The sequence below is a fragment of the Rhodanobacter sp. AS-Z3 genome (genome assembly GCF_029224025.1).
GTDB lineage: Bacteria > Pseudomonadota > Gammaproteobacteria > Xanthomonadales > Rhodanobacteraceae > Rhodanobacter.
In genome coordinates, this window is record NZ_CP119392.1 from 2,521,408 (window position 1) to 2,579,078 (window position 57,671).

Genomic DNA, 57,671 nt, shown 5'->3' on the forward strand with positions numbered 1-57,671 from the left:
CGGCCCATCGATAGCGGTCAGATTGCCGTGATAAGCCGCACCGTACAAAGTTGTTCCGCCCAGCAGAATGGCGCCATCGGCGTCGCTCAGACGATCAATTTCAGTACGGCCTTCGCCACTGGCCAGTTTTTGTTCCCACAGCTTGGCGCCGTTGTCCAGGCGCAAGGCAACCAGCTTGCCGTCATCGCTGCCGAAGAACAGCACGCCGTTGGCAGCAAGCACGGGGCCATTGCCACGCAGGCTCAGCAGTGGCACCGAGCCTTGGTCATAGACCCAGCGGCGGTGGCCATCGGTGGCGTCCAAGGCGTAGATGCGTCCATCACCGGTACGCACGACCACCAGGTCGCCGACGATCACCGGCGAGGCCATGACTTCGCTGCTTACTTCGACATCCCAGCGCGGGGTGCCATCTTTGGCGCTCATGGCATAAACATGGCCGTCCAGCGTGCCAACGGTGAGCAGGTCGCCGTCGACGGCAGGGCCGCCCGCATAGAGGGCGTCCTTGCGCTTTTTGTCGCCCCAGCCGAACCAGCCGTGCGTCTTCGAACTCTTTGACCACAGTGTCTTGCCACTGGTGGCATCGAACGCGGCAATCTTGCCATCGGTGCTGTCGGCATACAGGACGCCACCGACCACGGCCGGGCGCAAACGCACGCCGCTGGCCTGGGCACCGTCACCGACCGTGGCCTTCCACAGCCGGGTAACCTGTACCGTCGGCTTGAAATCCTTGGCCAGCGGCGTTGGCGGCTGGACGTTTTCCTTCTTGAAGGAATGGCAGCCGGCAAGTGTTCCCAGCGAAACCAGCGTGATCAACAGAAATTTTTTCATGCACCCTGCTTCCCGGCCGTGGCCAGGTCATCGATTTTCATCTGCAGCGCACCGCGTTGCGGTGCTTCCTCGCCCAGCGCCGACATCGCAGCCTGATAGGTCTTGCGTGCTTCGTCCGTACGTCCAAGCTTGACCAGCACATCTCCACGGAGTTCCTGCGCCAGCCCCGGGTAGCTGTCGGCCGGAATTTTGTCGAGCGTGGCCAAGGCTGCCTTGCCGTTGTTGTTGGCCAGTTCCACCTGTGCGATGCGCAGTTGGGTGAGTGACTTCAATGGCGCTGGGTTGGCGTGGGCTTCCGCCCATTCCAGCGAAGCCTCGGCCTTGTCCAGTTGCTTGGCTTCAAGCTGCTGTTTGGCGCGATCGCTCACAGCGAACACGGCAAATGGCGATTTTGCGTAATCCTTCATCAGCTGGTCCGTCAGCTGCGAGGCGATCTCGCTCTTGCCGGATGCTTGCGCGACCTGCACCTGTTGATAGAGCTCTGAAGCGTTGGCCTCGTTTTGTGCCTGATGACCACGCCACTGCTGCCATCCGAAGATGCCGACCAGGCCGATCGCGATACCCACGACGATCGACACTCCATTCTCGCGCAGCCACTTCTGGACCAGCTCGCTCTGCTCGTACTTGTCGTATTCTTCAAATGCCATGCAATCACCATTCAAAAGGCCGCGCGCCCGCGGACGCGTGCAGGGGCCAGTACAGTAAACCAAGGGAAAAGCCGATTGCGTCCACGCGTTACCGAGCGGACGTCAGTGGGCAAGCATAACCGAAATGGCGCGCGCGAAGCGGCCTGCGCTGGTGATCAGAGGGTGGCTGCGGATGCCTTGCCGCCCTGCATCTGCATGCGGAAATGGGCCACATTGGCGCGACGGAAATCGTCCAGCCCCACCGAAGCACCATCAATCACCACCTGTGCGCCGCTGGCGTTACCGATGCGCACGTCCAGGGCCTGATTGCTGTGGTAGGTCTTGCTGGTACCGGCCGCAAGCAGGCCATATTCCAGTCGCGTACCGTCAGTCTGGATCACTTCTACCCAACTGGCTGACGACAGGCTGAGACTCAGGCTGTGGCTGCCAACTCCCGTTTCGACTGGCAATGCGGCTGGCTGCACCGGGGAAAGGCTGCTGTTTTCCAGACTGGGAAACGGCGCCATTGACGCGAGCAGCGGCTGATTCTCGCTCTGCATGGTCAGTGTCGGGGTGGTCAATGGCGCTGTCGCAACGGCGTCTGCGGTAGGCTGGTTGCTGTTCGCGGATTGCAGCGCGGGTGCTTCGATCTGCGCCACTGGCGCGGCGTCCAGCGGAGCCAGGTGGGTAAGGCTGCGATCCAGCGTGCCGCGCACGCCCAGCCAGACCATCGGCACCACGATCACGGCTGTCAGTACCACGTAAGTAGCTGCGGTGGCGTAGCGGTCCAGCAGGAAGCGTGAATGCGAAATACCGCCCGTGGCCACCAGTGGTGCATCGACCTGCTTGATACGGTCAAGTTCGACCTGGATGGATACCTCGTTGATGCCGAGGTGACGAGCGTATTTTGCGATATAGCTGGCCAGATAAACCTTGGAGTCGATGCCTTCGTACTGGTCGTGCTCAAGCTGTCGGAGGATCTTGCCAGCAAGCCGGAGCGCGTGCGCACAGCCTTCGATATCCAGCCCACGCGCTTCACGAGCCGCATGCAGGCGACTGCCGAAACTGGCCGCGTGAGGGTCTGTGACTGACACATCCATGTTGAGCAAATTGATACCGAACAGATCCGACTTGTCGGAAGTCTGGCCGGCCGATTGTGATGGCATGGAAGTCATTGGCGGGTAGTTGCGTTCAGAGCCTGCGCCTGTTCCGAGTCCGGGAACTGGCTAAGCAATCGCTTGCTGTAGGTAAGGGCACCATCCTTGTTGCCCAACAGAGATTCGATGTCATGACCAAGCTTGAGTGATGCTGCCGTAGGCTTGCCCAGCCCCTCAAACCGCTGGAGAAATGCCCTGGCGCGGAACGCATCCTTGTTCAGGTAAAGCGTATTTGCAAGCTGGAACAGTGCCTCACCATTCGCCGGGTTTCTTGCGATGGCGTCACGAAAACTCTTTTCCGCACCGGCCACGTCGTTGTTGCGCAATTGGCAGACGCCCTCATTGGTCAATGCCACATCAGGGGTTTGGTAAAACGGGTCGGTAATCGCCTTCCTGAAATACTGGTCGGCCTCGACGATTTTCCCGGTATGGCAGAGGAAGACACCCAGATTGTTGTTGGGGGCGCCCTTGTTCGGCTCCAGCGCCACCGCCTTGCGATAGTGTTCTTCCGCTTCGGGCAACTTGTTGATGCGCTCGTAGATCACCGCAATCACGGTATGTGCCGGCGCATAGCGCGGGTCGAACTGCAGTGCCTTGGTGACTTTTTCCAGTGCAGTTTCCAAGTCCCCGGACTGCATGTATCGCTGGGCCAGCTCGGTATGGATTCGGGCAGCATCACTGGCCTGGGTGGCTGCACTCGTTTGCGGCATGCTCTTGCCGAGCGAACTGCTGTCGCTGTGCGTGGTAACGCAGCCGGCCAGCGGCAACCAGAGACTGATGAACACTACCCGCTCAAACCGCATGCGATGCCCCCTCTTCCTGACGTTTCTTGATATCGGCGCTGCGCCGGGTGCGGTCGGCAACCTGCCCCGCCAATTGGCCACAGGCGGCGTCAATGTCGTCGCCGCGGGTCCGCCGCAACATGGTCAACACACCCGCATTCAGCAACTGGGTCTGGAACTGATGGATATCGGCGGCATCCGAACGCTTGAACTGGGTGCCAGGGAACGGATTGAACGGAATCAGATTGACCTTGCAGGTGGGCAGCTTGCGCATCAGCTTGATCAACTGACGGACGTGCTCGGGCTGGTCATTGATGCCCTTCATCAAAGTGTATTCAAAGGTGATTGAAGTGCGCGGCTTGCGTGCTACCCAGCGCTGGCAGGCAGCCAGCAGGTCGGCGATCGGGTAACGCTTGTTGATCGGCATCAGTTCGGTGCGAAGATCGTCATTCGCGGCGTGCAACGAGACAGCCAGGGACACGTCGATCGAATCAGACAGCTGGTCGATCAGCGGTACCATGCCAGCGGTGGACAGCGTGACGCGCTTGGCGGCCAGGCCGAAGCCCAGGTCGTCGCGCATCAACTTCATCGCCTTCAGCACGGGCTCGAAATTGGCCAGCGGCTCGCCCATCCCCATCATCACCACATTGGTGATACGACGATTCTGATGCGTCACGTTGCCGAGGTACTTTGCCGCTACCCAGACCTGGCCGATGATTTCGGCGGTTGACAGGTTGCGGTTGAAGCCCTGCGCGCCGGTGGAGCAGAAGCTGCAGTTCAGCGCGCAGCCAATTTGCGAGGAAACGCACAACGTGCCGCGGGTGGGCTCGGGAATGTAGACCGTCTCGATCGCATTGCCGCTGTCCATGCCCAGCAGCCACTTGTGCGTGCCGTCGGTGGCGACCTTGTCCAGCAACGTCTTCGGTGCGCCGATGTAGCAAACCTCGGTGAGCTTGGCGCGCAGCGCCTTGCCCACGTCGGTCATGTTTTCGAAGTTGTCTTCCAGGTCGTGGTAAATCCACTTCATCACCTGCTCGGCGCGATAAGGCTTCTCGCCGATCTGCGTGAAAAAATCACGCAAACCCTGCCGATCAAAGTCGAGCAAATTGACCTTGGGGGTCGCAGTAGTGGTCATGACCTGATTCAAAACTTACCTCGAACAAATCTCAGTGGCCGCGAAGAAATAGGCAATCTCGCCCATCGCGGTGTCGACGGCGTCGGAGCCGTGAACGGCATTGGCGTCGATCGACTCGGCGAAGTCGGCGCGGATCGTGCCCGGCGCGGCTTCCTTCGGGTTGGTGGCACCCATCAGGTCGCGGTGAGCCAGCACGGCATTCTCGCCTTCCAGCGCGGTGATCATCACCGGGCCGGAAATCATGAATTCGACCAAAGCATTGAAGAACGGCCGCGCGCTGTGCACGGCGTAAAAGCCTTCGGCTTCCTTGCGCGACAGCTGCTTCATCTTGGCAGCAACGATCTTCAGACCAGCTTTCTCGAAGCGTGCATAAATCTGGCCGATGACGTTCTTGGCAACGGCGTCGGGCTTGATGATGGAAAGAGTGCGCTCAAGCGCCATACGGGTCTGCTCCGGAAAAAACGGATGAATGGGAAAAGGTGGTCGCCGATCTGGGCCGGCAGTAGGCCAAATCTGTCAGAGATTGGGGATTTAGCTCACTAAAGTGTGACAGATTCTAACTCTTACGCAAGTTGCGGTGCGTTTGCAACAAACGATTGTTTGACGGTTGCAGGGCTATCCGCTTATGCTCAAACGATCGTTTGAACTGGCCTCCGGCCGATGGATGGCTCTGCTTGTGAACAGCTCCGTCTCAACCAAGGAACGAATACTCGGCGCCGCCGAGCTGCTGTTTGCCCAGCGCGGCTTCGAGGGCGCTTCGTTGCGCCAGCTGACGACCAACGCGGGAGTCAATCTTGCAGCGGTCAATTACCACTTCGGTTCGAAGGAAAAGCTGGTCGAGGAAGTGTTTCGGCGCCGGCTGGATGCCCTGAACGCCAGCCGACTGAAGGCACTGGCGCGTATCGCGGGCGCCCCGGAAACCACGCTTGAAGACGTGCTTGAGGCCTTCATTCGCCCAGCGATCGACCTTTCACATGACAACAGCGGCGCCCTGTTCATGCGCGTGCTGGCCCGCGCCTTTGCTGAACACGACGACACCCTGCGCCAGTTCCTGTCCAACAACTACGGCCACGTAATGCGTCAGTTCACCGCTGAATTCGCCCGCCTGCTGCCCCAACTGGCCAAATCAGAACTGTATTGGCGCATCGACCTCGTGACCGGTGCGCTGACCCATGCGATGTCCGGCTTCGGCATGATCCAGCGCCCGAAGGACGTTAGCGAACACGCCCACCGCGAACAGACCGCCAACCACCTGATCCGCTTTGCCGTCGCCGGCCTGAGCCATCCCTGATTCACCTGTCCCATCATTCGTACGTATGGAGAAGCCAATGACTGCTGCATCCTCCCCCACCTCCGGCTTGCGCATCCGCAAAGCCGCCGTGCTGGGCGCCGGTGTCATGGGCGCGCAGATTGCCGCGCACCTGACCAATGCCGGCGTCGAAACCGTCTTGTTCGACCTGCCTGCAAAGGAAGGCCCGAAGAGCGGCATCGCGCTGAAGGCGATCGCCAACCTGGCCAAGCTGTCACCGGCCCCGCTGGCCGACAAGGCCTTCGCCGCCTCGATCATCCCGGCCAATTACGACGACGACCTTGACCACCTGAAGGATGTCGATCTGGTGATCGAAGCGATCGCCGAGCGGATGGACTGGAAGCTCGACCTGTACAAGAAGATCGCCGGCCATTTGTCCAAGACCGCCGTCATCGCCTCCAATACCTCGGGCCTGTCGATCACCCAGCTGGCCGAGGCACTGCCGGAAGAAATGCGCCATCGCTTTTGCGGCGTGCATTTCTTCAATCCCCCGCGCTACATGCACCTCGTCGAGTTGATCCCGACCAAGCTCACCGACAAGAAGGTGCTGGACGGCCTCGAAGCCTTCCTCGTTACGACCGTCGGCAAGGGCGTGGTGATCGCCAAGGACACCCCGAACTTCATCGGCAACCGTATCGGCGTGTTCTCGATGCTGGCGGCCATGTATCACACCGACCAGTTCAAGCTCGGCTTCGATACGGTCGACGCGCTCACCGGTCCGGCGCTGGGTCGCCCGAAGAGTGCCACTTATCGCACCGCCGACGTGGTTGGTCTGGACACCATGGCTCACGTCATCAAGACCATGGCCGACACCCTGCCCGACGACCCGTGGCACCAGTACTTCAAGGCGCCGGTGTGGCTGGCCGGACTGATCGAGAAAGGCGCGCTGGGCCAGAAGACGGGCGGCGGCTTCTACAAGAAAGTTGGCAAGGACATCGTCGTACTGGATGTCGCGAAGCAGGACTTCCGCCCGTCCGAACAAAAGCCATCCGACGAAGTAGCCGCGATCCTGGCGATCAAGGACCCGGCCGAAAAGTTCGGCAAGCTGCGCGCGTCCAGCGATCCGCAGGCCCAGTTCATCTGGGCGACCTTCCGCGACCTGTTCCACTACACGGCCTACCATCTGGCTGATATCGCCGACACCGCCCGCGACGTCGATTTCGCGATCCGTTGGGGTTACGGCTGGAAGCTCGGGCCGTTCGAGACCTGGCAGGCTGCCGGCTGGCAGCAGATCGCCGCGTGGATCAACGAAGACATCACCGCCGGCAAGGCGATGAGCAATGCGCCGCTGCCCGGCTGGGTCACCGACGGCCGCAAGGGCGTGCACGGCAAGGACGGTTCGTACTCGGCCAGCGCCAACGCCGACAAGCCGCGTTCGCAGCACCCGGTGTACAAGCGTCAGTTGTTCCCCGATCCGATCCTCGGCGAGAAGTTCGACACCGGCACCACCGTGTGGGAGAACGATGGCGTGCGTCTGTGGACGCTGGGCGACGACGGAATCGGCATCCTCTCGTTCAAGACCAAGATGAACACGGTCAACGACCACGTCCTCGATGGTGTGCAGCACGCGATCAAGCTTGCCGAAGAACAGCTCAAGGCGGTAGTGATCTGGCAGACCGGCGAACCGTTCTCCGCCGGCGCGGATCTGAAGGGCGCGCTCGGCTTGCTGAAGGAAGGCAAGTTCGACGCGTTCGACAAGATGGTCGCCAACTTCCAGCGCACGAGTATGGCGATCAAGCATTCGCTAGTACCGGTGGTATCGGCCGTGCGTGGCATGGCCTTCGGCGGCGGCTGCGAGTTCCAGATGCATTCGGCGCGCACTGTCGCGGCGCTGGAAAGCTATATCGGTCTGGTCGAGGCTGGCGTCGGCCTGCTGCCGGCCGGTGGCGGTCTGCATGAACTGGCGATCCGCGCGGCCAAGGCGAACCCGGCCGATCCGTTCGAAGAGCTGAAGAAGGTGTTCGAGACGGTGGCGATGGCCAAGGTTTCCGCCAGCGCGTTCGAGGCGAAGAACCTCGGCCTGCTGCGCGACAGCGACCTGATCGTGTTCAACAGCTACGAGCTGCTCTACATCGCCAAGCAGGTCGCCGGTGCGATGGCCGAAAGTGGCTACCGCCCACCGATGCCTGCCAACGCCATCCCGGTCGCTGGTGATGTCGGCACCGCCACGTTCAAGGCCTCGCTGGCCAACCTGCAGGCCGGCTACTTCGCCTCGCCGCATGACATCGACATCGCCACGCGCATCGCTGACACCTTGTGCGGCGGCGTCATCGAGCGGGGCTCGACCGTTGATGAGGAATGGTTGCTGGCGCTGGAACGCAAGCACTTCGTGGAGCTGGCCAAGATGGAGAAAACCCAGGCCCGCATCGCCCACACCATGACCACGGGCAAACCATTGAGGAATTAAGCAGGAAACAGGGAATGGGGAACAGGGAACGCGAAGGACGCAGCAAACATGTCCATCCCGCCCTGCCCCAGACCTGGTTCCAACCGCTTTTGATTGGAGGGTACGAGAACGCAACGTCAGTACAGGCAGCAACAAGCAAAGCGCCATCTGCACGTTCCCCGTTCCCCGTTCCCCGCTCCCACTCTATTGAGAATCAAACCATGACCAAGCAAGTGCAAGACGCCTACATCGTCGCCGCCACCCGCACACCGGTCGGCAAGGCGCCGCGCGGCGTGTTCCGCAACACCCGTCCGGACGACATGCTCGCCCACGTGATCCGCAGCGTGATGTCGCAATACCCCGGCATCGACCCGCACCGCATCGGCGATGCGATCATCGGCTGCGCCATGCCCGAAGCCGAGCAAGGCATGAACGTGGCGCGTATCGGCGTGCTGCTGGCCGGCCTGCCCGACACCGTGCCCGGCGTCACCATCAACCGCTTCTGCTCGTCCGGCCTGCAGGCCGTGGCCATGGCGGCTGACCGCATCCGTCTCGGCGAAGACGACCTGATGCTCGCCGGCGGCACCGAGAGCATGAGCATGGTGCCGATGATGGGCCACAAAATCGCCATGAACCCCGCGATCTTCAGCGATGAAAACATCGGCATCGCCTATGGCATGGGCATCACCGCGGAGAACGTGGCCAAGCAGTGGAAGGTCAGCCGCGAGCAGCAGGATGCGTTCGCCGTGGAAAGCCACCGCCGCGCACTGGCCGCCCAGGCTGCCGGCGAGTTCAATGACGAGATCAGCCCGTTCGCGCTGGATGATCACTATCCGAACCTCGCCACCCGCCAGATCATCACCGACAGCCGCAACATCACGGCCGATGAAGGCCCGCGTGCCGGCACCACCATGGAAGTGCTGGCCAAGCTGAAGACCGTGTTCCGCAACGGCCAGTTCGGCGGCAGCGTCACTGCCGGCAACTCCAGCCAGATGTCCGACGGCGCCGGTGCAATCCTGCTGGCCAGCGAAAAGGCCATCAAGGAATACAACCTGCAGCCGCTGGCCCGCTTCGTTGGCTTCTCCGTCGCCGGCGTGCCGCCCGAAGTCATGGGCATCGGGCCGAAGGCAGCAATTCCCAAGGCACTCAAGCAGACCGGCATTGCCCAGGATCAGCTGGACTGGATCGAACTCAACGAAGCGTTTGCCGCGCAGGCGCTGGCCGTGATGGGTGATCTCAAGCTCGACCCAAGCAAGGTCAACCCACTCGGCGGTGCGATCGCGCTGGGCCATCCGCTCGGTGCCACCGGTGCGGTGCGCATTGCCACCCTGGTGCACGGCATGCGCCGTCGCAAGCAGAAGTACGGCATGGTCACCATGTGCATTGGTACGGGTATGGGCGCGGCGGGTATTTTCGAAGCGCTCTGATCCAGCAATTGTGAAAAACCAGAACGGCGCCGTTGCGAAATGGCGCCGTTCTTCGTTTGCGCGTGCCGAGCCTGGTGGCCTACGCGGCTCAATGCAGGACAGGCTGCTTGGCTGGCCAGATTTACCTGCCGGAGCAGCCCACCGGCCGTGACCTGACGCCAGCAGCGGCAGCCATTCTGGCCAACCATCAAACCTTCCCGCCAGCGTTGCCCGACAGTGCACTGCTCCGCCTTGCAGGTATAGTGCGCCGAGCATGGTCGGTACCCTACCCGGCCGCGAATCCAAGGAGAGATGTCATGGGTCTGATTCAGGCAGTGGTGGGTTCGGTCAGTGGCACGCTGGCTGACCAGTGGAAGGACTTCTACACGGTTCCACAGGGTCTGCCGGCGACGGCGGCGTTGTTCGCCGCGGTGCCGCAGGGCACCAATGCCGGACGTGGTTCGAATACCCACGGTTCGTCGAACATCATCACCAATGGTTCGAAGATCGTCGTTCCCGAGGGTTACGGACTGCTGCTGTTTCAGGACGGCAAGATCACCGGCTTCGCGGCTGAACCGGGCGGCTATGAGTGGAAGTCGGATGATCTCAACTCGACGTCGATCTTCACCGGCGGTGGCATAGTCGATTCGCTGATCAAGCAGAGCTGGGAGCGTTTCAAGTTCGGTGGCCAGCCGGGCTCGCAGCAGGCGGCGTTCTTCGTCTCGCTGAAGGAACTGCCGGACAACCGCTTCGGTACGCAATCGGAAATCTACTGGGACGACAGCTTCCTCAACACCCAGGTTGGCGCGGTCACGCGCGGCTCCTACACGCTGAAGATCGTCGATCCGATCCTGTTCGTGAAAAACTTCGTGCCGGCAAGCTATTTGCAGCCTGGCCAGGTGTTCGACTTCACCGACCTGGACAATGCGGCGGCCAGCCAGTTGTTCAACGAAGTCGTAGGTTCACTCGCACCGGCGTTCAGCGCGTACACCAACGACGCCGACAAGGGCCATCGCATCACCAAACTGCAGCAGGATTCGCTTGGCTTTGCCAAGAGCCTGTCCGATGCGGTGGAAAACGCCTACCAGTGGAAATCCGATCGCGGCCTGGCCATCGTCAAGACGGCCATCGTTTCCATTGAATACGACGCGAATACGCGGGAACTGTTGAAGACCGTGCAGCGCGCCGACGCGCTTTCCGGTGCGCGCGGCAATTCCAATCTGCAGGCCAGCGTTGCGGCGGGCATGCAGTCGGCGGGTGAAAACGGCGGTGCGGCGGGCATGATGGGCATTGGCATGGCCTCGGGCATGATGGGCGGCATGGGCAGCTTGCAGCAGCCGGTGGCTCCGGCGGCTCCGGTCGCGCCGCCTGCCGACGACCCGATCGCCAAACTGAAGAAAGCCAAGGAAATGCTCGATCTTGGTCTGATCACGCAGGCCGACTACGATGCGGCAAAAGCCAAAGCGCTGGGCTTGTAGGTCCCGAGGTAGTTTCTCGTCACCCATCGCCCAATGAACGGTTTGGCAAAAGGAAGGGGAATGCCGTGGAAATGATTGTCTGTTCGTGGTGCCGCATGAACAACGCGGCCGACGCATTGCAATGTGTGTCCTGCGCTGCCCCGCTGGACGTGAAAGACAAGGTTTCCGATTCGGGCTGGCGCGAAGCGCCACGCTTGCGCGACATGGAAGAGTTCAAGTTCGGCAATTCGACCCTGCAAATCGAAGGCAAGTACGTGCCGGTTGCGGACATCGCGCTGCAACAAGGCGATGCGGTTTATTTCGAACAGCACACCCTGTTGTGGAAGGAACCGGGTGTTCCATTGGAGCAGTACCAGCTGCCCAGCAGTCGGCGCGCGCATGGCATGCCGTATTCGGTGCTATACGCGAAAGGGCCTGGGCGGATTGCGTTCTCGCGCGATGCGCCCGGCGAACTGGTGGTGATGCCCATTCACCCGGGCATGGAACTCGACGTGCGCGAACACGCCTTCCTGCTGGCCTCGCACTCGGTGACGTATTCGTTCGTGCGCATCAAGGGCCTGGTGAACCTGTTGCACGGCGGCAACGGTATGTACCTCGATCGCTTCATCGCTCAGGCACAGCCCGGCATGCTGATGCTGCATGGCAATGGCGACGTGCTGCAACGCACGCTCGCCGCGGGCGAGACGATACTGGTCGAAGCTGGCAAGTTTCTCTACAAGGATTCCACCGTCAAACTCGACACCGTGTCGGTGCCAGGCGTGAAAACCGGCCTGTTCTCGAAGCTGTACGTAGCGCAGCTCACCGGTCCTGGCCGGGTCGGCATCCAGTCGATGTACCACCATCATCTTTCCGAATGAGGCGGCAGTGATGAGCACGCAGACTTCGCCTGGCTCGGTTGACGCTTACCCTTGCCCCTACTGCCGGATGACCGCGCCGCTGACCGCCAGCGCGACTTGCCGTACCTGCGGCGCGCCCGCGAAGGTGCGTGAGCTGGTTTCCGATTCGGGTTGGGAAGAATTGCCCGGCGCCGCGGACATGGCGCACATCCAGTTCGGTCGTTCGCATGTGCAAATCACTGGCACGTTCGTGCCGGTCGCGGACTTCAATCTGCATCCGGGCGACCGCATCTGGTTCTCGCACCACAAGCTGACCTTCGCCGAATCGAGCGTCAAGCTGGCGAACTACAAGGACGGCAAGTCGTTCGTCACCCGTCTGCTCGCAAAGATGGAAAACTTCCAGTTGCAGGCGACCGGGCCGGGGCATGTGGCCTTGTCGGACAACCACCTTGGCGAAATCGTGTCGCTGCCGCTCGACAAGGGCAAGAGCATGTGGGTGCGCAGCCATACGTTTCTCGCGGCGACGGACTCGGTGACGTATTCACCGACGGCAAACAACCTGTATTTCAGGGTGCGCAATGGCGATGAGACCGAGACCGAGTATCCGCTCGGACAATACGACGATGTCTTCCACGCGCCGAACGAACAAGGCTTGCTCCTGTTGCATTCGCCCGGCAACACGATGTTCCGCGACTTGAAACCACACGAGACGGTCTACGTGAAGCCCGATGCATTGCTGTATCGCGACCTGACCGTTTCCACGTTTCTCACCGCCGAGTATCCGCGTGCGCAGTTCTCGATCTTTGGCGGCCTCTTCGGCAACAACTACGCTAACCGCAACGTGTGGCTGAAGCTTACCGGTCCTGGCCGCGTTGCCATCTCCTCGAAATACGAAAAAGAATTCAACCCACCTCATCCGATCATCGCTGGCACCGTCGAATTCCTCCGCTGGTAGTCGCAGACCCCTATGCCCACCACTCCGCCACCGATTCCACCACCCACTGGCCCTGGCTCGCCGCAGGACGTGCCGCCGCCACGCGGCAGCGTGCCGATTGATCCGGCCACCCTGCCCCAGCCCATTCGCGACGAATTGCAGGCACCCGACCCGGTCGCCATCGATACGTCGGCTGCCGAGCTCAAGGACGGCCTCAACCGCTGCCCGAAATGTGGCTCGACCGAGATCCGACAAAAGCCCGGCACCGATCTGCTGATCTGTCAGTACTGCCGTCACGAATGGCATGGCGAAGGGGTCGAAGAGGAATTCGGGCTCGGCGAAGGCATTGACCAGTTGCAGGGTACGGTCATCGCTTCTGGCGCCAAGGACATCAAGGCTGACACGGCCAGTCTGATGACTTTCAAATGCCCCGGTTGCGGCGCCGAGGTCACCGTCAATACGGCCAATGCGATGACGGCACGCTGCCATTGGTGCCGCCACGTGTTCGGCGTCAACGAGCAGGTGCCGAACGGTGCGGTGCCGGACGCCGTGCTGCCGTTCCACATCAAGAAAGATGACGCGGTCGCTCGCATCAGCCAGTTTGTGGATAAACGACGGCTGTTCGCGTTGAAGGCATTCAAGGAACAGTTCACGCCCGAGAACGTCGTTCCCGTCTACTTGCCGTACATGATCGTCGATGGCAACGCGAGCGCTGCGGTCGCCGGCCACGGCGAGATCGAGACGCGCTGCTATACGCAGGGCAGCGATGACAAAAAGAAGACTTATTACGATGCCGACGTGTATCAGGTGGAGCGGCAAATAGACTTCACCGTGGATGACCTGCCGCTGGAGTCTTCCAGCGAACGTGGCAATCTGGACACGCGCGCCAACACCAACAACATCATCAACACGATCCTGCCGTTCGATACCAAGAATGCGGTGAAGTGGAACGCGTCCTACCTGGCCGGCATCACTTCGGAAAAGCGCGACATGGACGTGGAAAAACTGCGCCCACGGCTGGAAGACGAGCTGCTGTCGATCGCCCGCGCCCAGGTCGAAAAGTCAGTATCGCGCTTTGATCGTGGCGTGCGCTGGGAACAGGAACAGCTAAGTGTGCACGGCACCCGCTGGGTATCGATGTACCTGCCGGTATGGCTCTATTCCTACCATCAGCCCGGCCCCAACGGCGGCATGCTGCATTACATCGCGGTGAACGGGCGCACCGGAGAGACCATGGGCAGCGTGCCGGTAGAACAGTGGAAGCTCCTGATGGCGGCGCTCACTGTGGGTACCTTTCTGGAAGCCATTGCACTCTTTCTCGTGGGGCACTCGTCATGATGAGCAGTGATGGAGGCATGTGGCTGCTCGCGCTCGGACCGGCCGGTGCTACCGGGTTGTACTGGGCCTTGTACCGCTATTACCGCAACACCGACAAATCGCACGATTTCGAACACGAAACGGCGGTCGTGGCCAAGCCGGTGACCGGTTCAGAGCGAGACCAAAAGGTCGACGAGGTAAAGGGCACGCAGGAAAAGCGCATCAGTGGCGACAACGTGCGGCAGTATCGCCAACGCGTGAAGCGGATTCAGGGCGATAGCGGATAAGCCGTTCGGAAAGCATCAGACTTCACTTCCGGCGGGTGTGAGCCGCGGCATGTAGTTTTGCCGCAAGCGACGCGTCCGGGACCAGGTTCAAAGTGTCCTGCTCAACCTTTTGTAAATAACAGGAACGGCGCCGTTGCAAAACGGCGCCGTTCCTTATTTCGGCATCCCCACCGAAGCAGGAATCAGCTCACCATTTGCGTCAGATCTTGCCGCCGAATTCTTCCCAGGCGCGCACAGAATCGGCCGCATACATCAGCGACGGCCCGCCGCCCATATATACCGCCACCGCCAGCGTCTCGGTGAGCTGCTCGTAACTGGCGCCCAGACGCACCAGCGCCTTCACGTGGAAGCCGATGCAGCCATCGCAGTGGCCAGCCACACCGATCGACAACGCCATCAACTCCTTGTCGATCGCCGACAACACGCCCGGCTCCATCGCCGCTTTCGACATCGCCGTGAAGCCGTCGAGCGTGCCCGGCTGGGCAGCGCGCAAGGTACCGACCGCCTTGCTGAGATCCTGGGTGAGTTCTTTGTAGGACTTGCTGGACATGGGCTCGCTCCGGGTTTGGGGACGAGTCCAATATGGGCCTGATTTTGGGTGCGTGGCAGTGGGTGTGACAGCGTGTCGCGGGTGCCTCACTCCTCCATCCCGGCCTCAGCTTTTGCTGCGCTTGCCATTGGACGTTTGACTTGCACTGCTCTCGCTACCGCCACAATTCAAGAGCAAACGCCAATGCGACGATTCACCCATCTCACGGCTTCACGAAGCGCAATGTCATCCGGTCCGATTCGCCGACCCTTTCCAGCTTCGCGTGCTCGCTGTCAGGACCAGCAAGATTCGGCGGCAGGCGGTGCACGTTGATGTCTTCGGGATCGTTGGGGTTGGCGTTGATCTGCGACACGGCTGCCAGTCGGAAGCCAGACTCCAGCCCCAGCGTGATCAGGTAATCCTCGGGAATGCGGTGCAACTCCTTGGCCGATTCCGTGGCATTGGAAAAGGGTTTGGCGCGGTGTTCGACCACGCCGAATACACCGCCGGGTTTGAGCACCTTGAACGCCGACTTGAACACCGCGGCCAGCGTGTCGGGGCTGTGGTTGAGCCAGTCATGGGTATTGCGAAAGGTCAGCACCATGTCGGCGGAGTTTGGCGCGCCCAGATTCACCTTGAACGGCGGTGCAAATTCGATGACTTTCTTGATGTGACCGAACACGGCCGGGTTGGCCTTGATGGTGTCTTCGAACTTGGGCGAGCCTGCTTCAATGAGGTGGCCGTGGTCAGCCAGGAACGGTGCCAGGATCTCGGTGTACCAGCCACCCGCGGGATCAATCTCGATCACCGTCATGCTCGGCTTGATGCCAAAGAACTCCAGGGTCTGCACCGGATGCCTGGCGCCGTCGCGCGCCTTGTTCGCCGCGGAGCGCCACGCGCCATCGGCGGCCTTTTGCAACTGCGGGGTGATGTCGGCGGCTGGTGGCGTGGCGGCGCAGACCAGTGCGGGCAGCAGGCTGCCAGCCAGCAGGAACAGCAGTTTGCAGTGACGACGGAGCATGGGGCGATCCTCCCAGGGGTGGTCGACCCAGCCTACTCGTCTGCCAGAAAAAGGGGCCAGAAAAACCGAAACTTCGCCAGATTCATTTGTCGGCCGTGGGCTGCCGACGAGTCGTGCATGTGGATGGACTCGGCCAGCCCCGAGTGCCCTGAATATCTCAGTCTGTCACGCCGTGCAATTCCGCTTCATCCATTTCCCGCAGCAACCCACCAAGCATCGCGCCCAACGTAATGTCATCCAGCACGCCGAAATGCTGTTCGCGCAGCCTGCCCTTGGCATCAATCAGCATCAGCGTGGGCGTGCCTTGCATGGCATAGGCGCGCATGGTCAGTGGCAACGGGTCGCCGTCCACGTGCTGGTCGACGCCAACCGGGAAGTTGTAGCGGTATTCGTGCAGGAACGCTTCGAGTGCCAGCGGCCCTTGGGCCTGGTGGTGTTCGAAGACGGTGTGCAGCCCGATTACCGCGACGCGTTGCTCGGGAAACAGCTGTCGCACGCGTTGCATTTGTGGCAACGCCTGCATGGCGCAGCCCGGACACAACATCTGGAAGGCGTGGGCGACCACTACCTGCCCGCGCAGATCAGCCAGCGTCAGTGGTGCGCTGTTGAACCAGCGTGATACTTGCCACGGTGGTGCGAGATGCGTGTTTGTCATGGCTGCCTCCGGCGTCGAGGATAGCGCGACGACTTCAGTGTTGTGGGTTACGGATAGAAGACATTCACCGTGTTCGCCTTGACAGCTTCTCGATCAGGCACGTCATAGTGTCGCTAACCACGATGGATCGTTGTCGCAAATTCCCTGACGCAACACATCCCACCGGGTTTCGGCGAGACAATGAAGCATCGTGATCCAGCATCCCACTGACGGAGCCCCTATGACCACCATGCAAGCCATCGAAATTGCTCAGCCCGGTGCCGCGGACGTGTTGCGATTGACCGAACGTCCGATTCCGCGTCCCGGAGCGGGCGAAGTGTTGATCAAGGTGGCGGCCGCCGGCGTGAATCGCCCGGACGTGTTTCAGCGCCAGGGCAACTACGCGCCGCCGCCGGGTGCTTCGGATCTGCCGGGACTGGAGGTGGCCGGTGAGCTGATCGACGGCGATTTCGGCGGTGACAATCCATTCGGCCTCAAGCAGGGCGATGCGGTCTGTGCCTTGCTGGCGGGTGGTGGTTATGCCGAGTACGCCGTGGCGCCACTACGGCAATGCCTGCCAGTGCCGAAGGGTTTCAGCATGATTGAGGCGGCGGCACTGCCAGAGAACTACTTCACCGTGTGGAGCAATGTGTTTGATCGGGGCCGGCTGGGCTTGAATGCCGAGGGCGCGCCAGAGTCACTGCTGGTGCAAGGCGGCTCCAGCGGTATCGGTGTCACCGCAATCCAGTTGGCGCATGCCTTGGGTCACCGCGTGTTCGCCACCGCCGGCAATGCAGAGAAGTGCGCGGCTTGCGAAAAGCTTGGTGCGCACGCGATCAATTACCGCGAGCAGGATTTCGTGGTGGAAGTGAAAAAGCACACGGATGGCCACGGTGTCGACGTGATCCTCGACATGGTCGCCGGTGACTATGTTCCACGCGAGCTGGAGCTGCTGGCCGAGGATGGCCGGCTGGTGTTTATCGCCACCCTCGGCGGTAAGCGGGTGGATATCGACGCCTCATTGATCATGCGTCGCCGACTCACCATCACCGGCTCCACGCTGCGCGCGCGGCCGGTCGCGTTCAAGGCCGCACTGGCCAGGCGATTGCACGAAAAAGTATGGCCACTGCTGGAATCAGGCCAGGCGCGACCGGTCATTCATCAGGTGTTCCCGGCGCGCGAAGCAGCGAAGGCGCACGCGCTGATGGAAAGCAGCGAACATATCGGCAAGATCATGCTGGAGTGGCCGGTGCCCGCGTTGAGCTGATCGCGGCGCCGATTCAGTCGCGCGGAAACCCTGATGGGTCGTTTGTGCATTTCATCCTTCAACTAACGCGACTGAGCTTCACGCCAGCCTCAAAGCAACGTCGCCGCGTAGTACTCGCCGTTCTTGCTGACCTGCACGCGACTGCCGAAAGTGATGGAGAGTGCGTCGTCGGTGAGCAGGTCGGTCTTGCTGCCTTGCTGCAGCACACGACCGCTACGCAACAGCACCACTTGCTCGATCTCCGGCAGAATTTCCTCGACGTGGTGGGTGATCAGCAGCAAGGTGGTGCCGTGTCGGGCGACCTCACGCAGGCTTTCCAGCAGTTGTCGGCGGCTGGCCATGTCGAGACCGGCGCTGGGCTCGTCCAGCAACAAGGCGCGCGGGTGATGCACCAGTGCACGCGCGATCAGTACCCGCTGTACTTCGACGCTGGATAGCGTTTCCATGGCTCGGCCACATAGATGGCCAGCGTCGATCTGCGCGAGGGCGTCGTGCGCACGATCGCGCATCTGCGCGCTGACAGATTGGCGATCGGTGACGCCGCGTGTGGCGAAGAAGCCCGATACCACCGCGTCGAATACTTCCAGCGGTGGTTCATTGGTGTAGTAGCGCTGCATGGACGGCGAGACGATGCCGAGCAGGCCGCGCAACGCTTCCACGTTCCAGCGATCCCGGCCAAAAATTCGCACGCTACCGCTGCCATCGCTGCGGGCCAATGGATACAACTGACGAGTGACCAGCTTGACCAAGGTGGACTTGCCCGAGCCGTTCGGGCCGAGAATGGCAGTGTGCTGGCCTGCAGCCACGCGCAGGGTGAGTTGGTCCAGCGCCAGCTGACTGCCTTGCATCACGCTGGCACAGTCGATCTCCAGCAGTGCTGCGTCAGTGGCGGGCAAGGCGGTAGTGGCGGTTTCGATAGTCATGGGGTGAACCTTGCCTGCTCGGCGGCCACGGGGCAATGCAGTGCTGGCGACGACCGGCTACAGGCTTGCGTGACACGAGGGCCTGCCGAACACTGCTACGGTAGTCAGAGCGTTTTTGTCCATGGCCAGGGAGTGACGCCGCATGATCCCGATCCTGATCGTTGGTGCCGGGCCGGTGGGCCTCACGATGGCGGTCGAGCTGACACGCTTCGGCGTGCCGGTGAGGATCCTCGACCGCGCCGCACATGCCACCGAAACGTCGCGGGCCCTGGTGTTGTGGGCGCGCACGCTGGAGTTGATGGACCGCGCCGGTTGTACGGCGAGTTTCATCGAACAAGGCCTGTGTGCGCATGGAGCCACGATGCGCAGTGGCGGCATGATCCTCGGCCGCACCCGCTTCGATGACCTGGCCAGCAACTACAACTTCGCCCTGATGCTGCCGCAAAGTGAGACCGAACGCCTGCTGGCCGAGTGGCTCGGCCGGCATGGCGTTGCGGTGGAACGTGAGGTGGAGCTGGTCGGCTTCGCCGACGCCGGCGAGCAGGTGAATGCTTCACTTCGTCATGCGGATGGTCGCGTGGAAACGGTTACCACGCCCTGGCTGCTGGGTTGCGATGGCGCACACAGCACGGTGCGTCATGGACTGGGTGTGGAGTTCTCCGGTTCGACCGACAACGATGACTGGCTGCTTGCCGACGTGCGCATGGAGGGCGATGGTGCACCACCACGGGACGAGGCGGCGATCTACTTGCATGCGGACGGGCCCTTCGCCCTGTTCCCGATGCGCGGTGGGCGGGTTCGCGCGGTGGGCCGTATCGGCCACGGCGATCCGGCACATCCACGCGACGAGCCGACACTGGCTGACGTGCAGACGATGATTGATCAGCGCACAGGTGGCGGCTTCCACGCTACCGATCCGCTGTGGCTGGCGAATTTCCGGATCAACGAACGGATGGTTGAGGACTACCGCTACGGCCGCGTATTGCTGGCGGGGGATGCCGCGCACATCCACAGCCCGGCCGGCGGTCAGGGCATGAACACAGGTATGCAGGACGCGATCAACCTGGCGTGGAAACTGGCACAGGTGGTCGCCGGCCATGCTGGCAACCACCTGTTGGACAGCTACAGCAGCGAACGCCGCAAGGTCGGCGCGAGGGTGTTGCTCAATGCCACCCGTCTCACCCGTGCCGCCAATCTGTCGAACCCGTTGTTGCAGGCGGCACGCAACCAGCTGCTGAAATTGCTGCTGGGTTTCCACGGCATTCGTCATGCCATGGGTGAGATGCTTTCGGAGATCGACATCGCTTATGCCGGTAGCCCGCTTTCGGTGGGACCACACGCCGGTGATCGGTTGCCGCCGGACCAGTACGATGGTCCGGCACCCGGCACGCACGCAGCGCGGTTCGTGCTGTATGCCGCCGACGCCGCAACCGGTGATGCGCTGGCCGCTCGATACCCTGCGTGGATCGAGGCAAGATCCCGCCGGCCGCACGACCCAGGTCAGTTGTTGATCGTGCGGCCGGACGGCTATACAGGGCTGGTGGCGCGAGCCAATGACTGGAAAGCCGCGGCGCATTATCTGGATCGATTGACCGGCTGAGCTACCCGGATTCCACGTTTGCAGAACGTCTATCTCACTTGGTGAGACAGCGCATCGGCCTAATCCGCAGACACCTTGCGGACCCAAAGCCATGAATGCCCTGCCCGACCGCTACGCCACCGACGACCTTGTACTGCGTGATCCAGGCGATGGACGTACGCTGGCCCAGCGTTTGTCGAAGCGCTATGCGGCGCGCATCACCGGCGCGTTCGTGGTGCCCGGCAAGGAAGGTTCGTTCGCACCCTTACCCGAAGATCTGCCGCCAGCACTGGCGCAAGCGTTGCGCACGCGCGGCATCGAACAGCTTTACAGCCATCAGGCTGAGGCATGGCAGGCAACTCAAGGCGGCGCGCATGTAGCCATCGTCACGCCTACCGCCTCGGGCAAGTCGCTGTGCTACACACTGCCGGTGATCAGCGCGGCGATGCAGGACCACGCCAAGGCGCTGTATCTGTTCCCGACCAAGGCGCTGGCACAGGATCAGGTCGCCGAACTGCTGGAATTGAACAAGGCCGGCGAGCTGGGCGTGAAGGCGTTCACCTTCGACGGCGACACGCCCGGCGATGCGCGCCAGGCGATCCGTCTGCACGGCGACATCGTGGTCAGCAACCCGGACATGTTGCATCAGGCCATCCTGCCGCATCACACCAAGTGGGCGCAGTTCTTCGAGAACCTGCGCTACGTGGTGATCGACGAGGTGCACACCTATCGCGGCGTGTTCGGCTCGCACGTAGCCAACGTGATCCGCCGGCTGAAGCGCGTGTGCGCGTTCTATGGCGTGACGCCGCAATTCATCCTGTGCTCGGCCACCATCGGCAATCCGCAGGAGCATGCCGAGGCGCTGATCGAAGACGCCGTCACAGCGATCACCGAAAGCGGCGCACCCACCGGGGACAAGCACGTGCTGCTGTGGAATCCGCCGGTGATCAATCCCGATCTGGGCCTGCGTGCGTCGGCACGTTCGCAGACCAATCGCATCGCGCGGCTGGCGATCAAGTCGGGCATGAAAACGCTGGTGTTTGCGCAATCACGCAGCATGGTCGAGGTGCTGACCAAATACCTCAAGGACGTGTTCGACCACGACCCGCGCAAACCTCCACGCATCCGTGCTTATCGTGGCGGCTATCTGCCCAAGGAACGTCGCGCCGCCGAACGGGCGATGCGCGAGGGCAGCATCGACGGCATCGTCAGCACCTCGGCCCTTGAGCTGGGCGTGGATATCGGCAGTCTCGACGTGGTGGTGTTGAACGGCTATCCCGGTTCCGTCGCGGCGACTTGGCAGCGCTTCGGCCGTGCCGGTCGACGCCAACAATCGGCACTGGGCGTGCTGGTGGCCAGCTCCGATCCGCTGGATCAGTACCTGGTACGCCATCCGGAATTCTTCCAGGGCGCACCACCGGAACATGCGCGCATCCAGCCGGATCAACCCTTGATTCTGCTGGACCATATCCGCTGCGCCGCGTTCGAGCTGCCGTTCATCGGCGACGAGATGTTCGGCACCGAAGTCGCCACGCCGTGGCTGGACTTGCTGGGCGAGGAAGGCGTGCTGCATCGCGAAGGCGATCGCTGGGAGTGGATTGCCGACAGTTATCCGGCCATCGCGGTGTCGCTGCGCTCGGTCGCCGACGGCAACTTCGTGGTAGTCGACCGCACCGATGGCCGCCAGACCATCATTGCCGAAGTCGACTACTCCGCCGCTGCCGTCACCTTGTACGAAGGCGCGATCCACATGATCCAGTCGCTGCCTTACCAGGTGGAAAAGCTCGACTGGGAAGGCCGCAAGGCCTATGTCACGCGCACCCAAGTCGACTACTACACGGACGCCATCGACTACACCAAGTTGAAAGTGCTGGACTGCTTCGACAGCTCGCATGCCGGTTGCGGTCATGCGCATCACGGTGAAGTGCATGTGGTGCGTCGCGTGCCCGGCTACAAGAAGATCCGCTTCTACTCGCACGAGAACATCGGCTACGGCCCGGTCAACCTGCCCGACCAGGAACTGCATACCACCGCTGTGTGGTGGCAGCTGCCGCAAGCGGTGCTGGAAGCGGCTTTCGAACAACGCCAGCAGGCGCTCGACGGTTTCCTCGGCGCGGCGTATGCACTACACATCGTGGCCACCGTGGCGGTGATGGCCGAGGCGCGTGACCTGCAGAAATCCGTGGGGAGCGGCGACGGAGCGTGGTTCGTCAGCGCCGACATCAGCGGACGCGGACAGTTGCGTGGCAGCGATGGCCAGCCGGCTGCGCTGGCGCCGGATGCTCCGTTTACGCCCACGGTCTATCTGTACGACGCGTTCCCCGGTGGCATCGGCCAGAGTGAACCCTTGTTCCAACGTCGCGAGGATCTGGTGGCGCAGTCGGTCAGCATGATTGAACGCTGTGATTGTCGCGCCGGTTGTCCGGCTTGCGTGGGCCCGGTGTTGGCAGCAGATGAAGATGTTGCCGCCACGCCGAAGTCGTTGGCGCTTCGCGTACTGGCCTTGCTGGTGGCGCTGTGAGCGCACTTGCCGCTCGGATGCGCAAGTTGCGGGCAGAGGCCGGCAAGGTGGATGGCCTCATGCCAAAGGTGCCAGCGCCATCCGGTCTGGCGAATTTCCTGGCGGCTGCCGTGGCACCACAAAACACGCGCCCCGCCAGCGCCGCAAGCCTGGCGACGGCCAATCGCACGCTTTCGCCCGAGCTGCGTCGTCTGCTGCAACGCCACGCGCAGCTCAAGCATGGTCCGAGCACGCTCGTATCCAGCGACCGTGAAGTGCCTGGCGTGGAGATCGCGCCCGGCTTGCGTTACACCGAGGAGTTCGCCGACTGGTTGAACCCGCCGGCGGTCATCGACGCCACGTTCGCGCGGATGGAGCCGGTGCATCACTATCGCCTGCTGCATTTCGATACCGAAACAACGGGTCTGGCCGGCGGCACGGGCACGCGCGCTTTCATGATCGGTGCTGCGGACTGGATCGATGGTCGGTTCCGCATCCGCCAGCTCGTCCTCACCACGATGGCCGCCGAGACGGCCATGCTGCGTACGTTTGCCGAATGGCTCAGCGCCGACACCGTACTCGTCAGCTACAACGGCAAGTGCTACGACGCACCGCTGCTGGCCACTCGTTATCGTCTGGCGCGCCTGGCCAATCCGCTGGCCGGCCTCGGTCATCTCGATCTGCTGCATCCGGTTCGCCGCCATTGGAAACACCAATGGGAAAACTGTCGTCTTGCCACCGCCGAACGCCAACTGCTGGGCGTGGTGCGTGAGGACGATCTGCCCGGCTCCGAAGCGCCTGCCGCGTGGCTAACTTATCTGCGTGGCGGCTCCGCCAGAAACCTGCGGCGGGTAGCTGCGCACAACGCGCAGGATCTGAAAAGCCTGGCCGGTGTGCTGCTGCATATGGCCGGCTCGTCTGCCACTCCGGGGTAGCGCGCGATCCAGCGGACCGCGCGGCAGCCGGACTGCTACTGCGTAGATGGTTGGCAGGTGTTGCGGGAAGCGATCCCGCAACACCTGCCGGTACCACACTCACTCACCCCGCGAGCGCTGCAGAGCATCGCATGGTCACCCTGGCTCAGAGTGCGGCAAGGAATGCCGCCAGATCACGCTTCTGTTGCGTATTCATGTGGATGTTGAAGCGGGTGTCGTAGAAGTCGACCACGTCGTTGAGCGTCGCGGCGGAGCCATTGTGGAAATACGGCGCACGCGCCGCCACGCCGCGCAGGATCGGCCCCTTGAACTTGCCGATGTCAGCCCATTTGCCGGTGCGCATGGCCAGGCCGGGGTCGGTGGTCTTTACCACTTGCCCGGTGCTGACGTTGGTCAGCGTGTACAACGGCATGTCCATGGTTCGGCGACTCGCGTCGGAGATGCCGATATTGATCGGCAAGGCTACCGAATGGTTACCAATGTTGGGCGAGTTGTGGCAGGTCGAGCAGGTGCCGGTGATGACCGGCTGGCCGATGGCATCGTTGAGGCCGCCAACGCCGCTGATCATGATGGGCAAGGTGTTGAACAGTTGCTCGCCACGAGCGATCGAGCCGCGTGCGCGCTCGCGCGGGTCGTGACTGTGCTGCGCATTGGGATCGTTCCATTCATCGAACAGGCGCATCGCCTTTTCATCAAAGACGTCGCCAGTGGGATCGTTGCCCAAGGTGTCGTTGATGCCGACCCAGAAGCGCTGCTGGGCGAGGATGTTGGCGCCACCCATGGCCGAGCCACCGTTGAGCTTGCCGGCATCCTCGTCGACCAGTTGCGCGGTGAACAGATGTACTTCGAAATCCACGATCTGGTCGATGACGGCGGCACTGGGTTCAACCGCCGCCTGCTCGTGGCCCATGATGGCGTCATGCGCCTGCGAAGCGAGACTCTCGATCACGTCTTCGTGGTTTATCCCGGCATCCATCGGCGGCAGGAATGACATGTGGGTTTCGCGCCCGTCCCACATCACGGCGGTGAGCCAGATCAGGTTCGTCGATGGCAATGGGCGACGGAACAGTGACATGTCGTGTGCACTGGCATAGCCATAGGGGTCATCCACCGCGGTCAGGCGGAACTCGGCGTTGGCCGGCATTGGCATGCCGACACGCACAACGCCGCGATTGAGCATCATGGAATATGCCACGCGACGAGCGTATACGCTGGATACATCCGCCAGCGGCGAATTCGCGCCATCGACCAGGGCGAACACCGGATCATGACCGCCGGTGCTGTTGAAGCGCTGGCGCAACTCATCGGGCGACATGGACCAGCCCTGTGCCTGCCGGTGACAGGAATCGCAGGATCGACCGTTCGTGCCGAAGCTCTTGAAGAAAGGGTTGTTGGTATCGATCTGGCCGTTTGGCGTTACGGTTTGCAACTTTCCCGAAGGATTGCTGGTGATCTGCGGATCGGCCGGTTGCGCTTGCGCGCTGCCTGCAGCACCGGCAATCAAAATGGCCGCGATCATCGCAGCAAGCTGTTGGCTGATTACGGACCGGAACTTGAGTGGATGAACCATGACAATGTTTCCCCTTGGCGGAATGATTTGATACGCAGCCCCCTGCCCTCACCGCGACCGATTGAGGTCGTGGCAATGACGGGAAACACCGTTGGGGGGGAAAGTGCGACATCCGGGTTGCACCCGGCGAAATGCGCGGATTGGTAACCGGCCCGGACTGAGGCCGAGCCGGCTCAGCGTTGCCTAGCGTCCCGCCCTGCCGCGGCGATGCGGGTCAGTTCGGCAACAAGCTCGGTGTCTTTGCTGCCAGGCGGTTGAGCGATGCCGAGTGCGTCGTGAGCCGCCGTTGCGGCTTCGTCATTGCGGTGTGCGCGTGCCAGCACGCGTGCCTTGAGTGAAAAAATGCCAAAGCGGGCGTTGCCGGTGGGAAACATCGCGTTGTATTTTGGTTCGATATCCAGCACTTCGCGTAGCGCATCGTCATTGCGGCCGAGCGCAAACAGCGCCTTCGCGCGCATCAGCCGGGTACCCAATTCGCGCTGGATCATGCCACCTTTGGCGCTGCGGTAGATGGCCAGCACACGGTCGGTAGTCACCACGGTTTCCACATATTGATGACGCGCCAGCTGCAAGCCGGCGAGCTGTTCAAGTACGTAGGCATAGTTTGGATTGTTGTCCCCGTCGAACGCGCGTTGCGCGTCGAGCGCGGCGTGAATATCCACCTCGGCCTTGTCGAACTCTCCGGCCATGCTCCAGGCCAGCCCGCGCAAACCCAGCAACCGCGGACAGACCAGTTTTTTCAGCGATGTACGCCGGCAACCATCGATGCCTTGCGCATACCAGTCAGCCGCCTCCTTGTAGTGTCCCTGACCATACTGCAGCTTGCCCATCGCGGCGATCGCATACAGCGTGCGGGGATCGTCATTGCCGAATACGCGGCGACGCAGTTCTAGTCCGCGCACGGCGTAAGGCTCGGCGTCGACAAAGCGCCCCTGAGCGATCAGAAAGGAGCCATACATACCTACGTTCCAGGCCTGTTGCGGATTGGGCTTGTCGAAGAAGCGGTCGCCCGTGGTGATTGCCTGGCGATAGGCATTCTCCGCACGCACCGTGTCACCCGCCGCTTCGGCGCCGAGCGCGATAGCTTCATACAGGTCGAGGATTCGCGGATCCATCGGGCTGTCACTGCCCTGCCACAGCGCCAGCGCCGCGTCGGCGCGCGCCAGTCCCGCACGGAAGTGCTCGGCATCCAGCAGGGCGGTGGCTTCGTCAATGGACGCCGATAGCTGGGCATCGGGCAGCTTGAGTTGGCCCGCGATCTGGCGTGCGCTGGCCAGCATGGCCAGACCATCGTCGATGCGACCGCTGTGCAGCAACGCGTTGCCAAGCACGCGCAAGCCCTGCAGACCCAGGCGGTCCCGGCGCATTACCAGGCCAGCCTGCAACGGTTGCAACTGCACAACAACTTCAGCGTCTCGCGCCTGATCCTCCAGCACCGAAGCGCGCAGAATTTGCGCATCCCACCACAACGCATCGCTCGGACCGTACAGCCGGCTGATGGTCGGAGCGGCATGATCCAACAGGCTCATGGCCTGGGCATATGAGCCGACACTGCGCGCTACCTTGGCCAGCGCCAGCGCCAGGTCGACCCGCTGCGCATCCGGCAAGTTGTTGCCCGTCAGCAGGCGACTGGTCGCCTGCTTGACCAGGTCTTCCGGCGTAGGTCGTTCGTCCGTCGGCAGATCCGCGCCAGCCGACTGGAATACCGATACCAGAAAGTCACGCACGGCATTCGCCCGTGCAGCCTGTTCCCGCGCTGCTGACGCTTGCCACAGGGCAACCCCGAGTGCCAGCAAGATGGCGACCAGGAATACCGTCAGAGTGGCGACACCGGCGCGATAGCGTGTGATGAACTTCGTCATGCGGTACCAGCGCGACGATGGATGCGCACGCACCGGCTGATGGCTCAAGTGGCGCTTGATGTCGTCGGCCAGCGCGCCGGCGGACGGATAGCGCTGATCTGGCTGGGTCGCGGTAGCCTTGTAGACGATATGTTCCAGTTCGCGGCGAGGGCGACGCACGACCTTTGCGGCTGTGGTGTCCGGAAAAGCCTGCTTGCTCGTGGATGCCGACGTTGGCTCGCGCGAATCATCAGACTGGTAGCGCCGGCCGGTGAGCAATTCGTCCAGCAGGACGCCGAGCGCGTATACGTCGGTAGCCGTGGTAATCGGTCCCTGCCCGAACTGCTCGGGTGCAGCGTAGGCCGGAGTCAATGCCCGCAGCGGCGACAGCGATGTGTCGTCGGTTTCTTCGTCCAGCAGGCTGGCAATGCCGAAGTCGAGCAGTTTCACTTCGCCTTCGGTGGTGACCAGTACGTTGGATGGCTTCAGGTCGCGATGCACGATCAGTGCGTTATGCGCCGCCTCAACCGTGCGACAAACCGTCAGAAACAACTCCAGCCGCTGGCGTAGCGCAAGCGAATGAGTGCGCGCGTAATGTGTGATGGGTGCCCCATCGACCAACTCCAGCGCAATATAGGCCAGACCATCTTCGGTGATGCCACCCTCGATCAAGTGTGCGATGCCAGGGTGGCGCAGGCGCGACAGTGCCTCGCGTTCCCGGCGGAACTGGTGCTTGGCTTCGGTGCTGTACAGCCCGTGTGCCAATACCTTGATCGCCACTTCGTGGCGCACGCCCTGCTCTTGGCGAAAAGCGCGAAATACCGTCGACGAACCGCCCTCGCCCAACACTTCGATCAGCTCGAACGGGCCGATCTGGCTACCGGGAGGCAGCATGACCGCAACGGCGGCGTCACCGATGGCGCGGGCCGCGCTGGCCGCATCGCCGGAAGCCAACAACGCTTCATCGCCCGTATCGGCGGCAAGCAGGTCTTCGACTTCGGCACGCATCAACGGATTGGAACAGTTTCCTGCCAGCCACGGCGCGCGCGCCGCGACTGGCAGCTGGAGTGCCGCCTCGAACAGTTCGCGCAATGTGGAAGTGGGTTGCAGAGGGATTCCCCGCGATGCGTTGTACGTTGTGTTGAGCTAAACCCCGAACTTGCGCCAACTGCGACAGCGTCGCTGTCAACCTTGCTTAATCCATGCGCGCCTTGATGAAGGCGCGCGCAAAACGCCAGTCGCGATCAATCGTGCGCCGGGCCAGGCCGAGGGTTTCAGCGACCTGTTCCAGGCTCAGTCCGGCGAAGTAGCGCAATTCCACCACCTGTGCGGCGCGAGCATCGGTCTGCTCCAGCGCATCCAGCGACGCGTCCAGCGCCAGCGCCTCTTCGGCAGTATCAAAGGCCAGCCGGGTATCGCTGTCGTCGAGGGTGATCCGCATCCACTGTCCGCCGGCGCACAAGCGCAATCGATCACGTGCGCGATTCATCAGCAGATGGCGCATCGCCCGTGCGGCGTAGGAAAAGAACTGGGCGGGATGTTCGAACTGCAGGGCTTCGCGGCGGCCAATCCGCAGATACAGTTCGTGCACCAATTCGGTGGTGTCGAGGGTGGTATGGCGACGCCCGGACAGCTGCTTCGCAGCCATCGCCTTGAGCCGTGCATAGACCATGGAAAATAATGCGTCGGTCGAACTGCCGCCGCCCTGCAACGTCATTTCGGACATGACGATACCCCTCCATGCAGCCGCCATCGGCGCATGGTACGCGCTCTGGTGAGCCTTGCCGATACGGACATGGCTCAGGCTGCTGGCAAAGGCAGGCTGCGGTTGTCGGAGGGATGCTCTGGTGTGGCAACAGCGGTGACGAAGAGTCTGTTCAACCCGTGCTGGCTTGTACCGCCATCATGGCCGGCATCGATCGAGCGCCTGCACGTCGGCCTTCCACGAAGGTATGCAGCCGCCCACCGAGCAGGCCGACTACGGGGCGGGCGGCCAGGCCGATCGTGCCGTTGGCAGCTGTCGCCATCGACAAGCCCAGCTGATGCTCTGCGCGCATGCGTACCGCCTTGGCGGCGAACCAGGCTTTCGGGCCTGCCAGCAACGTGCCCGAATCGGACTCGACCTGGCGCGAATTCGAAATTGACTGGCGCAGATGGTTCAGGTGATGCTCGTTGAAGGCATCGGCAAGTGCCGCGGATTGGAAAGGCGACGCTACGTATTCATCCAGCAGGCTGCCGAGCAGAGACACCACGCGCAGTGTGATCTGGCGATTGACGCGTTCGGCCGATGATGCTCCGATCGAAGACTGCCAGACGCCGTCAAGCGCTGCCGCCAGCTTGTACCATTCCGACTGATTCAATGGACGCTGTTCCAGTGGAATATGGCGCCGGGCGATCAGCCATGCCTGGTCACTGGCCGGCAACGCATGCGAGCGCCGTGCGATGCTGGCGCGCGCCGAACGCATCGAAATTTCTCCGGTAGCTGCCAGTCGCAGCGACAGCGCTTCCTGTGTCAAAGGTTGCGCGCGCAAACTGCCATTGCTGCGGTACCAGCGCCGGTATTCCAGGGTGGCCCGGTGAAACATGCCTGGCGGCGGTGGCACGGTGGCACGTGCTTCGGCGGCGTAATCCAGTGCCGGTGCCAGCGGACGCAGACCGCTGGCACGTGCGGCGAGTACGCGGTCAAGCAACACTTCGGCGTTGATCAAATAGTGGTGGTAGAACTCGTGGCGATCGCTGGTGTCGGTTGCCGTGAAGTACACAAACCGAATCCGCGAGGTGCCACGTTCACTTCTGGCGCCGTGACAACCCTGCCCGGTCATCCGGTGGCCGATCGGCGGAGCACGATGCGCGGTAGGCAAATTACCAAGCACGGCGTCAACCGTAGTTGCGTAAGCGTGAAAAGAACCAGTCGTGGTGACGGCCTGTTCCTGTCCGCCTGGATTCATCGACATGCTCACGAAATGATCCTGATTGCCTGGATGGTCGAGACGCTCGACTCCGCTAGCGCCTTACTTGACCCGGATACCTGTCGGTCGCCCTGCCTGGACAACCACGCCACTACTTTGGCAGCGGCAATGCCATGAAAACGTGCGCTGACACCCAGTTCTCAAGGGCGGCATGGCTAGCAGGCGCGGGCGTGCTGCGCCCATCGCGCTGCACTTTCGCGCCACAACCGAAAATTCAGGCAAAATAGGCGGTTAGCAATGCGCCACAGGCGCATTGCCCTTGCTGACCGATGACGCCCGACGGATGACCGACTTGACCATGACACCTGCCCCAACCCCTCCATCGGACGATGCTGACGCTGACTTGCTGGAACGCCTGCGTGCGGCGGCGGCCTTGCTGGAATCCGTAGCCGCCGATCGTGCGTTGCTTGACAGCATGCCGGCCGAAGACCGCCAGCGCCTGCACCAGGCGGTGGCGCAGGTTTATCATCCTGATCCCGGGGCGCGCCGGATCAAGTTGAAGGCGGCCGAGAAGGCACGACATGCCAACAAGGTGCAGGCTGAGGATGCCGTGCTCAACCAGACCGGGATTCGCGCGCTCCGCCGCAGCCCGGTGTTCACCACCCCCAACCTGTTCGCGCCGAAGGACTTCCTGCCCCACGACATCGCGCCCGACGCGGACAGTGCACAGCCACGCGAATCCGTCGAGCCGAAACACTGCTACGTGTGCAAGAAGAAATACTCCACCCTGCATTTTTTCTACGACCAGATGTGCCCGGACTGCGCGGCCTTCAATTACGCCAAGCGCAGCGAACTGGCTGACCTGAGCGGACGCGTTGCCCTGCTTACCGGCGGTCGCGTGAAAATCGGCTACCAGGCAGGCCTGAAGCTGCTGCGTGCTGGCGCGGAGCTGATCGTTACCACGCGTTTCCCGCGCGACTCCGCGTCGCGTTACGCGGCTGAGCCGGATTTTTCCGAATGGGGTCACCGGCTGCAGGTGTATGGCCTGGATTTGCGGCACACGCCCAGTGTGGAAGCGTTTTGCCAGGAATTGGTGGCGACCCGTCCGCGGCTGGACTTCATCATCAACAACGCCTGCCAGACCGTGCGCCGACCGCCGGACTTCTACGCGCACATGATGGAAGGCGAGACGGCCGCGCTGCATGACATGCCCGAGCAGGTGCGTCAGCTGGTCGGCCACTACGAAGGTTTGCGAGGTTCGAACATCCTGCCGCAGGATGGCGCGTCCGTCGGGCCGCTCGCCGAGCGCGATACGGCGGTTCCCGGTTTGACCCGCGCCGCCGAACTGTCGCAATTGCCGTTGCTGCCGGAAGAACTGCTGGCACAGAGCCATCTGTTCCCGGAAGGGCGGCTGGACCAGGACCTGCAGCAAATCGACCTGCGCCAGCGTAATTCCTGGCGCATGCTGATGGCCGAAGTGCCTTCGGTGGAATTGCTGGAAGTGCAACTGGTCAATGCGATCGCGCCGTTCATCATCAACGCGCGGTTGAAACCGCTGATGCTGCGCACCGGTGAACGCGACAAGCACATCGTCAACGTATCCGCGATGGAAGGCCAGTTCTACCGCAACTTCAAGACCACCCGCCACCCGCATACGAACATGGCCAAGGCGGCGTTGAACATGATGACGCGCACGGCCGCCACCGATTACCACAACGACGGCATCCACATGAACAGCGTGGATACCGGTTGGGTGACCGACGAAGATCCGGCCGAGCTGGCGGCGAAAAAGGTGCTGGAAGAGCGCTTCCACCCGCCGCTGGATATCGTCGACGGCGCCGCGCGCATCGTCGATCCGATCATCCACGGCATCAACACCGGCGAGCATGTGTGGGGCCAGTTCCTGAAGGACTACCGTCCTACCGACTGGTAATACACACGTGATCACGACCGACCTGTTTGCTGATGCCGCGCTCCCGCTCAAGCCTCGCGACGAGCGTTTGTGCGAGGGCGCTGTGGTGCTGCGCGCGTTTGCGTTGGAACATGACGCTGCGCTGCTGCAGGCGATCCATGACATCACCGCACAGGCGCCGTTTCGCCACCTGCTCACGCCGGGTGGTTTGCGCATGTCGGTGGCGATGACCAATGCCGGAGCGTTGGGCTGGGTCAGTGATCGCCGTGGCTATCGCTATGCGCGGCGAGACCCGCAGAGTGGTGAACCATGGCCTTCGATGCCGGCGGTTTTTTTGCAACTGGCGACTGCGGCGGCCGCCCGCGCCGGCTTTGCCGATTTCATGCCCGACGCCTGCCTGGTCAATCGTTATGAAGTGGGTACGCGGCTAAGCCTGCATCAGGATCGCGACGAGCATGACTACGCGCATCCGATTGTTTCTGTTTCACTGGGTGTCCCTGCGGTATTCCTGTTCGGCGGATTGCAACGCACCGATCTCACCCAGCACGTGCCGCTGGCGCATGGTGATGTTGTGGTCTGGGGTGGCCCGGCACGACAGCATTACCACGGCGTGGCGCCGATCAAGCTCGCGCATCATCCCCTGCTGGGTGACATCCGTATCAACCTCACGTTTCGTCGTGCAGGCTAAGGTGGCGCGCTCAGCGTGACGAACTCCGATGCGGGCACCGGTCGGGAGATGAAATAGCCTTGCGCGAAGTCGCAGCCGATGGCGGTCAGGCAATCCAGCGCCGCCTGGTCTTCCACGCCTTCAGCGGTGACTCGATAGCCAAGGCGATGACTCATTTCCACCATGCCTTCGACAATGATCCGGTCGCCGGGTTCGGTGGCCAGATTCCGCACAAACAGTTGATCGATCTTCAGTTCGCTGACTGGCAGGTGGCGCAAGTAGGCGAAACTGGATTGGCCCACACCGAAATCGTCGATGGCAATGCCAATGCCCTGGTCGGCGAGCTGGCGCAGAATCCGCACTGCCGTATCCGGTTCGCCCATTACCGCACGCTCGGTGACTTCAACCGTCAGTAGCGAAGACGGCACCTGATGGATCTCCAGCAAGCGGCGGATGCCGGCCACCAGTGAGGCATCGTCCAGGTCACGCGCGGACAGATTCACGGCCACATGAAATTGGCGACCACGAGCGAGCCACTCTTGCACTTGCTGGAGTGCCTGATTCAGCACCCACTGACTCAGCCGCTGGATATTGCCGGTGTCTTCGGCCATGCCGATGAACAGCTCCGGAGAAACTCGCCCACGCTGGGGGTGGTTCCAGCGCAGCAGCGCCTCGGCGGAGTCGATGCGCCGACTGGCGAGCGAAAATTTCGGCTGGTAGTGCAGCGAGAGTCCGTCGCCATCCAGCGCCTCCCGCAGGTCGCCCATCAGTGACAGTCGCTCCGGGCGATGAGGATCGATCGCCTCGTCATACCAATGGATCGCGTTGGTCGAACCGCTGGCTGCAAACTGTGCGACCTCGGCCTGACGCAGCAGCACCCCCGCCGGCACCGGTACTTCTGTTGCCAACGCAATACCGATCGCCGGCATTTGATCAATGCTGATGTCAGCTTCCACATAGGGTTTGTTGAGCACCTCAAGCACCCGCAGCGCTGCCGTCATCGCCATGGTTTTGTCGGCCATCGGCAGCCACAGCGCGAATTGCGAATCGCCGGTGCGCGCAAGGAAAGCCTCGTCGGCAACTCCGCTGATACGCACTCCGGCATCGCGCAGCAGGCGATCGCATAGCGCATGCCCCATGGTCTTGATGATGTCGGGCGCTCGAGTCAGCCCGATCATCAACAACGCACCTGCCGGAGCGCCTTCTGCATCATGGTGCTGATTGATGGCGATCTCGGCGGCCGTGCGGTTGGGAAGGTGGGTCACGCTGTCGTGCATGGCCTGGTGGCGAATATGCTGCTCACGCTGGCGCACGGCTTCGGTCATGCTGTTGAATGCCTGCGCAAGTTGACCGATCTCGTCATTGCGCGGAATGTTTGCCGGGCGTTCGTAATCACCACCGGCAATGCGTCGCGCCGATGCAGCGAGCGCTTCAACCGGACGCGACACGCTGCGTGCGGCGAACCATGCCCCAACCAGGCCGACTGCAAGGCCGAGCCCTAGCAGGCTGGCCCAGGCAATCGCGATGCTGCGGAACGGGCGCAAGGCGTCATCCAGCGAGTAACCCAGCACGGCCACCACCGGTGTACTGTGCCGAGGCTGTTTCAGTTTCTGCGCGAGCACCATGACTTCGCGGTCGCCCACGCGAATCAACACCGGTTTCGATGGCAAGCCGTGACCGGCTTCGTCAAGGCTGTTGACCATGCCGATATCACCGCTGGCGGTGGCGATCAGGGACCATTTTCCCGGCGACAGTTCGGCGCCCAGTTCGATGCTGCGTGGCAGTGCGGACAGCTTCTGCAAGTGACCCAGCAACGCATCATTCAGCGGCACGTTCACCACCACCAGGCCCACCGGTTGCGGCGCGTAGATGGGAACGACCACCATCCAGGATGCCTTGCCATCCAGCGCGACCACGGCGGCCGTGCGCTGCACATAGGCTTGCGCGATCAGATCCGGAAACGGGAACCGTTGCATGGGATGACCGGCAGGATTGGTGTCGACCTCAATGCTTCCATCAAGATCGATCAACAGCATGCGTGAGGCACCCACCCGGCGACCATGGTTGCGCAGCACCGACATCACCGTGCCCTGATCACGTTCGGCGATGGCCGAGCGTAGTGCATAGTCCAGCGACAGCACCTCGACATTGCCCGCAACCCGCGCCGAGATGTCATCCATCTGGGCCACCAGGGCCGCGGCGTTGGCGCTCAACTGCCGCTCGCCTTCGGTGATCATGGCCTTCCGCGTCACTTCGTATACCAGGCTGGCAGTCAATAACTGCACCAGCACCAGGGTCGCTACAAAGAACAGCGCCAGCCGCAGACGAAATCCGATGAAGGGCATGGCCGTGATCAGTAATCCGCGCGTGCGTGCGTCATCGGTCCACGTGGGTCGGCCACCAGCGTCAAGGTAAACTTCAGGTGCGGCGCGTCAGCCGCACTGCCCAGCGAAACCTGTTGTTCCGGCTGTGGCGCTCCCGGCGGCAATTGCGGATGCCACAGACGCACCGTGTAGCGCCCTGGCGCAAGCCCGTCGAAGGTGGCATCACCTGCCCGATCGGACATTCCGATCGCTGGCGCGTTAGAGACGAACAGATAAGTGATCATGTCGTCGTGGATATTGCAGCCCACGGCTACAATGCCGGTCTTGTCCAACACCAGCGTTGGTGAACTTTGGCCCGGACGCAGGACGAACTCGAATTGCCGGATCGGCGAGAAGGAATAAACCTGGTGGCGGGTGGTGTCACTGTTGCGGAAGATGACCTTGTCGCCAGGTCGCAGGATCTGCACGTACGGGATGAAAGCTTCATTCTTCTGGTCGACGTAGTAGGTCTTCGGTGCCTGCGCCGGTGTCTGACTTGCCACGGCGGATTCCGGAATCAAAGTGATCACCGCATCACCAACCGCTCGCCCTTGTGGATCAGCCACATGCACCGTCACCGTCGCCGCAGCCAGCGGAGTTGCCATCAACGCCAGCAAGCAGGCCAGGCCAGTCAATCGAAATATGGACATCGGGCAACGCCTTGACGGAACACCCAACTAGCCTACCCCAGTTCCGGGCATGGACGAGCATGCGCTGCTACTGCTGCGGATCGATGCATGAGTCTGCTCAGTCGTTTTGCTAGTCTGGTGTCCTCGGCAACGGCAGGACTGACATGCAATCCACCCAGGGTATTCATACCATCGACACCGGTTTCGTCAGGCCGGGATTCGATGCAGCGTATCTCGTCGTTGAAAACGGCCGCGGTGCTTTCATCGATTGCGGTACCAACCATTCGGTTCCACGCATGCTGGCTGCGCTCGATGCGGCGGGACTCGCCGTCGCCGAAGTCGACTGGCTGATTCTCACGCACGTCCACCTGGATCATGCGGGGGGTGCCGGTGAGTTGATGGCGCGGCTGCCGCAGGCACAACTGGTAGTGCACCCGCGTGGTGCGCGCCACATGATTGACCCATCGAAGCTATGGGCGGGCGCGAGCGCCGTTTATGGCGAGGCGGTAATGGAACGGGAATACGGACGACTGCGCCCGGTGCCGGCCGAGCGCGTGGTGGAAGCCGGCGATGGGCATGTGGTGGATCTGGCGGGCCGCCTGCTGCGATGCATCGACACTCCCGGGCACGCCAGGCACCACATCGCGATCCACGATGCGCACGCACAGGTGATTTTTACCGGTGATGTCTTCGGCCTGTCCTATCGCGAGTTCGATACCGCGAAGGGGCCGTTCATCCTGCCCACCACATCACCGGTACAGTTTGATCCGGACGAGCTGCATGCATCAATCCATCGTTTGCTTGCCTTGCAACCGGTGGCGATGTATCCGACGCACTTTGGACGCATCGAAGACCTCCAGCGTCTGGCCGCCGACCTGCATGAGCAGATTGATGCGATGGTGGGACTGGCGCAGGAAGCGGGTGTCCACGCGGACCGGCATGCACAGTTGGTCGACAGCCTGACCAATCTTTATGCCACTCGCGCGCTGGCACATGGCTGGACGAAAGGGCGTGCTGCGCTGGAGCAGTTGCTGCACATGGACATCGAACTCAATGCCCAGGGTCTGGAAGTCTGGCTGGATCGCTGAGCATCCGGCGGCTTCAGTGACTAGTGCGGTTGCGCGGCCGGTTCACGCGAGTCGGGTGCCGTTGGGAACGGGGCGTTCGACCGAGGTAATCACGACGCCCTCATCGGTGATGAACCCGGTGAGCAGGAATTGTGACTGGAACGGCCCGATCTGCTTGTCCGGAAAGTTGAGCACGCCGACGATCTGCCGGCCGATCAGGTCTTCCGCGCGATACAGCGCGGCAATCTGTGCACTGGTTTTTTTCTCACCATAGGCACCGAAATCCGCCCAGACTTTCCATGCTGGCTTGCGTGCCTCCGGAAACGGTTCCACCCGCGTCACGGTGCCGGCGACCAGCACGACCTTTTCGAAATCGGCCCAGCTTATTTCGGAATTGTGCACTTCACTCATCCTTCCAACCTTGTCTTCAAGCCATCACGACCCTGTTGCCACCAGTAGCTGGCCTGGGCGGCCAGATAACCGAACGGCCGGTGGGTGCGCTCGAGACCGTAACCCGCAAATTGCAACCAGCGGTTGTCGCCTTCAGCGATGGCGGACGCCACCAGCTCACCTGCAGCGCAGGTGGGAGCGAGCCCGTGACCACCGAAACCCTGTGCCCACCACAGGCCGTTGCCGTCGCCACCAATTTGCGGCATCTGGTGGCGCGCATAACTCATCAGGCCTGACCATGCATGGTCGATCTGCACCCCGCGAAGTTGTGGAAACACCCGCAGCATGTCCTTCGTCAGCAAGCGCTGCACCGCGCGCGCTGAACGGTTGAGGATGGAGATCCGGCCGCCCCACAGCAAGCGGGTGTCCGGCAATGCACGGTAGTAATCGAAGGCGAAGCGGCTGTCGTAGATGGCTGCTCGTGTATGCAAACATTCATCCAGGCGTTCGCCCAGCGGTTCGGTGACCATCACATACGTGGCAATCGGCAAGATCGCGCGATCAACCGGCTTGCGCAGGCCGGCAAGGTAGCCACCGCAGGCCAGCACCACATGGTCGACCAGCAGTTCGCCCTGCGCGGTGCGTACCCGCCACTGCATGCCTTCGCGGGCGAGGCTGCACGCGCCGCTGTTTTCATGCACGCGTACACCGTGCGCTGCCGCCGCACCGGCCAGGCCGATCGCATAATTCAGTGGATGCAGGTGCAGCGCATCGCGTTCGTACAACCCGTCGTGGTATTGCTCGCTGTGTATCTGCGCGCGCAATTCGGCTTCCGGTATCCATTGCCAGTTCGCGCCGTATTGCTCGGCAAGCAGTTGTTGCCGCTGGCGCAACAGGTCGGGATCGCGAAACCAGTTCGCCCAGATCACGCCCTCGTCCACCATGTCGCAGGCAATGGCATGATCGCTAACGCGTTGACGAATCTTGCTGACAGCGCCGGTGGTGAGCGCGAACAATGCGCGTGCACGCTCAGCGCCGAGCTGATCAAGCAGCGCCTGCTCACCCAGCGAGTAGCCGGCGAAGACGAAGCCTCCGTTGCGTCCAGACGCACCGAAGCCGATCTGTTCACGCTCCAGCAGCACCACATCACTGACGCCGCGTTCAGCCAGCCCCAGCGCGGTATTCAACCCGGCGAAGCCGCCGCCGATGACTGCCACTTGAGCCGTGGCGCTGCCCTGGAACGTGTCGTGCGCCGGATAAGGCGTCGCCGTGGCCTGGTAATACGACGTGGGCGACGGCGTTTTCATGCTGGGATGGCGGCTACCCATGGTGTTGACTTTGCACGCATGGGCAAGGCCTGCGTGATTCAGAGCTGGTCGAGAAAAGCGCGTACTGTCGGTGCCAGTTTCGGATCCTGCATCGCCATGTGCATGGTCGCGCGCACCAGTCCGGCCTTGTTGCCGCAATCGAAGCGAATACCTTCGAAGCGATGGGCCAGCACCTTGCCCTGCTCTTTCAGCAGCGCGTCGATCGCGTCAGTTAGCTGAATCTCACCGCCCGCACCGGGCGTGGTCTGTTCGAGCAGTTGAAAAATACGCCCGGGCAGCACGTAGCGACCCACCACCGCCAGATTCGACGGAGCATCAGCCGGCTTGGGCTTCTCCACCATGCTGTGGATCAGCGCGCTGCGTGCGTCAATGGGCGTGGCATCGACGATGCCGTATTTGTCGGTGTCGTTGTGCGGCACTTCTTCTACGGCAATCACCCCAGCCTGCTGCTCATCGGCCAGTTCGGCCATCTGTCGCAGAGCGCCCTTGCCGGAACCGTTCCAGATCAGGTCATCGGGCAATACCACACCGAATGGCTCGTCACCTACGACGGGCTTGGCGCAAAGCACGGCATGTCCAAGGCCCAGGGCTTCAGGCTGGGTCACGAAAATCGCACGGACATGCCGTGGAAGCGTGCCTTGCACCAGTGCCAGCAACTCGGCCTTGCCCTTTTCCTGCAGTTTCGACTCCAGCTCATAGGCCTTGTCGAAATAGTCGGCAATCGCATGCTTGTAGCGATTGGTGACGAAGATCAAGGTGTCGGCGCCCGCATCCACGGCTTCGTCGACGGCGTACTGAATCAACGGCTTGTCCAGCACCGGCAACATTTCCTTGGCGACGACCTTGGTCGCCGGCAGGAAGCGCGTACCGAGTCCGGCTACGGGAAACACCACTTTACGCAAGGGCTTGCTCACTCACTGATCTCCGGGTTGGCACGACGGATCGATACGACGTTGTCCGGTTGGGCAGCTTCACTCCAACGAAACGAGGGCAGCAAACTGGAAACGCAGCGTCGAAGTTCTTCTTCATCAAAAGCAGTGACCGCTTCCGCGGCCTTGTTCAACAGGGACTGCAACAACTCCCAAGAAACTTCACGATGCTGCGCCAGAAAAATCTTGGTGTGAGTGGTCGCGCTGTAGTTTTCCAGCGGGTGAAACAATTCCTCGAACAGCTTCTCGCCGGAACGCAAACCGGTGTAGACGATCGGGATTTCGCTGTTCGGCTTCTTGCCGGCAAGACGGATCATCTGTTCGGCGAGGTCGCGAATCTTTACCGGCTCGCCCATGTCGAGCGCGAAAATTTCGCCGCCCTGCCCCAGACTCGCCGTTTGCAGGATCAGCTGGCACGCTTCGGGAATCGTCATGAAGTAACGGGAAACTTCCGGATGCGTAACCGTCACCGGGCCGCCCGCGCGGATTTGCCGCCGAAACAGCGGTACCACGGAACCAGCCGAATCCAGCACGTTGCCAAAGCGCACCGTCATGAAGCGTGTGTCGGTGTGCGCGTTGAGATTCTGACAGTAAATTTCAGCGACGCGCTTGCAGGCACCCATGACACTGGTCGGATTGACGGCCTTGTCCGTGGAAATAAGTACGAAACACTCGACGCCTACCGCACAGGCCGCATCCGCCACCACGCGCGTACCCACAGCGTTGTTGGCAAACCCTGCGCGAAGCTGGCCCTGCAACATCGGGACGTGCTTGTAGGCTGCGGCGTGAAACACTACTTGCGGCTGCAAATCGACAAAGGCCTTGCGCATCGCAGCCGGGTCGCAGCAGCTGGCAAGAATGCCGTCAAAGATCAGTTCTGGAAAATCGGCACGCAGCTCCTGTCCGATGCGATACAGGTTGTATTCGCTCTGGTCGACCACGGTGAGCGCTTGCGCACCCAGCCGGGCCACCTGGCGACAGAGTTCCGCACCGATTGAACCACCGCCGCCGGTAATCAGAACGCGCCGGCCGCTGAGGGTCTCGCGGATGGACGTCCAGTCGAGTTCTACCGCGTCACGGCCAAGTAGGTCCTCGATCGCGACTTCCTTGATCTCGTTGAACTGCGCGCGCCCGGCGACGACATCTTCGAGCCGCGGCACGGTTCGATACGGCAAGTCGGTGGCGTCGCAAAGTGCGACAACCCGACGCATTTCCGTGGTCGATGCGCCGGGCAAGGCAATCAACAACATGTCCACGGCCGTCTGTCGAGCCACGTCGGGCAGTTGGTTCAATTGGCCGAGAATCGGTTGCCCGTTGATATTGGCGCCACGCAGGCTGGGTTTGTCGTCGATGAACCCGACGACCCTGTAACGACTGTCCCGATGAAGGTCGCGCGAGAGCACCTCTCCGGCGCGATCCGCTCCGACGATAAGTACCCGTTTGACACTCTGGTTTTGCAACAGATCCCTGCGGCTGTCTTTCCAGTAGCGGTAGGCCAGTCGCGGCCCCCCCAGCAATACCGACAGCAGCACCGGATAGATCGCCAGTGTGGAGCGCGGTACACCATCGAGCCGGTCGTACAGGAACAACGCGACACCGATGCAGAACACGCCGACCACCGCTGCTCGGGCAATATTCCACAGGTCCGGCAGGCTGGCGAATCGCCATACACTTTTGTACAAGCCGGTCCAGCGAAAGATCAGCCCCTGAACCAGCAGCACGATCGGCAACTCAAGCAAACGAAAGTTGACCAGATCGTCCGGCACCAGCGCGTACCGAAACAGTTTGGCAAGCCACCACGCCAGCACCGCCATCACCAGATCATGCAAAACGACGGCGATGCGCGGATGAATAAAGGCGACAAATTTACGCAGCGACATGGCGCATCCTTGACAAGTCGCGCCGCAGACAACGACGCTTCAGCATCAGCCAGGCGACTGATGTCCCCGTATAGACTGCCATGGTAATCGGCAACGCCACGCGTAGATGACTCCAGGCCAACCAGGCCATTGGTGCGGCGACCAGCAGATTCCAGCCCAGATAGACCGCAGCGGTCCCTGCGTGCGTTCGACCTCGGCGAACCAGCCACTGATACAGGTGTTCGCGGTGGGCAGTGTACCAGCGCCGTCCGCGCCAGATGCGGGTAAGCAAGGTCAGGGTGGCATCCACGACGAATACTGAAGAAAGAATCATGGCCGGCCACAGGAGCGCCGGCTCGACCTGCCACAACAAGGCGGTAAACGCGAAAATCAGCAAGCCGACACTGCCGCTGCCCACGTCGCCCATGAAAATGCGGGCGGGTGAACGATTGAACCACCAGAATCCCGTCATCGACACGGCCATCACGGCTGCCGCCAACGCCAGCGCCGGTTGCGCAGCGGCATAGGCCAGCAGGGCCAGACCCGCACCGACAAACATGACTTGCTGGGCCAGCAGGCCATCGATTCCGTCCATGAAATTATGCAAATTGACACTCCAGACGCCACCGGGCAACAGCAAGAACAGCCACCACCACGAGGTGCCGGTTGCCAGCAGACTGGCACAGACCAGGCCAATCCCGACCAGTTGCGCAAGCAATCGAGGCAGTACCGGTAACGAGCGATGGTCATCCCACCAGCCGGCCACGGCGACCAGCAGGAATCCGCTGAGCAACCCCGCCGTCACGCTGGCGGGCCATGCGTTCGGCGGCTGGGACAGCACGCCAGGAAGACATATGAGCATGGCCACCACCACGCCGATGCCGCCGCCGCGCGGGGTCGCTATCTGATGCGATCGCCGCTGTCCGGGCAGATCGAGCATGCCGCGGCGACGGGCGTAGCCGATCGAACCACGCACAACCAGCACGGTGACAAGAAAACTCGACAGCAACCATCCCATGGTCATCAACATCGACAGGTCACTCGCTGGCAACACCATGAATCGGCCTGATCGTTGCCCAGCTCTTGCAGCTGGGGCATTGCCAGTGGTGCGCCTTGGCACCAAAGCCGCAACGGCTGCAACGGTACATGGCCTGCCCTTCAAGCAGCTTGCGGGTCAGGTCACGCAGGATCAGGAAGTTCTCGCGAGCTTCGCCCTCGACTTTGTCCATGGTGGCGTCAATCAAAGCCATCAAGCCACGCACCGATGGGCGCTGGCGCAGCTGGGTGGTGAGGAAATCGATGGCGGCGCGCTCGCCGTCACGCTGCTTGTAGAGGTGGGCCAGCGCAAGCACCGGCGACACGCCGTTGTAGCGCGCTACCATCTCGCGCAGGAACGCCTCGGCTCGTTCCATCTGCTGCGAGCGTGCATAGCTGTTGAGTAGCGGTGGAAGAATTTCCGGAGCGAAAGCGATGTCGGCGTTGATGGCTGCCTCGTAGGCAGTCACGGCGTCGCTGTGTTGCCCATCTTCCGAGAGCAGACGCCCGGTCAGCATGAATGCACGCACGCAAGCTGGCTGGCATGCAAAGGCTTGCTGCAAATAGTCACGAGCGTCTGCCCTGGCACCGTGCTGGCGTGAGCGATCGGCCAGCTCGCAGTAGAACTGCGCGATCATCGAGGTCTCTTCATCGCCGGTCATCACTTCGAGACGACGCGCGTGCTCGATAGCCTTGTGCCAGTCGCGTTCGTGTTGATAAATGGCGACCAGATGGCGCAGGGCCGACGGCGCGTGTGCATTCATCGCCACCAGGTCGCAGAACAATGCTTCGGCGCGGTCCAGCAGGCCGGCTCGCATATAGTCTTCGCCCAGCTCCAGCAATGCGACCGTCTTCATCGCGTCGGTGAGGCCGGGACGCGAGACCAGATGCTGGTGTAGTCGGATCGCACGATCAACCTCACCGCGGCGGCGGAACAGATTGCCCAGAGCGAGATGTGTCTCGACCGTATCGCGGTTGTATTCGGCCAGTTTGAGGAAAACCTCGATCGCCTTGTCCTGCTCCTCGTTCAGCAAATAATTCAGGCCGCGGAAATAATCCGATGAAAGTGCACTGACTTCGGCGCCGGAACGACGCGCACCAAACTGACGGGACGTCCACCAGCCCAGCGCAAAAGCAGCCGGAACCAGAGGAGCCAGCGCAAGCAGTGGGTTCATGGTTTAACTGCAGGCTTTTTGTCTGCGCGTGACAGCTTGCGCTGCAGACGGCGCCGCCCCGTGCTCACGCCCAGCCACGCGGTCACACCACCCAGCAACCAGCCGATCACCACGGCGACCAGCAAGGCAGCACCCTTAGGCAGTTGCAGCTGTGCAAAGCCGAGGTCGTAGGCAACCATGTCGGCGTTGAGCGCGCCCAGCACGATGCCGGCGGCGATGAAAAGCACGAGAAGGATGATGGCAGGCAGTCGCATCACGCGACTTTACCCGATTGACCGTGACTGGCACAGGCAGTGGCACCGTTCCATGCGGTAATGATTCATGCTGACGTTCCAGAGGCGTGCCCGGCAGCAAATAAAAAGGCAGACCGACTTGCGTCGTCTGCCTTTGGTAACGTCTTTTTCGCTCAATCACCCGATCAGGCGGTGACCTGGTCCAGATCCTGATTGACGCGTTCGCGCAATTCCTTGCCCGGTTTGAAATGTGGAACATGCTTGCCAGGCAAGGCCACGGCTTCGCCGGTCTTCGGGTTGCGCCCCATGCGCGGTGGCCGGTAGTGCAAGGCAAAACTGCCGAAACCACGCACCTCAATACGCTCACCATGAGCCAGGGCATGGCTCATCTGTTCGATGACGCTCTTGACAGCCATCTCGACATCGGCAAACGCAAGATGGGTCTGACGCCTGGCCAGCGCCTCGATCAATTCGGATTTAGTCATGGGCCCCAATGTCCGTGACGTGAAACAGCGGGGCGGCAAAGCCGCCCCGCGTCAGACTGATGCAATGCGATCAATCGGCCTTGTTGAACTGCTCTTTGAGCAGCGCGCCAAGCTTGGTCGTACCGCTGGCGGCGGACGAGTAATCGACCGTCGTATCCGGCACATCTTCCTCGTCCTTGGCGCGAATCGAGAGCGCCAGCTGGCGACCCTTGCGATCCATACCCGTGAACTTGGCTTCAACCGCGTCGCCCACCTTCAGATGCAACGTGGCATCTTCGATACGCTCCTTGGCAATGTCGTTGGCACGCAGGTAACCCTCGACGCCCTCGCCCAGATCGATCACGGCGCCCTTCGCATCGACTTCCTTGACGGTGCCGTTGACGATCGTGCCGCGCGGATTCGCTGCCATGAACTGGCCGAACGGATCCTGCTCCATCTGCTTGATGCCGAGCGAGATGCGCTCGCGCTCTGGATCAACCGCCAGCACCACGGCCTCGATCTCGTCGCCCTTCTTGAAGTTGCGAACCAGATCTTCGCCGGACATCTGCCACGAGATATCGGACAGGTGCACCAGACCGTCGATACCGCCGTCCAGGCCGATGAACACACCGAAGTCGGTGATCGACTTGATCTGACCGGAAACCTTGTCGCCCTTCTTGTGCATCGCTGCGAAGGCTTCCCACGGGTTCGAGCGGGTCTGCTTGATACCCAGCGAGATGCGGCGACGCTCCTCGTCCACGTCCAGCACGGTGACTTCGGTTTCGTCACCGACCTGAACCACCTTGGCCGGGTTGACGTTCTTGTTGGTCCAATCCATTTCGGACACGTGCACCAGGCCTTCCACGCCCGGCTCGATCTCGACGAAGCAGCCGTAATCAGTGACGTTGGAAACCTTGCCGAACAGACGGCTGCCGACCGGGTAGCGGCGGGCAATGGCGACCCACGGGTCGTCGCCCAGCTGCTTCAGGCCCAGCGAAACGCGGTTGCGCTCCTTGTCGTACTTCAGCACGCGCACGTCCAGCTCGTCGCCAACATTGACGACTTCGGACGGATGACGCACGCGCTTCCACGCCATATCGGTGATGTGCAGCAGGCCGTCGATGCCGCCCAGGTCCACGAATGCGCCGTAATCGGTGAGGTTCTTCACCACACCCTTGACGACGGCACCCTCGGTCAGGCGCTCAAGCAGCTGCTCACGCTCGGCGGAGAACTCGGTCTCGACAACGGCGCGGCGGCTGACCACCACGTTGTTGCGCTTGCGATCGAGCTTGATGATCTTGAACTCGAGTTCCTTGCCCTCGAGGTAGGTCGGCTCGCGCACCGGGCGCACGTCGACCAGCGAACCGGGCAGGAACGCGCGAACGTCCTTGATGTCGACGGTGAAACCGCCCTTCACCTTGCCCGAGATCATGCCCTTGATCGTTTCTTCCTTGTCGAACGCCTGCTCGAGGTCGTCCCACACCATCGAGCGCTTGGCCTTCTCGCGCGACAGCTTGGTCTCGCCGAAACCGTCTTCCAAAGCTTCGAGGGCTACCTTCACCTCGTCGCCTACCTGCACTTCCAGCACACCTTCCTCGTTCTTGAACTGCTCGATCGGGACGATGCCTTCGCTCTTCAGGCCAGCGTTGATCACGACGACGTCGTTGCGGATTTCCACAACGATACCGGTGACGATGGCGCCGGGCTTCAGCTTGGAAATAGCGCCTTGGCTCTGTTCAAACAGTTCGGCAAAACTTTCAGTCATGTTGATTCCATAGTGGGAAAGGATCGTGGTTCATTGCGCTGGAATGGTTGATGCGCGAACTTCGGATCCACCGGTTGAGGGTGTATGAGGTGGTTCTTCGAGGGAACCGACCGTCATCACCGTTGGCCAAAACCCCCTGCCGAGGCAGGGGCACAAAAACCGCCGCGTAGCCCGTTCAGGGCCGCACGACGGCAAATACTTTCGCAACGACTTCGTCGATGCCCATGCCGGTGGTATCTACCAGCAAGGCGTCATCGGCGGGCTTGAGCGGCGCAACGGTGCGCGATGCATCGCGACTGTCACGCGCTTCAATTTCGCGCTGAAGGCCAGCCAGTGTAACGCTGAGTCCCTTTTCCTTCAACTGCTTATAGCGCCTTTTCGCCCGTTCGGCGGCACTGGCGGTGAGGAAAACCTTGTACGCGGCGTCCGGAAAGATCACCGTGCCCATGTCGCGCCCGTCGGCCACCAGCCCCGGTGACTTGCGAAAGCCCAGTTGCAGCGCTACCAGGGCTTCGCGCACCGGCGGCATCGAGGCAATCGCCGACGCGGCGGCCCCGGCGGTTTCGGTGCGCAATTCGTCGGTGGCATCATGGCCGTTGACGACAACCCGGGTCTCACCGCCATCCGCTGCTGCCCGGAAATGGATCTTGGTGTTCTGCGCACAGCGCGTCATGGCTTGCTCGTCGGACAGGTCCAGTCCGGCCATGCCGGCGGCGTATCCCACGGCGCGATAAAGAGCCCCAGAGTCCAGCAATCGCCAGCCCAGCCGTTCGGCAACCAGTGCACTGATGGTGCCTTTGCCCGAGCCCGACGGTCCGTCGATGGTGAGTACGGGGACGGGGGTATGGCTCATGGCGTGATCCTGGCTAAACGGCAAAGGCACAGTTTAACGCGTTGACCCCACCCCGGACGCGTGCTATCTAGCCCACTCCACCGGTTTGCAAGCGTTGTCGAACTGACTTATGACCGATCTTCGCCACGAGTTCGAGCAGGCTGCCGAAGACATCCAGCGCATGGGAAATCGGCCAGACAACGATACCCTGCTGAAGCTGTATGCCCTGTACAAGCAAGGGTCAGAGGGCGATCTCAAGCGCACTCCACCCGGCTTCTTCGACTTCGTCGGCACCGCCAAACACGAGGCATGGGCGCAGTTGAACGGGGTTGCGGAGGAAGAGGCGATGCGTCGTTACATCGCCCTGGTACAGCAACTGCTGGCGTGAGCGCCCTCCTTTCGAAGTTTCAAACGCTTGCTTTCGGATAGCGAACACCGGCACATTCATACGATCGTTTGAGTCGGTGCTGAATCGCATGAACTACCCCAACCTGTTTGCCCCACTTGATTTGGGCCATGTCACGCTGCCCAACCGCATCCTGATGGGTTCGATGCACACGGGTCTGGAGGACAAGGCTCGCGACTACGACAAGTTGGCGGCGTACTTTGCCGAGCGTGCCCGCGGTGGCGTGGGCCTGATGGTTACCGGCGGCATTTCGCCCAGCATCGAAGGTTGGCTGAAACCGTTTGGTGGCCGCTTGACGATGCCTTGGCACAAGCCGCGGCATCGCAAGCTCACTGACGCGGTACATGCCGAGGGTGGACGCGTCTGCATGCAGATCCTGCACGCAGGGCGTTACGGCTATCACCCGTTGTCGGTGGCACCTTCGAAGATCAAATCGCCAATCACCCCGTTCACTCCTCGCGCGCTTTCCGCTCGTGGCGTGGAACGCACGATCAACGACTTCGTGCATTGCGCGAAGCTGGCCCGTGACGCTGGTTATGACGGCGTCGAGATCATGGGTTCGGAAGGCTATTTGATCAACGAGTTCATTGCGGCGCGCACCAATCAACGGAATGACAACTGGGGCGGTGATGCAGCGCGACGGATGCGCTTTCCCATCGAGATCGTGCGCCGTACACGCGAGGCCGTGGGTCGCGACTTCATCATCATCTACCGGCTATCGATGCTCGATCTGGTCGAGGGAGGTCAGGATTGGGATGAAATCGTCGCTCTGGCCAAGGGCATCGAAGCGGCTGGCGCCAGTATCATCAATACGGGCATTGGTTGGCACGAGGCACGTGTACCAACGATTGTCACAAGTGTGCCGCGGGCCGGTTTCGCCTGGGTCACGCAGAAACTCAAGGGCGAGGTCGCCATTCCGCTGGTAGCCACCAATCGTATCAACATGCCCGACGTCGCCGAGCGCATTCTTGCCGGTGGGGAAGCCGACATGGTGTCGATGGCGCGTCCGTTGCTGGCCGATCCCGCGTGGGCGAACAAGGCAAAAGCCGGTCGCAGCGAGCGCATCAACACCTGCATCGCCTGCAATCAGGCCTGCCTCGACCATGTTTTCCAGAACCGCCGCGCCAGCTGCCTGGTCAACCCGCGGGCCTGCCACGAGACCGAACTCAAGATCGAACGGACCAGCACCCGCAAACGCATTGCCGTGATCGGCGCGGGTCCAGCCGGCATGGCCTGCGCCAGTGCGCTGGCCGAACGCGGCCACACAGTAACCCTGATCGATCAGGCCAGCGAGATCGGTGGACAGTTCAATTACGCCAAGCAGATTCCGGGCAAGGAAGAATTCCACGAGACCCTGCGCTACTTCCGTCATCAACTCCAGGACAACGGCGTCGAAGTGCGACTGGGCCAGCTTGCCGATGCTGCGTCATTGCGCGACGCGGGTTACGACGAGGTGGTCGTTGCGACCGGCATCACGCCACGAGCGGTGAATTTTCCCGGTAGCGATGATCCACGCGTACTGAGTTACCTCGACGTGCTGGCCCGGCACCACCCGGTGGGTGCTCGAGTAGCCATCATTGGTGCCGGTGGCATTGGCTTCGACGTGGCCGAATTCCTGGTTGAACACCTGCCCTCACCCACCACCGACGTGACCCGGTGGACGCGGGAATGGGGCGTGGACATAAAGCTGCAGCAACGCAGCGGCTTGCAGCAGCCAGCCCCCGAACCACCTGCACGGCAGGTATGGTTGCTTCAGCGCAGCGAAGGACGCCCTGGTGCGCGACTCAACAAGACCACTGGCTGGGTGCATCGCGCCACGCTGAAAGCCAAGCGGGTGACCATGCTTGGCAAGGTCAGCTATCAGCGCTTCGACGATCAGGGGCTTCATGTCACGATCGACGGTGAGGCGCAGATCCTGCCGGTGGACAACGTCATCCTGTGTGCTGGTCAGGTACCCAATCGCGTCCTGGCTGACGAACTGATTGCCGCAGGCATGAAAGTGCATGTGATTGGTGGTGCCGACGTGGCCGCCGAACTCGATGCCAAGCGCGCCATCGACCAGGGCACTCGATTGGCCAGCGTCGTCTAGAAGGATGACGCGCCAGCACTGCCGTTGTTGGTTGACAGCGGCGGTGCTGGCCGAGAAAGAAAAGCGCCCCGCAGGTGAGACGCATCAACGTGGGTTCAGGGGGGGAGTTGAACCAGACGTCGTATTTAGCGTCGCTGCGGGGCGCGGGCCGCCGCCACTAGGGGGAGGGGAAGTGGCGGGACAGGGCTATTTTATGATCGACTCAATAAAGTATCTAATATATATTTCGCGACTCATTAATTTGATTTCGCTATATGTTCGATCTTCGCCAATTGCGCTACTTCGTGGCTGTCGCTGAAGAACTGAGCTTCACCCGCGCAGCTTTGCGCCTGCACTTGTCTCAGCCGCCCCTGTCCCAGCAGGTCCGCGCGCTCGAGGAGGACCTTGGGGTCCGTCTGCTGGAGCGGACCAAGCGACATGTCGAGTTGACTGAACCCGGTCGGGTTTTCCTCGACCAGGCGCGACAAATTCTCGCCAAGGCGGATGAAGCTCGCAGCCAGGTCACTGCTGCCGCCGCGGGATACAGCGGCCAGTTGCGTCTGGCTTACAGCGTATCAGTCTCGTTTCATCCAGCGCTGCCGCAGGCGCTGCTTCGTTACAGCCAGATCGCCCCCCGGGTCGCATTGCAGTTGAGCGAAATGTATACCGAACCTCAGTATGCAGCCCTTTTGGGCGGTCAGATCGATGTCGGCTTCGTTCGTGACGTGCCGGCGCATCCACAAGCGGCACGCAGCGTACGGCTGAATGTGATCGACCGCGAACCATTGTTGCTGGCACTGCCCATCGGCCATCCGTTGGCTGGGCGTAGCAGCCTGCACCTGGCCGAGGTCGCCGGTGATGCGTTTGTCTCGCAACCGCGACAACTGGTAGCGACCCTTTACGACCGGCTGGTAAAACTGGCGACCCGGGCGGGCTTTCAGCCCACGATCATTCAGCACGCTCAACAGATCAACGGCTTGTTGGCACTGGTTGCCGGTGGTTTGGGCTTGGCACTGGTACCGGCCAGCATGCGCGTGGTGCGTCTGGCAGGGGTAAGCTACGTGCCCCTGGAGGACGCCGATGCCTATCTGTTACTGGCGTTGGCCTCGCGCGCGCAGGACACCTCACCGGTGCTGCAGCAGTTCCTGGCCACGGTCGCCGAGACGGCTCTTACACCGGGCTTGTGAGAAGCGCTTCATGTGGTTACACTTGCGAGCTTACTTTATTCTTTTTAGTGTCAGGAGCTGGCCGTGAAGGTGCTTAACTCTTTGAAGTCCGCCAAGGCGCGGCATCGCGACTGCAAGGTTGTTCGCCGTCGTGGCAAGGTGTTCGTGATCTGCAAGAGCAACCCCCGTTTCAAGGCTCGTCAGCGCTGAGTCACGGCGCATTGGCGACACGAGGAAGGCCGCGAAAGCGGCCTTTTTTGTGTCTTTCGCTGGCGTGGAAGGCTTCGACGGGGTCGACCCGCCAAAGCCTTCCCTGCGCTTACTCGTAACGCACGCCAGTGATTTCGTAATGCTTGACGCCGTTCGGCGCCGTGAATTCGAGGCTGTCACCTTCATGCTTGCCGATCAGCGCCCGCGCAATCGGGGATGACACGGCAATCAAACTCAGCTTTATATCGGCTTCAAGATCGCCCACGATCTGGTAAGTCACCGCCGCACCGCTGTCTTCGTCTTCCAGATTCACGATTGCACCAAAGACAACGCGCTTGCCCGGATTCAACTTGGCGACATCGATCACTTCGGCGTTCGACAACAAGGCTTCCAGTTGGGCGATTCGCCCTTCGGTGAAGCTCTGCAGCTCACGCGCCGCGTGATACTCGGCATTTTCTTTCAGATCGCCATGCGCGCGGGCTTCGGCAATCGCCGCGATGATACGTGGGCGATCAACCGACTTCAGTTTTTCAAGCTCGGCGCGCAGGCGCTCAGAGCCGGTTTTGGTGACGGGTGGGCGACTCATGCGTTGAGCTCCTTGTGCAGTTCCTGCAGGCTGTGCACTTCGCCATCGCTATGGAAATCGAGCGAATGGACGAGTGCGCGCGCGCCGGCCACGGTGGTGGAATAGGTGACGCGATGCTGCAGCGCCTCGCGTCGGATCGAGAACGAATCGGCGATCGCCTGTTTGCCCTCGGTAGTGTTGACGATATATGCGATCTCGCCGTTCTTGATCAGGTCGACGATATGCGGACGCCCTTCCAGCACTTTGTTGATGCGTTCGCAGACCACCCCGTGTTCGCCCAAATAGCTCGCCGTGCCGGATGTCGCCACCAGGCTGAAACCGCGCGCAATGATCTCTTTGGCCACCGGCAGCAGCCGATCCTTGTCACCGTCGCGAACGGACAGGAACGCCTTGCCGACGATGAGCGTCTTGATCCCGGCGGCCTCGTGACCCCGTGCAAAGGCGGCGCCGAAGCTGCGGCCCACGCCCATCACTTCACCCGTGGAACGCATCTCGGGCCCGAGAATCGGATCGACGTTCTGGAACTTCAGGAACGGGAAGATCGCTTCCTTCACGGAGTAGTACGACGGAATCACTTCGCGAGTGGCACCGAGGCTGGCAAGCGATTTGCCGGCCATCACACGCGCCGCCACCTTGGCCAACGGTACGCCGGTGGCCTTGGAAACGAACGGTACGGTACGCGAGGCACGGGGATTCACTTCCAGCACGAACACGGTGTCGCCCTGGATCGCGAACTGGGTGTTCATCAAGCCGATGACCTTCAACTCCTTCGCCATCGCGGTGACCTGGCGGCGCAACTCGTCCTGGATCTGCGGGCTAAGTGAATACGGCGGCAGCGAGCAGGACGAGTCGCCCGAATGCACGCCGGCCTCTTCAATGTGTTCCATGATGCCGCCGATCAACGCGTTGCCCTCGGCGTCGGCGATCACGTCCACGTCGACTTCCACGGCGTGGTCGAGGAAGCGATCCAGCAGCACCGGCGAATCGTTTGAAACCTTCACCGCGTCGCGGATATAACGCGACAGATCGGCGTCGTCGTGCACCACTTCCATCGCCCGGCCACCAAGCACGTAGCTTGGACGGACCACCAGCGGATAGCCGATCTCGCGGGCCAATGCCAAGGCCTCGTCGGCGTTGCGCGCCGTGCGGTTTGGCGGCTGCTTCAGGCCGATCTTCTCGATCATCTGCTGGAAGCGCTCACGATCCTCGGCCAAATCGATCGAGTCGGGACTGGTACCGATGATCGGCACGCCGGCCGCCTCCAGTGCGCGCGCCAGTTTCAGCGGCGTCTGCCCGCCGTACTGCACGATCACGCCCTTCGGCTTCTCGACGTGCACGATCTCCAGCACGTCTTCCAGGGTCAGCGGCTCGAAGTACAGGCGGTCGGAGGTGTCGTAATCTGTCGAGACGGTTTCCGGATTGCAGTTGACCATGATGGTTTCATAACCATCTTCGCGCAGCGCCAGCGAGGCGTGCACACAGCAGTAATCAAACTCGATGCCCTGCCCGATCCGGTTCGGGCCACCGCCCAGCACCATGATCTTGTCACGACTGGTCGGCTCGGCTTCGCATTCTTCCTCGTAGGTTGAATACATGTAGGCCGTGCTGGTGGCGAACTCGGCTGCGCAGGAATCCACCCGCTTGTACACCGGGCGAACGCCCAGCATGTGGCGTACATGGCGTATGGCGGCTTCGTCGGTGTTCAGCAACTCGGCAATACGCGCATCGGCGAAGCCCAGTCGCTTGAGCTCACGCATGCGCTGCTCGTCCAGCGCGGTGATGCCTTGCGCCATGATCTCCGCTTCGGTCAGCACGATGTCCTCGAACGCAGCGAGGAACCATGGATCGACGCGGCTGAGGTTGAATACTTCTTCCAGCGACAAGCCCGCACGGAATGCATCAGCAAGATGGAAAACCCGGTCCGGGCGCGGCTCACGCAGTTCGCGCTTGAGCACAGCCAGCCCGTCATCGGTGCCGATATCCAGACCGGTCGGATTGAGGCCGGTTTTGCCGATCTCCAGACCACGCAAAGCCTTTTGCAGCGACTCGTGGAAGGTCCGGCCGATCGCCATGACTTCGCCGACCGACTTCATCTGCGTGGTCAGGCGCGCATCAGCAGCCGGAAATTTCTCAAACGCAAAACGTGGAATCTTGGTGACCACGTAGTCGATCGACGGCTCGAACGACGCCGGGGTCAGGCCGCCGGTGATGTCGTTCTTCAGCTCGTCCAGCGTGTAGCCCACCGCCAGCTTGGCGGCAATCTTCGCGATCGGAAAGCCGGTGGCCTTGGACGCCAGCGCCGACGAACGTGACACGCGCGGGTTCATCTCGATGACCACCACGCGACCGTCTTCGGCATTGATGCCGAACTGCACGTTGGAGCCGCCGGTATCCACGCCGATCTTCCGCAGCACCGCGATGGACGCATCGCGCAGGCGCTGGTATTCCTTGTCGGTGAGCGTCTGCGCCGGCGCCACGGTGATCGAGTCACCGGTATGCACGCCCATCGGGTCCAGGTTTTCGATCGAGCAGACGATGATGCAGTTGTCCGCGGTATCGCGAACCACTTCCATCTCGAATTCTTTCCAGCCGAGCACCGATTCCTCAACCAGCACTTCGCTGGTCGGCGAAAGCTCAAGCCCGCGCTTGACGATCTCCTCGAATTCTTCGCGGTTGTAGGCAATGCCACCGCCGGAGCCGCCGAGCGTGAAGCTGGGTCGGATCACCGTGGGATAACCGACCTTGGCCTGGGTTACCAGCGCCTGCTCGAACGTGCGCGCAATTTCGGCCTTCGGACATTCCAGCCCGATTTCGCCCATCGCCACGCGGAACAACTCGCGATCTTCGGCCATGCGGATCGCTTCACGCTTGGCGCCGATCAGTTCGACGTTGTACTTCTCAAGCACGCCGTTATCGGCCAGATCCAGCGCGCAATTCAGGCCAGTTTGGCCGCCCATCGTCGGCAACACCGCGTCCGGACGCTCCTTGGCAATAATGCGCTCGACGGTCTGCCAGTTGATCGGCTCGATGTAGACCGCGTCGGCGGTATCCGGGTCGGTCATGATCGTGGCGGGATTGGAGTTCACCAGGATCACCCGGTAACCCTCTTCCTTCAGCGCCTTGCATGCCTGCGCGCCGGAGTAGTCGAACTCGCAGGCCTGACCGATGACGATCGGGCCGGCGCCGATGATGAGAACGCTCTTGATATCGGTACGCTTAGGCATGCGTGCGAGCCTCCTGCATCAGGTTGGCAAAACGTTGGAACAGATAGCCGACATCGTGCGGTCCGGGGCTTGCCTCGGGATGGCCCTGGAAGCAGAACGCCGGGCGGTCGGTCAGCGTAAAACCCTGCAGCGAGCCGTCGAACAGCGACGTATGCGTGACCCGCACGTTGGCGGGCAACGTGGCTGGATCGACCGCAAAACCGTGATTCTGCGAGGTGATCAATACGCGGCCGTCGTCGTGATCCTTGACCGGATGGTTGGCGCCGTGGTGGCCGAACTTCATCTTCACTGTCTTGCCGCCCAGAGCCAGACCCATCAATTGATGACCGAGACAAATGCCGAACAGTGGGATCTTCGCGTCGAGGAAGCTGCGCGTCGCTTCGATCGCATAATCACAAGCTGCGGGATCGCCCGGTCCGTTGGACAGGAAGACACCATCCGGCTTCATCGCCAGCACGTCGGCGGCCGGGGTCTGCGCCGGCACCACGGTAACCTCGCAACCCTGTTCGGCCAGCAGGCGCAGGATATTGAGCTTGCTGCCGAAGTCGTAAGCCACGACCTTGAAGCGCATGGGAGGCTGGTTGAACGCGGTGCGATCGAGATCGTAAATGCCCTCCTTCCAGACATACGATTTGGGGGTGCTGACCACCTTGGCCAGATCCATGCCATTCAAGCCCGGGAACGCGCGCGCCCTGGCCAAGGCAGTGTCAGCGTCCGCGTGTTCGCCAGCCATGATGCAGCCAGCCAGGGCGCCCTTGGCGCGCAGGATGCGGGTCAACCGACGGGTGTCGATACCGGCAATGGCGACCGTGCCATGGCGCGTCAGGTAGTCCGGCAGACTTTCCGTGCAGCGCCAGCTGCTGGCGCGGCGCGGCACATCGCGCACGATCAGCCCGGAGGCATGCACGGCGGTGGATTCGACGTCTTCGGCATTGACGCCGGTATTGCCGATATGAGGATAGGTCAGCGTGACGATCTGGCGTGAGTACGAGGGATCGGTGAGGATCTCCTGGTAACCGGTCATCGCGGTATTGAAAACGACTTCGCCAACGGTTTCGCCGGTGGCACCGACGGAGTGACCATGGAAAACGCTGCCGTCTTCAAGGGCCAGCAGGGCAGGAATAGGCATACGGTAACCGCCTTTTTGATGCAGCAAGATCCGCAAGCCGCACGATTGCTGGCTTGTGGGACTTGGGAAGGAAAGGATCTGGGCGGGTGGAAATGATAAGCGGCGATGTCGTTTCTGTCCACCTCACGGAACATGAATCCCTGCCATGGGTGCACTTTCCAATCTATCGGTGGACGCTACACTAGGCCACGTTTTGCCGGAGCCCGATGTCCCATGAGTGCTGCTGTCCTGCTGGATCCCGCTCGCCTCGATCGCCCGGATACCTCGGTGCAGCATCAGCCTTTCCCGTTCATGGTGGCTCACGGCCAGTTGCCGGATGAAATTCGCGGCGACCTGGATCGCGACTTTCCCCGTTATTCCAGCGCCGGTTTCTTCCCTTACGATCCGGTCGACTGCGGCCCCAGCGTCAATGCGCTGGTTCGTGACATGACCTCCCCCGCCTTCGCCCGTGCCATCGGGCAACGACTGGGTATTGAGGGTCTGGACGGCTATCCGACCCTGGTGACGGTGTGTCGCCTGCTCAACAAGCGACACGGCACCATTCACACCGACAGCAAGTCCAAGGTTGCCACGGCATTGATCTATCTGAACCAGCAGTGGCCCAACACCAGTGACGGTTGCTTGCGCTTTTTGCAACAGATCGACGACATCGACAGCGTCATCGCGCCCGAGTTGACGCCGCTTTATGGCGAGTTTGCCGTTTTCAAGCGCTGCGACAACTCCTTTCATGGACACCTGCCCTACGAGGGCGAGCGTCGGGTCATTCAAGTGGCGTGGTTGACCAGCGAGGATGAAAAGTTGCGCAAGACCCGGCGTGGCAAGTTCTCGCGCGTGTTCAAGAGCCTTTTCGGTCGACTGGATACGAAGCTCGGCGCGGGTCGGGGTCGCAACGCGTCGCATCCCGACTGATGCCACGCTGCCGATGTCGCCAGTCTTGCTGCACACGCTGTTCGAGGCACTGGCTTACGCGATCGGCTTTCGCACCTTCCTGTGGACGCGTCGCCGACTGGCGCCGGCTGCATTTCAGCATGAAGACCACGTGGTCTGGGTGGGCGTAGGTGCCATCGTCGGCGCTGCGCTGGGCGCCAAGCTGTCGTTCTGGCTGGATGACCCGCTGACCGCGTTTGCCAACTTTCCCGACCTTCGCCATCTGCTGGAAGGCAAGTCGATCATCGGGGCACTGCTTGGTGGCGTGTTCGGTGTGGAGACCGCCAAGAAGATCGCAACGGCCCGCAATTCAACCGGCGATGCCTTCGTGTTGCCGCTGACGCTGGGCATGTGCATCGGTCGGGTTGGCTGCTTTCTCGCCGGTCTTGGCGATCATACCTACGGTATGCCGACCTCCCTGCCGTGGGGTGTGGACTTCGGCGATGGTTTGCCACGCCACCCTACCCAACTCTACGAAATTGCCTTCCTGCTGGCCCAATACGGATTGATCCATTGGCGTCGCGACGTACTCACCATACCGGGTGATCGCTTCCGCGCTTTCATGGTCGGCTATCTGTTTTTTCGCCTGCTGGTCGAGTTCATCAAGCCAGTGTTCTATACCTACCCGGGTGGCCTGTCCGGGCTGCAGTGGTTATGCGTCGCCGGCCTGCTTTACTACGCGGGGGACATTCCACGTATCCTGCGAGCGTTATTCAGCCGGGGAAGCGGTGCATGGGAGCCAAGGTAAGGCCGTATCTGTTTTACGACAGTGCCGTGTCGATCTGCACGACGTGCCTGCGCCGCGTCGAAGCAAAAATCCTGATCAAGGACGAGCGCGTCTATCTGGAAAAGTGGTGCCCGCATCACGGTCGCGAGCGCGTGCTGATCGCTGATGACGCAGCGTATTACCGCCAGTGCCGCGAGCTGTACATCAAGCCACCCGAATTGCCGCAGCGCTTCAATACGCCGCAGCATTATGGTTGTCCGTATGACTGCGGTCTGTGCCCGGAGCACATGCAGCATTCCTGCTTGACCCTGGTCGAGATCACCGATCACTGCAATCTGCGTTGCCCGATCTGCTATGCCGACAGCGGCCCGCATCGCCCCGGCTTTCGAGA

51 protein-coding genes (2 of these 51 only partly in view) are annotated in these 57,671 nt (G+C 61.8%); 22 read left to right on the top strand and 29 right to left on the bottom strand.

The genetic code is table 11. The annotated features are described in order from the left end of the window. The 6 genes from bamB to ndk all read right to left on the bottom strand — a co-directional run. On the bottom strand, positions 1-828 hold the 5' portion of the coding sequence (gene bamB, locus PY254_RS11145) for an outer membrane protein assembly factor BamB (protein ID WP_281012119.1). 369 nt of this gene lie to the left of the window's left edge; the window shows 828 of its 1,197 coding nt (coding positions 1-828); it begins with the start codon at positions 826-828; the stop codon falls past the left edge of the window. Next, complete coding sequence (locus PY254_RS11150; protein ID WP_281012120.1) at positions 825-1,475, bottom strand: YfgM family protein; 651 nt, start codon at positions 1,473-1,475, stop codon at positions 825-827. The genes bamB and PY254_RS11150 overlap by 4 nt, the downstream gene beginning before the upstream one ends. A gap of 155 nt (positions 1,476-1,630) precedes the next feature. Next, entirely contained in the window at positions 1,631-2,620 is a 990-nt protein-coding gene (locus PY254_RS11155; protein WP_345781810.1) for a helix-turn-helix domain-containing protein, read from the bottom strand. A gap of 5 nt (positions 2,621-2,625) precedes the next feature. Next, positions 2,626-3,414: a type IV pilus biogenesis/stability protein PilW gene (gene pilW / locus PY254_RS11160; protein WP_281012122.1), complete on the bottom strand. Its 789-nt coding sequence runs from the start codon at positions 3,412-3,414 to the stop codon at positions 2,626-2,628. Beyond that, positions 3,404-4,528 (bottom strand): dual-specificity RNA methyltransferase RlmN, encoded by a 1,125-nt coding sequence (rlmN, locus tag PY254_RS11165; RefSeq protein WP_281012123.1) that lies wholly within the window; start codon positions 4,526-4,528, stop codon positions 3,404-3,406. Before rlmN ends, pilW begins: the two co-directional genes overlap by 11 nt. A 15-nt stretch (positions 4,529-4,543) precedes the next feature. Then, a complete protein-coding gene (gene ndk, locus PY254_RS11170) occupies positions 4,544-4,969 on the bottom strand; it encodes a nucleoside-diphosphate kinase (protein WP_281012124.1) in 426 nt (141 codons plus the stop codon). 223 nt (positions 4,970-5,192) lie between these two features. Between ndk and PY254_RS11175 the strand changes: the two genes are divergently transcribed. The 8 genes from PY254_RS11175 to PY254_RS11210 all read left to right on the top strand — a co-directional run bounded on the left by PY254_RS11175 (position 5,193) and on the right by PY254_RS11210 (position 14,481). Continuing rightward, on the top strand, positions 5,193-5,819 hold the full coding sequence (locus tag PY254_RS11175) for a TetR/AcrR family transcriptional regulator (RefSeq protein ID WP_281012125.1): 627 nt from the start codon (positions 5,193-5,195) through the stop codon (positions 5,817-5,819). Positions 5,820-5,856: 37 nt separating this feature from the next. Then, positions 5,857-8,244 (top strand): 3-hydroxyacyl-CoA dehydrogenase/enoyl-CoA hydratase family protein, encoded by a 2,388-nt coding sequence (locus PY254_RS11180; RefSeq protein WP_281012126.1) that lies wholly within the window; start codon positions 5,857-5,859, stop codon positions 8,242-8,244. Positions 8,245-8,444: 200 nt separating this feature from the next. Then, positions 8,445-9,650, top strand: coding sequence for an acetyl-CoA C-acyltransferase (locus PY254_RS11185; RefSeq protein ID WP_281012127.1), 1,206 nt, complete (start codon positions 8,445-8,447; stop codon positions 9,648-9,650). Between the two features lie 296 nt (positions 9,651-9,946). Continuing rightward, complete coding sequence (locus tag PY254_RS11190; protein ID WP_281015208.1) at positions 9,947-11,107, top strand: SPFH domain-containing protein; 1,161 nt, start codon at positions 9,947-9,949, stop codon at positions 11,105-11,107. A gap of 95 nt (positions 11,108-11,202) precedes the next feature. Continuing rightward, positions 11,203-11,964 (top strand): AIM24 family protein, encoded by a 762-nt coding sequence (locus PY254_RS11195; protein WP_281012128.1) that lies wholly within the window; start codon positions 11,203-11,205, stop codon positions 11,962-11,964. A gap of 10 nt (positions 11,965-11,974) precedes the next feature. Further along, complete coding sequence (locus tag PY254_RS11200; RefSeq protein WP_281012129.1) at positions 11,975-12,898, top strand: AIM24 family protein; 924 nt, start codon at positions 11,975-11,977, stop codon at positions 12,896-12,898. A 12-nt stretch (positions 12,899-12,910) separates the two neighbouring features. After that, positions 12,911-14,215 (top strand): TFIIB-type zinc ribbon-containing protein, encoded by a 1,305-nt coding sequence (locus PY254_RS11205; RefSeq protein ID WP_281012130.1) that lies wholly within the window; start codon positions 12,911-12,913, stop codon positions 14,213-14,215. Continuing rightward, on the top strand, positions 14,215-14,481 hold the full coding sequence (locus tag PY254_RS11210) for a hypothetical protein (protein ID WP_281012131.1): 267 nt from the start codon (positions 14,215-14,217) through the stop codon (positions 14,479-14,481). Before PY254_RS11205 ends, PY254_RS11210 begins: the two co-directional genes overlap by 1 nt. A 199-nt stretch (positions 14,482-14,680) precedes the next feature. Here the strand turns inward: PY254_RS11210 and PY254_RS11215 are convergent, their stop codons facing one another. The 3 genes from PY254_RS11215 to PY254_RS11225 all read right to left on the bottom strand — a co-directional run bounded on the left by PY254_RS11215 (position 14,681) and on the right by PY254_RS11225 (position 16,686). Further along, complete coding sequence (locus PY254_RS11215) at positions 14,681-15,031, bottom strand: carboxymuconolactone decarboxylase family protein (RefSeq protein WP_281012132.1); 351 nt, start codon at positions 15,029-15,031, stop codon at positions 14,681-14,683. Positions 15,032-15,233: 202 nt separating this feature from the next. Next, positions 15,234-16,031: a class I SAM-dependent methyltransferase gene (locus tag PY254_RS11220; protein WP_281012133.1), complete on the bottom strand. Its 798-nt coding sequence runs from the start codon at positions 16,029-16,031 to the stop codon at positions 15,234-15,236. 157 nt (positions 16,032-16,188) lie between these two features. Further along, a complete protein-coding gene (locus PY254_RS11225; protein ID WP_281012134.1) occupies positions 16,189-16,686 on the bottom strand; it encodes a redoxin domain-containing protein in 498 nt (165 codons plus the stop codon). 229 nt (positions 16,687-16,915) lie between these two features. Here PY254_RS11225 and PY254_RS11230 point away from each other — a divergent pair, with 229 nt between their 5' ends. Next, a complete protein-coding gene (locus tag PY254_RS11230; RefSeq protein WP_281015209.1) occupies positions 16,916-17,932 on the top strand; it encodes an NAD(P)H-quinone oxidoreductase in 1,017 nt (338 codons plus the stop codon). Positions 17,933-18,021: 89 nt separating this feature from the next. On the opposite strand, the gene PY254_RS11235 is transcribed toward PY254_RS11230, so the two are convergent. Next, positions 18,022-18,855, bottom strand: a complete 834-nt coding sequence (locus PY254_RS11235; RefSeq protein WP_281012135.1) for an ABC transporter ATP-binding protein — start codon at positions 18,853-18,855, stop codon at positions 18,022-18,024. Between the two features lie 142 nt (positions 18,856-18,997). Between PY254_RS11235 and PY254_RS11240 the strand changes: the two genes are divergently transcribed. From PY254_RS11240 to PY254_RS11250, 3 genes are all read left to right on the top strand, one after another. Then, positions 18,998-20,455: an FAD-dependent monooxygenase gene (locus PY254_RS11240; RefSeq protein ID WP_281012136.1), complete on the top strand. Its 1,458-nt coding sequence runs from the start codon at positions 18,998-19,000 to the stop codon at positions 20,453-20,455. A gap of 91 nt (positions 20,456-20,546) precedes the next feature. Next, a complete protein-coding gene (locus PY254_RS11245) occupies positions 20,547-22,955 on the top strand; it encodes a DEAD/DEAH box helicase (protein WP_281012137.1) in 2,409 nt (802 codons plus the stop codon). Beyond that, entirely contained in the window at positions 22,952-23,869 is a 918-nt protein-coding gene (locus tag PY254_RS11250; protein ID WP_345781811.1) for a ribonuclease H-like domain-containing protein, read from the top strand. Before PY254_RS11245 ends, PY254_RS11250 begins: the two co-directional genes overlap by 4 nt. A gap of 145 nt (positions 23,870-24,014) precedes the next feature. On the opposite strand, the gene PY254_RS11255 is transcribed toward PY254_RS11250, so the two are convergent. From PY254_RS11255 to PY254_RS11270, 4 genes are all read right to left on the bottom strand, one after another. Continuing rightward, a complete protein-coding gene (locus PY254_RS11255) occupies positions 24,015-25,439 on the bottom strand; it encodes a c-type cytochrome (protein ID WP_281012139.1) in 1,425 nt (474 codons plus the stop codon). 173 nt (positions 25,440-25,612) lie between these two features. After that, positions 25,613-28,288, bottom strand: coding sequence for a serine/threonine-protein kinase (locus tag PY254_RS11260; protein ID WP_281012140.1), 2,676 nt, complete (start codon positions 28,286-28,288; stop codon positions 25,613-25,615). A 187-nt stretch (positions 28,289-28,475) separates the two neighbouring features. Next, on the bottom strand, positions 28,476-29,006 hold the full coding sequence (locus PY254_RS11265) for an ECF-type sigma factor (RefSeq protein ID WP_281012141.1): 531 nt from the start codon (positions 29,004-29,006) through the stop codon (positions 28,476-28,478). A 151-nt stretch (positions 29,007-29,157) separates the two neighbouring features. Continuing rightward, positions 29,158-30,042, bottom strand: a complete 885-nt coding sequence (locus PY254_RS11270; protein ID WP_281012142.1) for a hypothetical protein — start codon at positions 30,040-30,042, stop codon at positions 29,158-29,160. A gap of 505 nt (positions 30,043-30,547) precedes the next feature. Here PY254_RS11270 and PY254_RS11275 point away from each other — a divergent pair. Then, positions 30,548-32,122, top strand: a complete 1,575-nt coding sequence (locus PY254_RS11275) for an SDR family NAD(P)-dependent oxidoreductase (protein ID WP_281012143.1) — start codon at positions 30,548-30,550, stop codon at positions 32,120-32,122. 7 nt (positions 32,123-32,129) lie between these two features. Next, complete coding sequence (alkB, locus tag PY254_RS11280) at positions 32,130-32,789, top strand: DNA oxidative demethylase AlkB (protein WP_281012144.1); 660 nt, start codon at positions 32,130-32,132, stop codon at positions 32,787-32,789. Here alkB and PY254_RS11285 read toward each other — a convergent pair. Then, entirely contained in the window at positions 32,786-35,113 is a 2,328-nt protein-coding gene (locus PY254_RS11285) for a putative bifunctional diguanylate cyclase/phosphodiesterase (protein ID WP_281012145.1), read from the bottom strand. The two genes, alkB and PY254_RS11285, sit on opposite strands and share 4 nt — an antisense overlap. Positions 35,114-35,121: 8 nt before the next feature. Continuing rightward, positions 35,122-35,781, bottom strand: coding sequence for a cupredoxin domain-containing protein (locus PY254_RS11290; protein WP_281012146.1), 660 nt, complete (start codon positions 35,779-35,781; stop codon positions 35,122-35,124). A 143-nt stretch (positions 35,782-35,924) separates the two neighbouring features. Between PY254_RS11290 and PY254_RS11295 the strand changes: the two genes are divergently transcribed. Continuing rightward, positions 35,925-36,848, top strand: coding sequence for an MBL fold metallo-hydrolase (locus PY254_RS11295; protein WP_281012147.1), 924 nt, complete (start codon positions 35,925-35,927; stop codon positions 36,846-36,848). Positions 36,849-36,890: 42 nt separating this feature from the next. Here the strand turns inward: PY254_RS11295 and PY254_RS11300 are convergent, their stop codons facing one another. The 10 genes from PY254_RS11300 to cmk form a co-directional block, all read right to left on the bottom strand. After that, complete coding sequence (locus tag PY254_RS11300; RefSeq protein WP_281012148.1) at positions 36,891-37,238, bottom strand: tRNA-binding protein; 348 nt, start codon at positions 37,236-37,238, stop codon at positions 36,891-36,893. Continuing rightward, positions 37,235-38,524 carry an NAD(P)/FAD-dependent oxidoreductase gene (locus PY254_RS11305; protein WP_281012149.1) on the bottom strand — a complete coding sequence of 430 codons (1,290 nt, stop codon included), beginning with the start codon at positions 38,522-38,524 and terminating at the stop codon, positions 37,235-37,237. The genes PY254_RS11300 and PY254_RS11305 overlap by 4 nt, the downstream gene beginning before the upstream one ends. 59 nt (positions 38,525-38,583) lie before the next feature. Then, positions 38,584-39,459, bottom strand: a complete 876-nt coding sequence (gene galU / locus PY254_RS11310) for a UTP--glucose-1-phosphate uridylyltransferase GalU (RefSeq protein ID WP_281012150.1) — start codon at positions 39,457-39,459, stop codon at positions 38,584-38,586. Further along, complete coding sequence (locus PY254_RS11315) at positions 39,456-41,354, bottom strand: polysaccharide biosynthesis protein (protein ID WP_281012151.1); 1,899 nt, start codon at positions 41,352-41,354, stop codon at positions 39,456-39,458. The genes galU and PY254_RS11315 overlap by 4 nt, the downstream gene beginning before the upstream one ends. After that, positions 41,341-42,363, bottom strand: coding sequence for an MraY family glycosyltransferase (locus PY254_RS11320; protein ID WP_281015210.1), 1,023 nt, complete (start codon positions 42,361-42,363; stop codon positions 41,341-41,343). The genes PY254_RS11315 and PY254_RS11320 overlap by 14 nt, the downstream gene beginning before the upstream one ends. A gap of 7 nt (positions 42,364-42,370) precedes the next feature. Next, positions 42,371-43,543, bottom strand: a complete 1,173-nt coding sequence (gene lapB / locus PY254_RS11325) for a lipopolysaccharide assembly protein LapB (protein ID WP_281012152.1) — start codon at positions 43,541-43,543, stop codon at positions 42,371-42,373. Beyond that, positions 43,540-43,797, bottom strand: coding sequence for a lipopolysaccharide assembly protein LapA domain-containing protein (locus PY254_RS11330; protein WP_281015211.1), 258 nt, complete (start codon positions 43,795-43,797; stop codon positions 43,540-43,542). Before PY254_RS11330 ends, lapB begins: the two co-directional genes overlap by 4 nt. 164 nt (positions 43,798-43,961) lie before the next feature. Then, complete coding sequence (locus PY254_RS11335; RefSeq protein WP_281012153.1) at positions 43,962-44,261, bottom strand: integration host factor subunit beta; 300 nt, start codon at positions 44,259-44,261, stop codon at positions 43,962-43,964. Positions 44,262-44,331: 70 nt separating this feature from the next. Further along, the gene (rpsA, locus tag PY254_RS11340) at positions 44,332-46,005 is read right to left on the bottom strand and encodes a 30S ribosomal protein S1 (RefSeq protein WP_281012154.1); all 1,674 of its coding nucleotides are present in this window, start codon (positions 46,003-46,005) and stop codon (positions 44,332-44,334) included. A gap of 175 nt (positions 46,006-46,180) precedes the next feature. Then, positions 46,181-46,858 (bottom strand): (d)CMP kinase, encoded by a 678-nt coding sequence (cmk, locus tag PY254_RS11345; protein WP_281012155.1) that lies wholly within the window; start codon positions 46,856-46,858, stop codon positions 46,181-46,183. 109 nt (positions 46,859-46,967) lie between these two features. Between cmk and PY254_RS11350 the strand changes: the two genes are divergently transcribed. The 4 genes from PY254_RS11350 to ykgO all read left to right on the top strand — a co-directional run bounded on the left by PY254_RS11350 (position 46,968) and on the right by ykgO (position 50,687). Continuing rightward, positions 46,968-47,225, top strand: a complete 258-nt coding sequence (locus tag PY254_RS11350; protein ID WP_281012156.1) for an acyl-CoA-binding protein — start codon at positions 46,968-46,970, stop codon at positions 47,223-47,225. Between the two features lie 88 nt (positions 47,226-47,313). Then, on the top strand, positions 47,314-49,332 hold the full coding sequence (locus tag PY254_RS11355) for an NADPH-dependent 2,4-dienoyl-CoA reductase (RefSeq protein ID WP_281012157.1): 2,019 nt from the start codon (positions 47,314-47,316) through the stop codon (positions 49,330-49,332). Positions 49,333-49,586: 254 nt separating this feature from the next. Beyond that, complete coding sequence (locus tag PY254_RS11360; protein ID WP_281012158.1) at positions 49,587-50,498, top strand: LysR substrate-binding domain-containing protein; 912 nt, start codon at positions 49,587-49,589, stop codon at positions 50,496-50,498. A 63-nt stretch (positions 50,499-50,561) separates the two neighbouring features. After that, positions 50,562-50,687: a type B 50S ribosomal protein L36 gene (gene ykgO / locus PY254_RS11365; protein WP_007508267.1), complete on the top strand. Its 126-nt coding sequence runs from the start codon at positions 50,562-50,564 to the stop codon at positions 50,685-50,687. A gap of 109 nt (positions 50,688-50,796) precedes the next feature. Here the strand turns inward: ykgO and greA are convergent, their stop codons facing one another. The 3 genes from greA to carA are packed head-to-tail and all read right to left on the bottom strand — an operon-like array spanning position 50,797 to position 55,626. Further along, positions 50,797-51,273: a transcription elongation factor GreA gene (greA, locus tag PY254_RS11370; protein WP_281012159.1), complete on the bottom strand. Its 477-nt coding sequence runs from the start codon at positions 51,271-51,273 to the stop codon at positions 50,797-50,799. After that, positions 51,270-54,497, bottom strand: coding sequence for a carbamoyl-phosphate synthase large subunit (gene carB / locus PY254_RS11375; RefSeq protein WP_281012160.1), 3,228 nt, complete (start codon positions 54,495-54,497; stop codon positions 51,270-51,272). Before carB ends, greA begins: the two co-directional genes overlap by 4 nt. Continuing rightward, entirely contained in the window at positions 54,490-55,626 is a 1,137-nt protein-coding gene (gene carA / locus PY254_RS11380) for a glutamine-hydrolyzing carbamoyl-phosphate synthase small subunit (protein ID WP_281012161.1), read from the bottom strand. Before carA ends, carB begins: the two co-directional genes overlap by 8 nt. Positions 55,627-55,839: 213 nt before the next feature. Between carA and PY254_RS11385 the strand changes: the two genes are divergently transcribed. The 3 genes in view from PY254_RS11385 to PY254_RS11395 are tightly spaced (at most 13 nt apart) and all read left to right on the top strand, a layout consistent with a single transcriptional unit that may run on beyond the window. Then, a complete protein-coding gene (locus tag PY254_RS11385) occupies positions 55,840-56,535 on the top strand; it encodes a 2OG-Fe(II) oxygenase (RefSeq protein ID WP_281012162.1) in 696 nt (231 codons plus the stop codon). Between the two features lie 13 nt (positions 56,536-56,548). Further along, positions 56,549-57,301 carry a prolipoprotein diacylglyceryl transferase gene (locus PY254_RS11390; protein ID WP_281012163.1) on the top strand — a complete coding sequence of 251 codons (753 nt, stop codon included), beginning with the start codon at positions 56,549-56,551 and terminating at the stop codon, positions 57,299-57,301. Continuing rightward, positions 57,286-57,671: the beginning of a radical SAM protein gene (locus PY254_RS11395; protein ID WP_281012164.1), read on the top strand. 1,054 nt of this gene lie beyond the right edge of the window; the window shows 386 of its 1,440 coding nt (coding positions 1-386); it begins with the start codon at positions 57,286-57,288; its stop codon lies beyond the right edge, outside the window. Before PY254_RS11390 ends, PY254_RS11395 begins: the two co-directional genes overlap by 16 nt.

Excerpts from the sequence above, each read along its gene's own strand:
- PY254_RS11320 (WP_281015210.1), bottom strand. The coding sequence starts at position 42,363 with ATGTTGATGACCATGGGATGGTTGCTGTCGAGTTTTCTTGTCACCGTG.
- PY254_RS11175 (WP_281012125.1), top strand. The coding sequence starts at position 5,193 with ATGGCTCTGCTTGTGAACAGCTCCGTCTCAACCAAGGAACGAATACTC.
- PY254_RS11330 (WP_281015211.1), bottom strand. The coding sequence starts at position 43,797 with ATGCGACTGCCTGCCATCATCCTTCTCGTGCTTTTCATCGCCGCCGGC.
- carA (WP_281012161.1), bottom strand. The coding sequence starts at position 55,626 with ATGCCTATTCCTGCCCTGCTGGCCCTTGAAGACGGCAGCGTTTTCCAT.
- PY254_RS11245 (WP_281012137.1), top strand. The coding sequence starts at position 20,547 with ATGAATGCCCTGCCCGACCGCTACGCCACCGACGACCTTGTACTGCGT.
- PY254_RS11155 (WP_345781810.1), bottom strand. The coding sequence starts at position 2,620 with ATGCCATCACAATCGGCCGGCCAGACTTCCGACAAGTCGGATCTGTTC.
- PY254_RS11390 (WP_281012163.1), top strand. The coding sequence starts at position 56,549 with ATGTCGCCAGTCTTGCTGCACACGCTGTTCGAGGCACTGGCTTACGCG.
- PY254_RS11200 (WP_281012129.1), top strand. The coding sequence starts at position 11,975 with ATGAGCACGCAGACTTCGCCTGGCTCGGTTGACGCTTACCCTTGCCCC.
- PY254_RS11190 (WP_281015208.1), top strand. The coding sequence starts at position 9,947 with ATGGGTCTGATTCAGGCAGTGGTGGGTTCGGTCAGTGGCACGCTGGCT.
- carB (WP_281012160.1), bottom strand. The coding sequence starts at position 54,497 with ATGCCTAAGCGTACCGATATCAAGAGCGTTCTCATCATCGGCGCCGGC.
- PY254_RS11260 (WP_281012140.1), bottom strand. The coding sequence starts at position 28,288 with ATGCGTGCCGAAGTCGAAGACCTGCTTGCCGCCGATACGGGCGATGAA.
- PY254_RS11315 (WP_281012151.1), bottom strand. The coding sequence starts at position 41,354 with ATGTCGCTGCGTAAATTTGTCGCCTTTATTCATCCGCGCATCGCCGTC.
- PY254_RS11180 (WP_281012126.1), top strand. The coding sequence starts at position 5,857 with ATGACTGCTGCATCCTCCCCCACCTCCGGCTTGCGCATCCGCAAAGCC.
- PY254_RS11290 (WP_281012146.1), bottom strand. The coding sequence starts at position 35,781 with ATGTCCATATTTCGATTGACTGGCCTGGCCTGCTTGCTGGCGTTGATG.
- PY254_RS11300 (WP_281012148.1), bottom strand. The coding sequence starts at position 37,238 with ATGAGTGAAGTGCACAATTCCGAAATAAGCTGGGCCGATTTCGAAAAG.
- PY254_RS11195 (WP_281012128.1), top strand. The coding sequence starts at position 11,203 with ATGAACAACGCGGCCGACGCATTGCAATGTGTGTCCTGCGCTGCCCCG.
- lapB (WP_281012152.1), bottom strand. The coding sequence starts at position 43,543 with ATGAACCCACTGCTTGCGCTGGCTCCTCTGGTTCCGGCTGCTTTTGCG.
- pilW (WP_281012122.1), bottom strand. The coding sequence starts at position 3,414 with ATGCGGTTTGAGCGGGTAGTGTTCATCAGTCTCTGGTTGCCGCTGGCC.
- PY254_RS11185 (WP_281012127.1), top strand. The coding sequence starts at position 8,445 with ATGACCAAGCAAGTGCAAGACGCCTACATCGTCGCCGCCACCCGCACA.
- PY254_RS11385 (WP_281012162.1), top strand. The coding sequence starts at position 55,840 with ATGAGTGCTGCTGTCCTGCTGGATCCCGCTCGCCTCGATCGCCCGGAT.
- PY254_RS11295 (WP_281012147.1), top strand. The coding sequence starts at position 35,925 with ATGCAATCCACCCAGGGTATTCATACCATCGACACCGGTTTCGTCAGG.
- PY254_RS11335 (WP_281012153.1), bottom strand. The coding sequence starts at position 44,261 with ATGACTAAATCCGAATTGATCGAGGCGCTGGCCAGGCGTCAGACCCAT.
- PY254_RS11215 (WP_281012132.1), bottom strand. The coding sequence starts at position 15,031 with ATGTCCAGCAAGTCCTACAAAGAACTCACCCAGGATCTCAGCAAGGCG.
- PY254_RS11360 (WP_281012158.1), top strand. The coding sequence starts at position 49,587 with ATGTTCGATCTTCGCCAATTGCGCTACTTCGTGGCTGTCGCTGAAGAA.
- PY254_RS11240 (WP_281012136.1), top strand. The coding sequence starts at position 18,998 with ATGATCCCGATCCTGATCGTTGGTGCCGGGCCGGTGGGCCTCACGATG.
- PY254_RS11220 (WP_281012133.1), bottom strand. The coding sequence starts at position 16,031 with ATGCTCCGTCGTCACTGCAAACTGCTGTTCCTGCTGGCTGGCAGCCTG.
- greA (WP_281012159.1), bottom strand. The coding sequence starts at position 51,273 with ATGAGTCGCCCACCCGTCACCAAAACCGGCTCTGAGCGCCTGCGCGCC.
- PY254_RS11230 (WP_281015209.1), top strand. The coding sequence starts at position 16,916 with ATGCAAGCCATCGAAATTGCTCAGCCCGGTGCCGCGGACGTGTTGCGA.
- PY254_RS11355 (WP_281012157.1), top strand. The coding sequence starts at position 47,314 with ATGAACTACCCCAACCTGTTTGCCCCACTTGATTTGGGCCATGTCACG.
- cmk (WP_281012155.1), bottom strand. The coding sequence starts at position 46,858 with ATGAGCCATACCCCCGTCCCCGTACTCACCATCGACGGACCGTCGGGC.
- PY254_RS11225 (WP_281012134.1), bottom strand. The coding sequence starts at position 16,686 with ATGACAAACACGCATCTCGCACCACCGTGGCAAGTATCACGCTGGTTC.
- rpsA (WP_281012154.1), bottom strand. The coding sequence starts at position 46,005 with ATGACTGAAAGTTTTGCCGAACTGTTTGAACAGAGCCAAGGCGCTATT.
- PY254_RS11350 (WP_281012156.1), top strand. The coding sequence starts at position 46,968 with ATGACCGATCTTCGCCACGAGTTCGAGCAGGCTGCCGAAGACATCCAG.
- PY254_RS11235 (WP_281012135.1), bottom strand. The coding sequence starts at position 18,855 with ATGACTATCGAAACCGCCACTACCGCCTTGCCCGCCACTGACGCAGCA.
- PY254_RS11285 (WP_281012145.1), bottom strand. The coding sequence starts at position 35,113 with ATGCCCTTCATCGGATTTCGTCTGCGGCTGGCGCTGTTCTTTGTAGCG.
- PY254_RS11305 (WP_281012149.1), bottom strand. The coding sequence starts at position 38,524 with ATGAAAACGCCGTCGCCCACGTCGTATTACCAGGCCACGGCGACGCCT.
- PY254_RS11255 (WP_281012139.1), bottom strand. The coding sequence starts at position 25,439 with ATGGTTCATCCACTCAAGTTCCGGTCCGTAATCAGCCAACAGCTTGCT.
- PY254_RS11150 (WP_281012120.1), bottom strand. The coding sequence starts at position 1,475 with ATGGCATTTGAAGAATACGACAAGTACGAGCAGAGCGAGCTGGTCCAG.
- ndk (WP_281012124.1), bottom strand. The coding sequence starts at position 4,969 with ATGGCGCTTGAGCGCACTCTTTCCATCATCAAGCCCGACGCCGTTGCC.
- rlmN (WP_281012123.1), bottom strand. The coding sequence starts at position 4,528 with ATGACCACTACTGCGACCCCCAAGGTCAATTTGCTCGACTTTGATCGG.
- PY254_RS11205 (WP_281012130.1), top strand. The coding sequence starts at position 12,911 with ATGCCCACCACTCCGCCACCGATTCCACCACCCACTGGCCCTGGCTCG.
- PY254_RS11275 (WP_281012143.1), top strand. The coding sequence starts at position 30,548 with ATGACACCTGCCCCAACCCCTCCATCGGACGATGCTGACGCTGACTTG.
- PY254_RS11265 (WP_281012141.1), bottom strand. The coding sequence starts at position 29,006 with ATGTCCGAAATGACGTTGCAGGGCGGCGGCAGTTCGACCGACGCATTA.
- PY254_RS11210 (WP_281012131.1), top strand. The coding sequence starts at position 14,215 with ATGAGCAGTGATGGAGGCATGTGGCTGCTCGCGCTCGGACCGGCCGGT.